This window comes from Aeromonas allosaccharophila (assembly GCF_000819685.1).
In the GTDB taxonomy this organism is placed as follows: Bacteria; Pseudomonadota; Gammaproteobacteria; order Enterobacterales; family Aeromonadaceae; genus Aeromonas; species Aeromonas allosaccharophila.
Genome location: NZ_CDBR01000053.1, coordinates 1 through 57,343 on the forward strand (window position 1 = coordinate 1; position 57,343 = coordinate 57,343).

Below are 57,343 nucleotides of genomic sequence, written 5' to 3' on the forward strand. Positions count from 1 at the left end.
ACATCCAGTCGGCCCCTAATTTGGGATTGAGGTCTATATCGACTTCATCCTCATAAAACACCGGATTAGCGGCATCACAACGGGCCAGCGCAGCGTCGATATCCGCCATTTTCTCCTGATAGGCCGGGTCTTTTATCCGCAAGGTTGGCACGGGCCTTCGCCAGACAATGCCCATACGAGGTAACCATCGGCGGAGCGTGGAGGCTGCCATATTGAGACCTGTTAACCGATTGATTTGGATAGCCAATAGTTCGGTACACCAGCGGCTGCGCTGATAACCAAAATCTTGCGGAGAAAACTGCATGAGCAGCACCAGTAAGGTGACAATCTTGGAGACAGGTAAGACCGGGGCACGGCCAGCCGGTAAGGCTTCTAACGCACCCACACCTTCATCCCGATACCACCGCAAGCCAATGCCGATGGTCGAACGAGCAGCGCCGGTAAGGTGATGAACATCAGTGATCGTGCATCCTTCATGTAACAGCAAAATGGCCATCAAGCGACGAGCATGCCCTTTATCACGGGTGGCATGGATGATTTTATGAATGCGGCGCCGTTGTGGTCGTGACAGGGGGGGATAGGCATCGACGCAGTCTTTTGGGTGTGGCTTGTTTTGTTTGGCGACTAATGAGATCGCACAAACTGGACTGAGTTCCCTTCCTCCAGTGATCTACTATTCGTAACAGCTATTTAGGCTTACTTATTGCTAAACGGATAGGCACTGGCTTGTCACATGATGTTGAACGTATGGTAGAGGTGTGAGTTCAAGGTTTATATAGCGGATCTCAGAGTTAGTTTGCTGGATACTGAACTGGAAATTAATGAGTCTTGAAATACCGACGTTTCTTGAACACAAGATGGTAATCACCTCTCTACCCAGAAGATCTGCATCCCAGCCTGTTGGTTATTGATAGTGACAGGCATTCGATCTTGCTGGTGAAAATTAAGAAAAAAAGAACGTTAATATAGAAAAATGTATGTTGTCGGGAATTGTCCATGCTATTCTGAAGCGGTATCCCTGTAACCGATTTTTTGTGAGGAAATAATGAACGAGTTTCTGAAAGTTCTGCTGAACATTCGCAGTCTGCGTGCGGCTATTCGTGAGCTGCCGTTTGAGCAACTGCTGGAAGCTAAAGAGAAGTTTGACCTGGTTTACCAAGAGCGCGCCGATTCTGTTGAACAGGAGCGTGCTGAACAGGAAGAGCGTCAGCGCAAGCTGAATGAATTCACCGAAATGCTGCAGCAGGCTGGTATTGATCCTCGCGAGCTGTTGGCGACTGCCGCTGCTCCGGCTGCTGCGACTGGCGCTGCCAAGAGCAAGCGTGCTCCGCGTCCGGCTAAATACAAGTACGAAGAAGATGGCCAGGAAAAAACTTGGACCGGTCAAGGCCGTATGCCGAAAGCCATTGCTGCTCAGGTAGCACTGGGTAAAGACCTGAACGATTTCCTGATCTAATTCGTCAGGTTCTGAGATTGAATAATGCCGCCCTTGGGCGGCATTATTTTTTGCCGTTTTACTCATGGTTATCCAATCCACCTCTCCGCCTCACTGTTATCTACATCCTCGCTTGTATCCTTTTTACCGTCGTTTCACCACACTGTTACTTTCCTCAATATCACGCGTTGTTTGCGATTAATTTCGTCGTGCGGCTCACCAGCGCAATATCGCTATTTGTATGCGTCGTGCAGATAGCTGTTTCGGGAATGCTTCTCACGATTCACGGGGCGCTGCTCGGCAAAGAGAAAGTCCTCTGCTGATGGAATATACGTTAACCGTTATCTCTGCAGGGCGCGTTCTGGATGAAAACTGCCGTAAGGTATTGCCGAGATGGTCTGTCGATGCACGGAATTGGCTGCGCTGCTATTACAGTCCCTTGTACAGTCCCTTGATGATGGGCAATGGAGTTCGGCTGCCGTGTGGGAGAGGGAATTCTGTGCGGTCTATGGCGATGATATTCCCCAATCTGCAGGTAGAGTGGGGAATATCTGGGGGAAGTGTTATCGGGGCGTCACGCTATCGCTGCCACCCAGGGCGCGATAGATTTTGGCCGTGGTGGTGAGCTGCTCTTTTTGCTGTGCCAGCAGGCTCTGCTGGGCATCCCACAGCCGGTTCTGCTCATCAAGCCAGGCTTGCACACCGGTCGCACCCGCCTGGAAGCGAGCCTTGGCCAGTCGTTCGGCCTCCCGGGCATAACTCAGCTGCTCCTGCAGATAATCGAGTCGCTGCTGGCCATAGTGGCGTGCGGCCAGATTGTCTTCCACCTCCACCAGTGCGGTGTAGAGCTGTTTGCGAAACTCGGTTTCAGCGATCTGGTAATCCAGCTCTGAGCTTTCGATGGCGAGCTGGGTGCGGTTGTATTCAAGGAAGGGGAGGGCAAGGCTGGCTCCCAGCGTACCGACCGGATTTTGCAGCACCTGCGCTAATCTATCGGATGCGGTGCTGGCGCTGCCGGTCAGGGTCAGGCTGGGGTAGAAGCTGGTGCGGATCTCGTCCCCCTTTGCCAGCGTCTTGCGCAGCCGCAATTCGGCCGCTTTGACATCGGGGCGGCGAGCCAGCACATCGGCTGGAATACCCACCGCAAGTTCAGGAATGGTCTGCTTTGCAAGGGACGCGGGTGCATACTCCAGCGGCCCGCTGCTGCGGCCCAGCAACAGACGCAGGGCATTGCGAGCTTGCTCCTGCAGCGCCTTGAGGGAGGCCAGCTCAGCCTGTTTGCCTGCCAGTTGCTGGCGTGCCTGCGCCAGATCGAGTCGGGTGATGGCGCCTGCCTGGTATTTGGTTTGGGTCAGCTGCTCGGTTCGCGTCAGGTTGGCCAGCTGCTGTTCTCCGAGTGCGATGGCAGAGCCGAGATAGCCGAGCTGCCAATACTGCTCCAGAGTATTGCCGATCAGCAGGAGTCGGGTGCTGGCGAGATCCTGCTCGCTTGCTGCCGCTTCCCAGCTTGCCTGATCTCGTACCGAGGCAAGCTTGCCCCACAAATCCACTTCGTAACTGAGGCTCAGAGAGGGGCCCAGGCTGTTGGTGGCCTTGCCACTTTTCAGATCCTTGTTGCCAGTTGCGCCTATAGAGCCATTGACCGAGGGGGTGAGGTTGGTATCGGCCAGCTCGGTGCCCAGTCGGGCGCTTTTGAGCTTGAGGGCCGCCACACGCATGTCCGGGTTAGCGGCCAGAACCGCCTCGACCAATTTGTCGAGCTGGGGATCATGAAATGCCCGCCACCAGGGACCAGCCTGCGTAGCCAGTTGGGTGCCCTCTGCCTGTTGCCATGTGGGGGCGATCGCCAGCTCGGGTCTTTGATAGGTGCTGTGCTGACTGCAGCCGCTGAGGGCCATAGAGAGAGCCAGCCAGGAGAGTTTGTGCATCGTTATTCCCTCGCCAGTGCGACAACAGGGTCGAGCCGCGCCGCATTGCGTGCCGGCAGGTAACCAAACAGGATCCCGATGAGTGACGAGCAGCCAAAGGCCATCAGGATGGAGAAGAGCGAGAACTGCATCTTGATGGAGTCCACCAGCAGTGAAAAGAGCGCACCAATGCCTAGCGAGAGGCCGACGCCGAAGATCCCCCCCAGCAGGCTGACCATCACGGCTTCAATCAGGAATTGCTGCAGGATGTCCGACTGGCGGGCGCCCACGGCCATGCGAATGCCGATCTCGCGGGTGCGCTCCACTACCGACACCAGCATGATGTTCATCACGCCCACCCCGCCGACGATCAGCGAGATCACCGCGATGGCCGAGACCATCAGGGTCATGGTAGCGGTGGTTTTCTCCACCGATTTGATGATGCTGTCGCTGCTGAAGGTGAAGAAATCCTTTACCCCGTGGCGCTTGGTGATCAGCTCGATCACCGCCTGCTCGGCCAGTGCCGGTTGTACCCCATCCTTGACCCGAATGGTGATCTGGCTGAAGTGGTGCTGCGAGATGAGGCGACTCATCACCGCGCTGTAGGGCAGCCAGATATTGACCGACTGGCTGGTGGGACCGAAGCCGGTCTCCTGCGAAACCACCCCGACAATCCGTACCGGCAGGGTGCCGACCAGTACTACCTTGCCGACCGGATCATCCTTGCCAAGCAGGCTGGTGATGCTCTTCTTGTCCACCACGGCGACGGCGGCACGCTGCTGGATATCTTGCCACTCCAGTAAGCGACCACTGACCAGCGTCATCCCCTTCACTTTGAAATAGTCGTTACCGACCCCGGTCACGTTGCCGCTGTTGGTCTTGTTGCGATAGCGCAACTGGCCGGAGCTGCCAATCTCGGGGCTGGCGCCCGCAAGATAGGGTTGCCCCAGCAGGGCATCGAGATCCCCCTTGTTGAGGGTCTGGATGCTGGCCATCTTCTCATCGCCCCACCCCTTGCCCGGGAAGATTTCGATGGTGTTGGTGCCCATTGCATTGATCTGGTCGATCACCTTGGCGCGCGCCCCCTGACCAAGGGCAACCACGCTCACCACGGCGGCGATACCGATGATGATGCCGAGCATGGTGAGGAAGGTGCGCATCCGGTGGGCGAGCATGGCATGCATCGCCATGCGTCCCGCTTCCCGATAGCGATCCCAGTCGTGGCCCATGGCGCCTTTATTGGGCGTCACTGTTGTGGTTGGGGCCAACCCGGCCGTTTGGCGCGGGCCGCTATCTTGCTCTACCCGACCATCCTTGAGTGTAATGATCCGGTCGGCATGGCTGGCCACGTCCATATCGTGGGTGACCAGAATGATGGTGTGGCCCTGGGCGTGCAGCTCCTTGAGGATCGCCATCACCTCCTTGCCGCTCTGGCTATCCAGCGCGCCGGTCGGTTCATCGGCGAGGATCACCTCGCCGCCATTGGCCAGCGCCCGGGCGATACTGACCCGCTGCTGCTGACCGCCGGAGAGCTGACCCGGGGTATGGTGGCTGCGATCGCGCAGTCCCAGTCTGTCTAGCAGCTGGCGCGCACGCGCCTGGCGATCCGGGCGGCTGGTGCCGGCATAGACGGCGGGGATCTCCACGTTGGCGGCGGCATCGAGATGGGGCAGCAGGTGGTAGCGCTGAAAGATAAAACCGAAGTGATGGCAGCGCAGCCTGGCCAGCGCCAATGCATCCATGGTGGCGGTGTCCTGACCGCGAAACAGATACTGGCCGCTGCTCGGGCTATCCAGACAACCCAGCAGGTTCATCAGGGTCGACTTGCCGGAGCCGGATGCGCCGACAATGGCGATCATCTCTCCTGCCGCGATAGTGAGGTCGAGAGGGTGGAGCACGGTGACTTCGCTGTCGCCGCTCTGGTAGCGTCGCTCGACCCCTTTCAGCTGGATCAACGGCAGCTGGCTCAGGGGCTCACTCATAGCATCACCGCCATCTCATCATTGGCGGCGGGGGCACCGTGATTGAGCTGCACCTCCTCCTTCTCGGTCAGACCGCTGACCACTTCAATGCGGATCTCGTCCTTCATACCGGTCTTGATATGACGGGTTTCGGTTGTCTCATCGTCCTTGATCACGGTGACTTCATACTCGTTGTCGGCCAGCTTTTTGCCAAGGGCAGTTTGCGGCACAGTGAGTACCTGCTTGCGCTCGCCGAGCACTATGGTCACCTGAGTGGTCATTGCCACCCGCAGGGTATGGTCGGGATTGGGCACATCGAACAGGGCGTAATAGTAGACGGCCGCATTATTGGTGGTGGTGCCTGTGGTGGCCTGATCGTTGATGTTGGTAGGCGCTAACTCCACGGCGCGCAGCGTGCCCTGATAGCGGGTATCCGGATCGCCGATCAGGGTGAAGTAGACCGGCATGCCGGTTTTGACCTTGGTGACATCGGCTTCGGAGATCTGCGCCTTGACCGTCATAGTCTCGAGGTTGGCCAGCTTGAGCACGGTCGGCACCGTCTGGCTGGCTGCCAGGGTCTGCCCCTGACGGGTCACAATGCTGATGACGGTGCCATCCATCGGCGCCAGGATCTTGGTGTAGCCCAGCTCGGTCTTGGCCCGATCAACCTTGATCAGGGCGCTGTCGATATTGGCCTGACTGTTTTGCAGTTCGGCGCGGGTGACAGCCAGCAGTGCCTCGGCACTCTCCAGATCGGCCCGGGAGCTCGCCTCCTGCCTGAACATCTGCTGCTGGCGTCGCCAGGCGAGCTCGTTCTGTTTGAGTTGCGCTTGCTTGATCTTGAGCTGGGCGCGGTTGCTGGCGAGCTCCGCCTCGGCTGTCTTGAGGTTGTTCTGGGCAATCAGGGGATCGATCTCGGCCAGCAGGTCTCCCTGTTTAACTTGATCACCGGCCTCAACCGCCAGCTTGGTGACCTGACCGGAGACCTGGGCCCCCACATCCACCTGCTCAACAGCCTGCAATACGCCACTGGCCAGTACGGTCTGGGCAATATCCTCGCGGGTCACCTGAGCGGTCAGCATCGCCTTGGGTGGCTGACTTGGCCAGAGCAGCCAGCCGAGGAGCACCACGGCGATCAGGATGGTGATGGCCAGGGTTCTCTGCTTGCGGGTTATGTTCATCGATCACCTGAATGGAAACGGAAAAGGGTTGTGCGCGGCGATTATCCTGCAGCAAAGCCCGGGTAAATAACAGCCGCAAATATGTAAGAAAAGTTATGGGGTTAACTGTCAATAAGCCGTGAAAGGAATACGCGAGAGAGAGGAGGGGGGCAAGTTGGTCCGTAAGAGGAGAGGGAGTGCGGCTGGTTGCTGTGATGAAAAAAGCCCTGCACAGAGGCTGGGCTTTGGAATAGGTTATGGCGAGTGAGGATCAGGCTTTGGCCAGCAGATCCATCACCCAGGGCAGACCCTGTTTCTTGCGGCTGACAAAGCCCGGGTGGTAGCTGGACTCTGCCGGTACTTTCGGGTGCGCAGTAAAGTAGATGCGGCTGGCGGCAGCCGTCAGGTCAGTCACCATCAGTACGAAGAAGTCGAGCCCTTCGCTCGCCACACGCTGGGTCATCTCCTGCTGCAGCGCCGGCAGTTGCTCGGCCAGTTGCTGTTCGCTGCCCACTTCGATCTGGCTCATGATGAAGTTGTAACCTTCCGCCTGGAACGCTTTCTCATCCTGCTGCAGCAGTTGAGCCGGAGTCAGGCCGCTCAGGTCGGTTTTTGCCATCAGCAGCTGTTGGCCGAACTCGGCCAGCGACACTTCGGCCAGCGGCGCCAGACGCTCACAAGCGATCTTGTCCTGCTCGGTGGTGGTCGGCGAGGTGAGACAGAGTGTGTCGCTCATGATGGCACCCAGCATCAGGCGAGCCTGGCTGCGGGTCACGGTACCTTGCTGACTCAGCAGATCGAAGGCGATGGTGCAGGTGCAGCCGACGGCACGGATCCAGGCATCCAGCGGAGACTGGGTGACCAGAGTGCCGAGACGGTGGTGGTCCACCAGACCCAGTACATTGGCTTGTGCCAGTGTGGCGGGGCCCTGTTCCAGATCACTGAAATCCACCAGCCAGACATCTTCACCGGTCAGATCTTTGGTCAGCAACTCGGGTTCGCTGACGCCAGCCTGCTCCAGAATAAAACGGGTTTCGGTGCGCAGGTCACCCAGACGCCATGGGGTGGCCTGACGGCCCTGGCCATTGAGCCAGTCGGTGATAACCAGCGCACTGCAGATACTGTCGCTATCAGGATTCTTGTGACCAAAAACGTGGATCATAGACAAAGCCTCACAATTGGATACCCATAAAGGGGGGCAACACTATGCGAAATCCGCTGCATGAAGGCAACCGGATCCACGCCCATGTTGCTGCCAGCTTCGCCTAACTCGCCATTTTATTGATCTGGGTCGGTAATCCTGACGCGAGTTCGGTTCTCACTATTGGCTATTGGCTATTGGCTATTGGCTATTGGCTATTGGCTATTGGCTATTGGCTATTGGCTATTGGCTATTGGCTATTTGACTGACTGCGAGGAAAGCGGTACTCGCAGTCAACATGTTTGGTCACTCCTATTAGTCGCCATCGCTGCAAATCGGCTTTATGGCCTGATTCAGCATGGCCTGATTCAGCGGCGCAGCAGCTCGCGGGCATTGGCCAGGGTGTTGTCGGTGATCTGGTCGCCACCGAGCAGCCGTGCCAGCTCGTTGAGACGGGCATTCTGGTCGAGCGCATCCATCCGGGTTTCGGTGGTTTTGCCGTCGGTATGCTTGCTCACCACCATATGCTGGTGGCCGTTGCCTGCCACCTGCGGCAAGTGAGTGACCACCATCACCTGAGTGGACTCCCCGAGCTGGCGCAGCAGGCGACCTACCACGGCGGCAGTCGGGCCGCTGATCCCCACATCCACCTCATCGAAAATCAGGGTCGGGGTGGAGATCTTGCGGGCACTGATCACCACGATGGCAAGGCTGATACGCGACAGTTCCCCCCCTGACGCTACCTTGCCAAGTGGCTGAATGGGTTGGCCCGGGTTGGTGGTGACCATGAATTCCACCCGATCTATACCCAGTGGGGAGAGGCTGCTCTGGGCATCGGGGCGTACCTCGATGGCAAAACGGCCATCGGGCATTGCCAACTCGTGCATGCTGCTAGTTACCTTGGCGCCCAGCTCCTGGGCGTAACGCTGACGGCTCTGGCTCAGGGCTTCGGCAGCCTGGACAAAAGCCTGACGGGCCTCGGCCAGCTCATCTTCCATCCCCTCTAACCGCTCCTCGTCGGAGTTGAGGCGGGCGAGATCGGAGGCCAGCTCCTGATGGTGCTGGGCCAGATCTGCTGGTTTGACGTGGTGCTTGCGGGCCAGATTGATCGCCTTGGAGAGGCGGGCCTCCAGCTCGTTGAAGCGTTCGGGATCCAGCTCCAGCTGATCGAGGTAGCTGCGAAGTTCGCTGTGGCTCTCCTGTACCCCGATCAGGGCTTCGTTCAGCATCTCCAGTACCGGGGTGAGGCGGCTGTCCATGGCGACCAGTCCTTCGGCTCTGTCTACTGCCACTTGCAGCAGACCGGCGATGGTGGTCTCTTCGTTGTCATAAAGCAGATCGAGACAACTGCCGCACTCTTGCATCAGATCAGTGCCGTTGGCGAGACGCTGGTGCTCCTCTTCTATCTGCTCGAACTCCCCCGGCTGCAGGGCAAATTCATCGAGCTCCTGCACCTGATATTCGATGAGCTGGCGGCGGGCTTCCCGCTGTTGCTGCTCGGCTTTGAGCCGGTTCAGCTCGTTTTGCAGCTGGCGCCACAGTTGATAATGCTGGCGCACTTCATTGAGCAGCAGATGGTGACCGGCATAACCGTCGAGCAGGGCGAGCTGGTAATCAGGCTTGAGTAACATCTGATGAGCATGCTGGCCATGGACGTTGACCAGCTGTTGGCCCAGATGCTTGAGCTGGGTAAGGGGGACGGGCACGCCGTTGATATAGCTGCGTGAGCGCCCCTCGGCGGAGATGACTCGCCGGACGATACACTCACCTTCGTTTTCCAGTTCGTTGGTGGCGAGCCAGGCGCGGGCGGCCGGGTTGTTGTCCAGCAAGAAGCGGGCGCTGACCTCGCTTTTGTCGCTATCGGGTCGCACCATGCCGGCTTCGGCCCGCTCTCCGAGGCAGAGACCGAGAGCGTCGATGGCGATGGATTTACCGGCGCCGGTCTCACCGGTGATGCAGGTCATGCCCGGTTGCAGATCGAGTTCGAGAAACTTGACGATGGCGAAGTTGTTGACGGTCAGCTGGGTCAGCATGGTCTCATCCTGTATAGGTCAACATTACTGTGTATGCATCCAGTATATACTGGTCTTATATACAGTAAAGAGGGCGCCGCCATTTTTAACGATAACGGGCCACCAGAGTGGTGACCCGCACAGGATAGTGAGGAGAGAGATTGGATACGCTGGGAACGGGATCAGTGGAAGGCCGACATCAGATCCGGATGGGCGGCAATCACCTCATCCAGCGCCTGCTCCAGTCGACTACCGCTGGTGATGAGCGGGTTGAGCACCAGGGCGCGCCAGGCGGTATGGCGGTTGCCAGTGATCGCGGCCTCGATGGTGAGTTGCTCGAACTCCTTCATCAATTGCAGTAGGCGCAAGGTGTCTTGCGGGAAGGGAGCTACGTTGAGCGGGAGCGGACCCGACTTGGTGATGAGGGAGCTGACCTCCACGGCGCACTCGTCCGGCAGACCGTTGATAGCGCCGTTGTTGCGGGTGTTGACGTGCATGATGATGCGCTTGTCGTTGTGGATGGCGCTCATCAGCTTGCACGCCGCTTCCGAATAGTACTGGCCGCCGCGCCCTTCCAGCGCCTTGGGTTTCTCGGCAAGATCCGGGTTGCGATAGAGATCGAACAACTGCTGTTCAATGGCCTTGACCACTTCGCCCCGGGTCCCTTCGCCACTGGCCTCACCGAGTTCTTGCTTGAGGATATCGTCGCTCATGTAGTAGTAGCGCAGATAGGCACAGGGGATCATGCCCAGATTGGCCAGCAGATCCTTTGGCCAGGCAAAGGGGGGAATATTGCGCGGGACCAGCGGATCGGGCCCTTGCGCGAGCAGGGCGATCACCTCGCCGAGTTTATCCTTGCCCTGATGCTGGATCTGGCGCACGAAGATAAAGTGGTTGAGTCCCGCCACCTGCATGATGAACTCCTGCTCATCGCGGCTCTCCAGCAGGGTGGCGACCCCTTTTTGCATGATCACTGGCACGTTGCACAGCCCCACCGCCTTGATCTTGCTGTGGCGCAACACGGCTTCGGTCACCATGCCCGACGGATTGGTGAAGTTGAGCAGCCAGGCATCGGGGCAGAGACGCTCCATGTCGGCGGCGATCTGCAGGGCGATGGGTATGGTCCGGCAGGCGTTGGCAAAGCCGCCAAGTCCGTTGGTCTCTTGTCCAATGAGTCCATATTTCAACGAGATCCGCTCATCGCTGATGCGGGCTTCCAGACAACCGGCGCGAAACTGGGAGCAGACGTAGTCGGCGCCGCGCAGAGCCTCTTCCCGCTCCAGCCGGGTTTCAACCCTGACCGCCAGCCCGGCCTTGGCCAGCATGCGGCGGGTGAGGGCGGCGATGATCTCCATCTTTTCGCGGCCATCGTCGATGTCGACCAGCCACAGCTCGCGCAGCGGCAGCTCGTGCTGACGCTGGATCAGCCCTTCGATCAGCTCCGGGGTATAGCTGGAGCCTGCACCGATGACCACAATCTTGAGTCCGTTTTTCATTGTCCACCTCATGAACAGGGATAGGGTTTGATCCTATTAAAGAGGGGCTGTGGCGGGCAGACAAACGAAAAAAGGGGCGGTATGGATTAGCCTGTTTAATCCATGAGAGTGAATGGCATACTGATGGCCTGCACCGCAACGCGCGTCATCACGAGGTTATCCATGCTGGTACAACAGAATACCCTGGCCCTGCTGCACACCTTCGAGAGCACGGCCCGTCACCTCAGCTTTACTCGCGCTGCCGAGGAGATGAACCTCACTCAGGGGGCCATCAGCCACCGCATTCGCCATCTGGAAGGGCTGTTGGGTTTTCGCCTGTTTATTCGCCTGACTCGTAAGCTCGAATTGACGGAGGAGGGGATGCGACTGCTGGCAACCCTGAGTCACTCTCTGCGCCAGATCAACGAGGAGATCGAAGATATCCGGGCCCAAGATCTGCGAGGGACGCTTCATGTGGGGGTTGCGCCGACGCTTGGGCTTAACTGGCTGATGCCAAGGTTGCCCCGCTTCCAGCAGCGCTGGCCCGGGTTGAACGTGATGATGAGGGTTCGGGCGGGAGCGGTGGATTTCAACGAGGAGCGAGTGGATCTGGCGATCTATTACGGTGCGACTCGCTGCAGTGATCTGCACCGGGAGCTGCTGATGGAGGTGCGTTTGGTGCCGGTCTGCTCCCCCGCCTATGCTGAGCGGCTGGGGTTACTTGCGGATCCGTCCCGGCTGGCGGAGGCCTGTTTTATTCATGCCTCCGAATCGACCGATGTACAGCAGATCTTCTCTGAGTGGCGCCTTTGGTGCGATTGCGCAGACATGACATTGCCCTATGAACAGCGTCACTACGGCTTCAATCACTATCAGATGGCCCTACAAGCGGCGCAAGGGGGCATGGGCGTCGCTATGGGGCGAGAGGTGCTGGTTCGTAACTTGCTGGAGCAGGGCGCGCTGGTAGCGGTAGGTGGCCCGGCGGTGGCGGCCGGGCGCAATTACGAGCTGATCTCGCCGCGGGGAAATCGCGAGCGGCCGCGTTTCCGCGCCTTTAGCGACTGGCTGCGCAGTGAGGCAGCGCTCAGCCAGTCCGGCAGTGAGCTTGCCCTTTAAAACAGCTTGCTGCCCCAGCCGAGCTTGTTGCGCAGCACGTGGAAGTAGCTGTAGTCGAGGGGATGCACCAGATGAAGCTGGTGGTGGCTCTTCTTGATGAGGATCTCGTCCCCCGGGTGGACCGCCAGCGTCACCTGGCCGTCACAGCTGACCTGCATGGCATCGTCCTGATTATCCGGCGAGACCAGCAGCCGCACTTCGCTGTCGGCATCGAGCACGATGGGGCGACTGCTCAGGGTGTGCGGGAACATGGGCACCAGTGTGATGGCGTTGAGTTTGGGGGTGAGGATGGCGCCGCCCGCTGACAGGGAGTAGGCGGTGGAGCCGGTCGGAGTGGCGACAATGATGCCGTCCGAGCGCTGGCTATACATAAAGCTGCCATCGATATAGACCTCGAACTCGATCATGTGGGCGATCTTGCCTGGGTGCAGTACCGCCTCGTTGACCGCCAGATTGCTCGACTTGCGCTCGCCGTGGCGATAGACCGAGGCTTCCAGAAGGAAGCGGTGTTCGCTCTTGTAGTGGCCGGAGAGCACCTGCTCCAGCGGCAGCAGGTAATCTTGTGGCGAGAGATCGGTCAGAAAGCCGAGGTTACCCCGGTTGACCCCGATCACTGCCACATCGAAGCGAGACAGCACCCGCGCCGCCCCCAGCATGTTGCCGTCACCGCCGACCACGATGGCGAGATCGGCCTGCTGGCCCAGTTGCACCAGATCCATCACGTTTTCATCGAGGATGCTCAGGGTCTGGGCGACCCGGCTCTCCACCAGTACCCGAAAGCCGCGGGCGGTCAGGTATTGATGCAGGCCGGTCAGCGTCTGGTTGGCCCCCTCATGGTGGGGTTTGCCAATCAGGGCGATGGTTTTGAACGGAGAATCCATAGTCAGTCAGATCTGGGATGGGTATTGCGGGCCAGTATACAGTGCTTTGCTCCGCTTGTGACGCTCTCCCGTGTGACGGGGCTGGCTATCCCCTTGAGGCTACTGGTTAAACGGTGAGCGGTAACCCGGATAAACCGACGGTTGCGGCTATTCAGCAACCCTGATTGCCCTTTACCCCTTGAAAGCCGGGGATGCATCCCCATAATAGCGCCAACATAGTCGGTCTGTTGTCGTCCGGTCGCTCAACCAGACGTCAGGGCCCTCATAAGTAACCCCGGAATTGGAGATGTCATGAACCACGAAGAGCAAAAGGTTGAAGCGATGGAGCAAGTGGAAGCCCAGCCAGTCGAGCCGACCGATGTAGACAGTGAAGTGACAGCCGAGCAGGCCCGTATTGCCGAACTGGAAGCGCAGCTGGAAACCGCCATCCAAAAAGCGGCGGAAGAGCGTGAACGCGCCCTGCGTACCGCCGCCGAGATGGAGAACCTGCGCCGTCGTACCGAGCTGGATGTGGAGAAGGCGCACAAATTCGCTCTGGAGAAGTTCGCCAATGAACTGCTGCCGGTGCTGGACAACCTTGAGCGTGCCATCGAACTGGCCGACAAGGAGAACGAAGCCCTTAAGCCGATGATCGAAGGTGTCGAGCTGACCCTGAAATCCATGCAGAGCGGCGTGGCCAAGTTTGGTCTGGTGGCGCTCGACCCGATCAACCAGCCGTTTGACCCCAATGCCCATCAGGCGATGAGCATGGTGCCGAGTGCCGATGTGGCCCCGAACACCGTCATTGCAGTGATGCAGAAGGGCTATGACCTCAACGGTCGGGTGATCCGTCCTGCCATGGTGATGATCGCCAAAGCGGTCGACTGATTGGCTGTGGGGGCCCGAGCCCGCCCTGTGGCGGGCTTTTTGTTTCGCAGTGCAGCACCTGTTCATCTTGCCCGGTTTACGGCTCAACGTGACCGCGCAACCATGACAAAGGGTGTGGTTTTTTAGGGTTGGGGCTTGAAGCTGCGTCTGGCGACCCCATATAGGTAGCAAGGCCGCGGCGGCACAAAAAATTTGATGCCGGGAGCTTGAAAGCCAGATTGGCAGCCCCCACCTAGCCGTTAACGCATTAAGGCGAGTTCCTCGCCAGTTTATTCAAAGTATTTGGAGATTCGTCAAATGGGTAAAATCATCGGTATTGACCTGGGTACTACCAACTCCTGCGTCGCTATTCTGGATGGCGACACTGCTCGCGTGATCGAGAACGCAGAAGGCGATCGTACTACTCCGTCCATCATTGCCTATGCCGATGATGGCGAGATCCTGGTTGGTCAGCCGGCCAAGCGTCAGGCCATCACCAACCCGAAAAATACCCTGTTCGCCATCAAGCGTCTGATCGGTCGTCGTTTTGAAGATGAAGAAGTGCAGCGTGACCTGAAAATCATGCCGTACGCCATCGCCAAAGCTGACAACGGCGACGCCTGGGTTGAAGTGAAGGGCAAGAAAATGGCACCGCCGCAGATCTCTGCCGAAGTGCTGAAAAAGATGAAGAAGACCGCCGAAGACTACCTGGGCGAGCCGGTAACCGAAGCCGTTATCACTGTTCCTGCCTACTTCAACGACGCCCAGCGTCAGGCTACCAAGGATGCCGGTCGCATCGCCGGTCTGGATGTAAAACGCATCATCAACGAACCGACTGCAGCGGCTTTCGCCTACGGCGTGAACAAGGTTAAGGGCGAGCGCAAGGTTGCCGTATATGACCTGGGTGGCGGTACTTTCGATATCTCCATCATCGAGATCGACGAAGTGGAAGGCGAAACCACCTTCGAAGTACTGGCGACCAACGGTAACACCCACCTGGGTGGTGAAGACTTCGACAACCGCGTCATCAACTATCTGGTAGACGAGTTCAAGCGTGAGCAGGGCATCGACCTGCGTAACGACCAGCTGGCTCTGCAGCGTCTGAAAGATGCCGCCGAGAAAGCCAAGATCGAGCTCTCTTCTGCCCAGCAGACCGACGTCAACCTGCCGTACATCACTGCAGATGCCACCGGTCCGAAGCACATGAACATCAAGGTGACCCGCGCCAAGCTGGAATCTCTGGTGGAAGACATGGTGAAGGACTCTCTGGAGCCGGTTCGTGTCGCCCTGAAAGACTCCGGTCTGGCAGTTGGCGAGATCGACGACGTGATCCTGGTTGGTGGTCAGACCCGTATGCCGCTGGTTCAGAAGACCGTTGCCGAGTTCTTTGGCAAAGAGCCGCGTAAAGACGTCAACCCGGACGAAGCCGTGGCCATGGGTGCTGCCATCCAGGGCGCCGTACTGTCCGGTGACAAGACCGACGTACTGCTGCTGGACGTTACCCCGCTCTCCCTGGGTATCGAAACCATGGGTAGCGTGATGACTGCGCTGATCGAGAAGAACACCACCATCCCGACCAAGAAGTCCCAGGTGTTCTCCACTGCCGAAGACAACCAGTCTGCCGTGACCATTCACGTGCTGCAGGGTGAGCGCAAGCGTGCCAGCGACAACAAGTCTCTCGGCCAGTTCAACCTGGAAGGCATCCGTCCGGCACCGCGTGGTCTGCCGCAGATCGAAGTGACCTTCGACATCGATGCCAACGGTATCCTGCACGTCTCTGCGAAAGACAAAGAGACCAACAAAGAGCAGAAGATCACCATCCAGGCCTCCTCTGGTCTGTCTGATGACGAGATCGAGCGCATGGTACGCGAAGCCGAAGCCAACGCGGCCGAGGACAAGAAGTTTGAAGAGCTGGTACAGGCTCGCAACCAGGCTGATGGTCTGGTCCACTCCGTACGCAAGCAGATCACCGAAGCCGGTGAAGCCCTGCCTGCCGACGACAAGACCAAGATCGAAGCCGCTCTGAGCGAGCTGGAAGTTGCCATCAAGGGTGACGACAAGGCTGCTATCGAAGCCAAACAGCAGGCTCTGCTGGAAGCGTCCCAGAAGCTGATGGAAATTGCCCAGCAGCAGGCTCAGGCCCAGGGTGCAGCCGGTGCTGATGCCGGTCAGTCCTCCTCTTCTGCCAAGGCTGACGACGACGTAGTCGACGCCGAGTTCGAAGAAGTGAAAGACGACAAGAAGTAAGCCCTACCCAGATGGGCGAAGTCCGCTTCGCCCATCGGCTTGGTCAATGAATTCACGGGCGTTGGGTAACCAACGCCCGTCTGCGTAACCACAGGATGAGTATGTCGAAGCGCGATTTCTACGAAGTACTGGGTGTGGCGAAAGATGCCGACGATCGCGAGATCAAGAAGGCGTACAAGCGCCTGGCCATGAAGTATCACCCGGATCGTAATCAGGGTGATGCCGCATCCGAAGAGAAGTTCAAAGAGGTCAAGGAAGCCTACGAGGTCCTGACCGATGCCAACCTGCGTGCCCGTTACGACCAGTATGGCCATGCCGGTGTCGACCCGAGCCAGGGGGGCGGTGGCCACGGTGGCTTTGGCGGCGGTGCCGACTTCGCCGACATGTTTGGTGACGTATTCGGTGACATCTTCGGCGGTGGCCGTGGTGGTGCCCGTCGTGGCCCGGCCCGTGGCTCCGACCTGCGTTACACCATGGAGCTGACGCTGGAAGAGGCGGTACGCGGGGTCTCCAAGGAGATCAAGGTGCCGACCCTGGTTCACTGTGAAGTCTGTAACGGCTCCGGTGCCCACACCGGCAGCAGTGCCCAGACTTGCCCGACCTGCCACGGCTCCGGCCAGGTGCAGATGCGTCAGGGCTTCTTCGCGGTACAGCAGGCATGTCCGCACTGTCACGGCCGCGGCAAGATCATCAAGGATCCGTGCCGCAAGTGCCACGGTGAAGGTCGCTACCAGCGCACCAAGACCCTGTCGGTAAAAATTCCGGCGGGCGTCGATACCGGCGATCGCATCCGTCTCTCCGGCGAAGGGGAGGCAGGGGAAGCAGGGGCTCCGGCAGGGGATCTCTACGTACAGGTGCACGTCAAAGAGCACGAGATCTTCGTGCGTGACGGCAACAACCTTTACTGCGAAGTGCCCATCAGCTTCACCGCAGCTGCGCTGGGTGGCGAGATTGAAGTGCCGACCCTGGATGGCCGCGTCAAGCTCAAGGTCACTCCGGAGACCCAGACCGGCAAGATGTTCCGCATGCGCGGCAAGGGCGTGAAGTCAGTGCGCTCCGGTCAGGTAGGGGATCTGATGTGCAAGGTGGTGATCGAGACGCCGGTCAACCTCACCGAGCAGCAGAAAGAGCTGTTGCGCCAGCTGGACGAGTCGTTCAGCGGTGCCGCTGCCAAGACCCACAAGCCGAAATCGGAAGGCTTCTTCGAAGGGGTGAAACGCTTCTTCGACGATCTGACCAGCTGATTTCAGCGACCCGAATAAACAGAGCCGGCCTTGTGCCGGCTCTTTTTTTGCCCGCCGTTTAGCCAGGAGCCGCCCTATTGAGTGGATCCTGATGAGGGATCCTCCTCACAACTCCCGCCAATTCCTGCTGTACAAATGTTATCCCGCTCACACTGTTGCTGAAACGGTTTAGTTGCTGTATTGAGTTGGCTAAAGCGGTTTAGCTATGCTCCGTCTGTCGATAACAACAGCGCCCGTCCGGGCCACAGATGACAGGTGAGGAAGATGATGATGTTCAAGAGCAAGTTGGCGCTGGCGGTAGCGCTGGGATTGGGGATGAGCAGCCCGCTGTGGGCGGCGGATGGCGGTATCGAGGCCCGTCTGGCGGCGCTGGAGGCGCGGGTACAGGCGGCTGAAGCGAGAGCCGAGGCAGCAGAGAGCCGTGCCAGTCAGGCGGAAGTGAAGGCGAGCGCGGCGAGCGAACAGGCGCAGGTGGCTAACAACCGCAGCCAGAAGGTGGATGAGAAGACAGCAGGTGCCCAGGGCTTCGAGTTTCACGGCTATGCCCGCTCGGGCCTGTTGGTCAACAGCAATGGCAACGGTGGGCGCGGCGGCCCCTACATCACGCCAGCCGGTTCGGTGGGCGGGGCCGTCGGTCGCCTTGGCAACGAGGATGACACCTACATGGAGGCCAACCTGCTGAAAACCCAGACCTTCGAGGATGGCAGCTGGGCCCGCTACAAGCTGATGCTGGCGGACGGGGTGGAGACCAGCAACGACTGGACCGCCAGCGATTCGAGCCTCAATACCCGTCAGGTGTTTGCCGAGATCGGCAATCTGGCGAGCTTCGACGGCCCCTTCAAGAATGCGGTGCTGTGGGCGGGCAAGCGCTTTGATCGGGACAACTTCGACATCCACTGGCTCGATTCTGACGTGGTGTTCCTGGCCGGTACCGGCGGCGGCGTCTACGACGTGCAGCTGGCCGACAGCTGGAAGGCCAACTTCTCTCTCTATGGCCGCGATTACGGCGACATCAGCGCCAGCGGTCTTTCCGATATCGAGAGCTACATCCTCACCATGAACAACCGCGTCGGTAACTGGCAGTGGATGGTGAACGGTCTCTCGGCCAAGGACAATGACGCCCGCATCAATGACAAGGGGGCGGGCAGCGAGGCGGCGGACAAGGGGGCACACACCCTGCTGGCCTACCACGGCGAGAGCTTCTTCGGCCTCAACCCCGGTTTTGCCAAGGCGGCGGTGCTGTACGGTCATGGGCTGGGGGCCGAGGTCAAGGGGCTGGGCTCTGACAGCGAGCTGCTGCCGGACGCCGATGCAGTGCGGGTCGCCGTGTTTGGCGCCACCGATCTCAACTCGCGCTGGCGTTTTGCCCCGGCCCTGCTGGCCGAGCAGAGTCAGGATCGCTACGTGAAAGGGGACGAGTATCGCTGGCTTACCTTCAATACCCGGGTGGCGCAGGTGCTGAGCCAGAACGTCGAGCTGGTCTACGAGGCGGCCTGGCAGTACATGGATCTCGACCCCAAGGGTTACAAGGGACGCCAGGCGGTGAACGGCAACTTCACCAAGCTCACCTTCGCCCCCACCTTCAAGGCGCAGACCGCCGGTTTCTTCGAACGTCCCGAGCTGCGGGTGTTCGCCAGCTGGATGGACTGGTCCTCCGAGCTCGACAACTACGCCAGCGACGATGCCATCGGCCAGAGCAACTTCACCGCCGGTGGCGAGTGGAACTTTGGCGTACAGATGGAAACCTGGTTCTAGTTCGTTATCCCGATCACAAAAATGGCAGCCGGTGCCGAGATCTGTTGGTTGGCTAAAACGGTTTAGCTGATAATGCCAGCCAACAGAACAGAGTTCGGGTTTGACCGAGGATCCGATGCAGCAGTGGAGTAGCAAGGTGACGAATCGTGTGTGGGTAATGGGGGATGCGGTGGTGGACTTGATCCCGGAAGGGGCGTTGCACTACCTCAAGTGTCCGGGTGGCGCACCCGCCAATGTGGCGGTTGGCGTGGCACGGCTGGGTGGCGATGCGGCCTTTATCGGCCGGGTTGGTGCTGACCCGTTCGGCCGCTTTATGGCCGAGACCCTGAGCGGGGAGGGGGTGGATATTGGTGCGCTGCGGCTCGATCCAGACCATCGCACCTCTACCGTGCTGGTAGAACTTGATGACGAGGGGGAGCGCAGCTTCACCTTTATGGTGCGCCCCAGTGCCGACCAGTTTCTCACCCCAAATGAGTTGCCCCGCTTCGACGCCGGTCAGTGGCTGCTCACCTGCTCCATCGCGCTCGCCAACGAGCCGGTACGCACCAGCTGCCTGCAGGCTATGGCCGCCATCAAGGCGGCAGGCGGGCGAGTCTGCTTCGACCCCAACCTGCGTCCCGAGGTGTGGGGCAACCCCGCCGAGATGCTGCCGCTGGTGCGTCAGGCAATTGCACAGGCGGATGTGGTCAAGCTCTCCATTGAGGAGCTGCAACTGCTGAGTGGCGAGGATGAGCTGGCCGCCGGGCTCGCGACGCTCTCTGGCCCGGCGCTGGTGCTGGTGACCAGAGGGGCGGCCGGGGTAGTGGCTCGCCTTGATGGCGAGTTGCTGGAGTGGGTGGGGCAGAGAGTGACCCCGCTCGACACCACGGGGGCGGGGGATGCCTTCGTCGCCGGTCTGCTGGCGGCGCTGGCCGGGCGCTCGTCGCTGCCGACGCTGGCCGAGCTACCCGCCATCCTGGCTCAGGCCCACGGCTGCGGGGCGCTCGCCACCACCGCCAAGGGGGCGATGACGGCGCTGCCGACCCACTCCGAACTGGATGCCTTTTTGCGATCAGGCGCAAGCGGCTGTTGAGCTGCGGCTAGAAGCCCGGCTCGACAGCCCCTACTCTCATGTGACAAGGACTCGCCAGCGTGGCGAGTCATAAGAGGAAGAATATGAATATCAGTGCGATAGCCAAGGATCTGGTGCCCCTGCTCGGGGGCAAGGAGAATATCGTCAGCGCTGCCCACTGCGCCACCCGGCTGCGGTTGGTGCTGGCCGATGACAGCAAGGTAAACAAGGCCGCCATCGACAAGCTGGAGGGGGTCAAGGGGTGCTTTAGCAACGCGGGCCAAATTCAGGTGATCTTCGGCACCGGTCTGGTCAACAAGGTCTATGCGGAGTTTGTGGCGCTGACCGGTACCGGCACCGCCAGCAAGGCGGAGCTGACCGACATGGCAGCGGCCAAGCTCAACGTGGCCCAGCGGTTGGCGCGAACCCTCTCCAACATCTTCGTGCCGATCATTCCGGCCATCGTCGCCTCGGGCTTGCTGATGGGGCTGCTCGGCATGGTGCGCACCTACGGCTGGGTCAATGCCGACAGCGCCCTGTTTGTGATGCTCGACATGTTCAGCTCGGCGGCCTTTATCATACTGCCGATCCTCATCGGCTTTACGGCAGCACGTGAGTTTGGTGGCAATCCGTACCTCGGGGCGACCCTTGGCGGCATCCTCACCCACCCGGCGTTGACCAACGCCTGGGGCGTGGCCGGTGGCTTCAAGACCATGGACTTCTTCGGGCTCGATGTCGCCATGATCGGCTATCAGGGCACCGTCTTCCCGGTGCTCTTGGCGGTCTGGTTTATGTCCCATCTGGAGAAACAGCTGCGCAAGCGCATTCCGGATGCGCTGGATCTGATCCTCACGCCATTCCTCACCGTCATCATCACCGGTTTCGTGGCGCTGCTCTTTATCGGCCCGGCGGGTCGGGTATTGGGGGATGGCATCTCGTTCGGTCTGAGCGCCCTCTATGAGCAGGCAGGCTGGTTGGCGGGGCTGGTGTTTGGTGGCACTTACTCGCTGATCGTCATCACCGGCATTCATCACAGCTTCCATGCCATCGAGGCGGGGCTGCTGGCCAATCCGCAAATTGGCGTCAACTTCCTGCTGCCCATCTGGGCCATGGCCAACGTGGCACAGGGCGGGGCTTGCCTCGCGGTCTACTTCAAGACCCGCGACGTGAAGATCAAGGCCATTACCGTGCCGGCGGCCATGTCGTGCCTGCTGGGTATCACGGAAGCGGCGATCTTCGGGGTGAACCTGCGTTACATCAAACCCTTCCTCGCCGGTCTGTTTGGGGGGGCCTGCGGCGGCGCCTACGTGGTGGCGGCCAAGGTGGGGATGACGGCGGTGGGGCTGACCGGTATTCCCGGCATGGCCATCGTCCAGCCCATGAGCCTTATTCATTACATCATCGGGTTGGTGATCGCCTTTGGCGCCGCCTTCGCCGCATCCTACCTGCTCAAGTACAAGGTGGAGTGATGAAGGAAAGCGATCTTCTCAACCAGATTGTCCGGTCGCTGCTGGCCGGACAGCTCAAGGCGGCGGCCGATCCCCATCGGCCTCGCTGGCATCTGGCAGCCCCGGTGGGGCTGCTTAACGATCCCAACGGTTTTATCGAGCACGACGGGCGCTACCACCTCTTCTACCAGTGGAATCCGCTTGGCTGCGAGCACCGCAACAAGGGCTGGGGCCATGTCACCTCCACCGATCTGTTGCACTGGCAGCACGAGCCGATTGCACTATTGCCCACCGAAGCCTATGAGAGCCACGGCTGCTATTCGGGCTCTGCGGTGAGCGACGAGCAGGGGCGTCTGACCCTTATCTACACCGGCAATGTCAAATACCCGGATGGCAGTCGTACCGCCTATCAGTGTCTGGCCCGCGCCGACGGTGAGGGGGGCTTCGAGAAGCTGGGGCCGGTGCTGGATCTACCCGAAGGCTACAGCGGCCATGTGCGCGACCCCAAGGTGTGGCACGACGGCCAGCAGTGGCTGATGGTGCTGGGTGCGCGCCCCCTGAATGACAAGGGTGAAGTGTTGCTCTATCGTGGCGACACCCTGCAAAGCTGGCAGCGGGTGGGCCCCATCGCCGGTAGCGGGCGAGGGGGGCTGGGTGAGTTTGGCTATATGTGGGAGTGCCCGGATCTCTTCCCGCTGGGGGAGCGCCATGTGCTGATCAGCTGCCCGCAAGGGATTGCCCCGGCAGGCGAGGATTATCGCAACCTCTACCAGTGCGGCTGGCTGGTGGGGGACTTCGACGGCGAGCGCTTCGAGCACGGGGCTTTCCACGAGCTGGACCGGGGCTTCGAGTTCTATGCACCGCAAACCACCCGAGACAGTCAGGGGCGCCGCCTCTTGTTTGGCTGGCTGGGTCTGCCGGAAGAGAACGAGATGAGCCAACCTACTGTCGCTCACGGCTGGATCCACCAGATGAGCTGCCCGCGGGAGCTGTTCTGGCAGGATGAGTGGCTCTGCCAGCGACCGGTGGCGGAGCTCGCGGCATTGAAGGGGGAGCTGACCCGCTTCGAGGGGACGCTTGGCGAGTTTCCGGGGCTGGTCATCGACTCGGCCTGGCTCGATCTGGATCTCTGCGGCGAGGGGAGCCTCTGGTTCGGCGCTGTGGCCGAGCTGGTGTGGCAGCCGGGGCGCATCACCTTGCGACGCCAGAACTGGCAGAGCGGAGTGTGGGAGACCCGCAGCAGCCCCTGGGCTGGCGGGCGGATCACCGTGCTGTGTGATCGCTCCAGTCTGGAGTGTTTCATCGATGAGGGTTGCCACAGCCTGTCGGCGCGCTACTTCCCCGGAGAGATGCCGCAACTTTCATCAGGTAACGGCGATGATGGCTGCAAAATTTGCCTCAATCACTGGCCGCTGTCGGCGTGCCTAGTACAATAGCCCGGTTCTAGTCAGCCGGGAGGCCAGGTGGAGAAGAAGAAACGGATCACGATTGCACAGATTGCCGAATTGGCGGGGGTGTCCAAGGCGACCGCCAGTCTGGTGCTCAACGGGAAGAGTGCGGAGTACCGGATCGCCGACGATACCCGCAAGCGCATTCAGGCGGTGGCGGATGAGTGTCACTACCTGCCGAGCTTTCACGCCCGCTCCCTGCGCGAGACCCGCAGTTACACTTGGGGGCTGGTGATCCCCGATCTCACCAACTTCGGTTTTGCCCGCATCGCCCGTGCCCTCGAGGCGCACTGCCGGGAGGCGGGCATCCAGCTGCTGATCGCCTGCTCCGAGGATGATCCCGTCCTCGAGCAGCGGGTGGTGGACAACCTCATCAGCCGTCAGGTGGATGGGCTGATTGTCGCCTCCAGCGGCCACAGCGATGACATCTATGCCCGCATTCACGACCGCTTGCCGGTGGTGCAGCTCGACCGCCACATCGGCGAGTCGCGCCTGCCCATGGTGATCTCCGATGCCTGCAAGGCCACCGCCGAGCTGGTGCGGGACATGACCAGCGAGTGCGGCGAGGAGATCTACTACTTCGGCGGTTTGCTGGATCTCTCCCCCAGTCGTCACCGGCTGGCGGGTTATGAGCTGGGGCTCCATCGCGCCGGGCTTGAGGCCGATGCCGTCCGGGTGCGCCATCGCGACTATCAGCCGAGCTCCGGTTATCAGCTGATGGCCGAGCTGGTGGCCGAGCTGGGGGCGCCCCCCAGGGGGCTCTTTACCGCCTCCTTTACTTTGCTGGAAGGGGTGCTGCGCTACCTCAACGAGGCGGGGCTGATGGAGACGGGGATGCGGCTGTGCACCTTCGATGATCACGACCTGCTCGACTGCATTCCCATGCGCATCGACTCGGTGGCGCAGGATTGTCCGGCGCTAGCCCGCGCCGCCTTCGAGCTGATGCAGCAACTGATTGCGAGCAATCCCCCGGCGCAGACAGCCCAGGTGATCACCCCCAGGGTGCGCTGGCGCAGTCGCCGCTAGCCACGCCGCTTCGCCCATCCCATATGAAAAAGCCCCGCCATGGCTGGCGGGGCTTTTTGCTATTGGTGGATGGTTCGTTCCTCTGAGCGGCAGCTCAATCCGTGGTGCTGGCGCGCCAGAACACCTGCTTGATATGGGGATGGATGGCCAGTTTTTGCATCAGGGCATCCAGCTCGTCGCCATCGATGGAGGTAGCCAGCAGCACCGCCGAGATCTCCAGATCCCGCACCCCGAACGGCTCGATATCGAGCTCGCTCAAGGGATAGTTGGCCTGCTCCAGCATCTCTTCCAGCCAGTGCAGCACCTCTTTTTGATGTTCACGCTGGGTCAGCGCCGTCACCTTGTAGGTCACTTCGGTGTCGGTATTGTCCACCGGGCGGCGGTTGATCTGATTGACCAGCGGCCGCAGCAGGGTGTTGGCGGCCAGCACAAAGAGGGCCCCCAGAATTGCCTCCATGGCCAGTCCGGCGCCACAGGCGGCGCCGACCGCTGCCACGCCCCAGAGGGTGGCGGCGGTGTTGATACCGCGGATATTGCCCGACTCGCGCATGATGACGCCGGCGCCGAGAAAGCCGATGCCGGAGACGATATAGGCCACCACATGGACCACGTTGTAGTTGCCGCCGTGCAGGTCATAGATGCGCTGGGCCAGACTGACGAACAGGGCCGCCCCCACGGCGACCAGCACGTTGGTACGCAGGCCCGCGGTACGTTGGCGGTACTGGCGCTCCAGCCCGACCAGGCTACCAAGCACAAAGGCGAGCAGCAGGCTGGCCAGGGTGTCAAGCAGGGAGATCATGTCAATTTGTTGCCACATCTTCATGGCGTACTCCTTCTGATAAGTGCTGGCTTGGCGCAATCCATGATGAAACGCCGATGGCGGATGGATCAGGGGATGATTGCGGGGGTGTCCAGCAGAAAAAACAACACAGCGCACCGACCCTTGGGCACTTAGGGGCGAGCCGAGCATAGGCGCGAACATAAACGGCATATCGGCTATCCGATCAGCCGCAGAGCAAGCGGTTGCTCACGACAAGGGGGCCAGCGTGGCTGGCCCCCTTTACCTCTGGTTAACGCAGGCGTGCGGTCAGTTGAGTTCGGGATCGCAGTCGATGCGCGGGCGCAGTTGCCAGCGCACCGGATGTGCTACTCCGACCTGATGAACAAATTGCACCAGATAGCGTCGCTGGGGCGGGGTGCACTGCAGGTTGAGCACCAGCTCACGCCCGCCGCCGCGACCCGGCTTCATCGATTGCATCGGTTGCAGCCCCGCAGGTTGCAGGGTGTGGTTCACCAGATCCAGCACCTGCTCCATATCGGCGCGATCCTCGCAGCGGATCTGCAGCCGGTAGTGGTGCTGACGCTGTTTGCCGCCCAGCCAGCGTGGCAGCATGCCACGGCCGAGCTTGCTCAGCAGGGGGTGAGCCCGGGTTGCAACAGAACCTGTTGCGACCGCGCGATCCGCAGCCGGTTTGATTGAGATAAAACGCATAGCAGCCTCCTTGTGGGAAGCAGAAACTATGCAGGCATGGCGACTGTGGCGGTTGGCCACTGGTTGCCAGACGTCAAGTGTAAAAAGGGAGAAGAGGGGAGTGGATTTCCGCTTCTCGCATGGTTGCGAGTTGCGGCAGAGGAAATCTGCGGCTAGCTCGCGACCGGGGTGCCGACGATAAGGGTCGGCAGACATCTGTCACTTGATGAGTTGCCCACTGATGGTCTCCGCTGTGTTAAGAACGGCGAAATGGTACTCATCCAGAGCGGTGAGGTAAAGCCTCAACTCCCTTTCAGCAACATTTAGATACAAGTTTGTCAATAATCGGGGTCGGCTGGCTACTACAAGGACGATGAAAGAGCGGTGAGCACCATCACTGCCCTCGTTCCATCTTCTGCTCTCCCCACCGTCACCCGTGACCCTATTTCAACCCCATCCGTTTGAGGATCATTGCGGCCGGGCAGAAACCGGTGAATGCGCTCTGGATCAGGTTGACCCCGACAAAGGCACTCAACCAGACAAAGCCCGGATGAACCCAGGTGGTAAGGATAAGCGAGAGCAGCAACATGCAACCCGCGACGATTCTGACTCCGTTATCTACTGTCATGGTCTTTCTCCTTATCTACTTTAGATATTGCTAATTTAGTGTTGTTTTATACAATAGAACAAATATCAGCAATTGCTAATTTACTCTTATGGGCCAATTCGACGAGATGAACAGACATGCGACAGCCGCCGCCTCCCTGCTCAAGGCGTTGGCTCATCCCGAACGCCTGATGGTGCTCTGCCAGCTGGTGGAGGGGGAGAAGGGGGTCGGGGAGCTGCTGGCCCATAGCCAACTCGGGCAGTCGGCTTTCTCCCAGCAACTTTCGGTATTGAAGCGCTATGGCCTTATCCGTTCGCGCAAGGTTTCCCAGCAGATCTACTACTCGCTGGTGAGCGAGGCGGCTGCCGATGTGTTGGGGGCGCTGCAAACCCATTTTTGTCACTCAGAAAATAAGGAATCTTGATGATGGAAAGCCAATGGCTGCTCTCTTTGGGCGGCGGCATGCTGGCGGGGCTGTCGGCCCTGATCCTGATGTTGTTCAACGGCCGGGTGGCCGGGATCAGCGGCATTCTGGCCGGTGCGCTGCAACACCGTGCACCGTGGCGAGTGCTGTTTCTGCTGGGGCTCGGGGCGGGCGCCTGGTTGGCGCTGACTCTGGGTTGGGCCAGTATGCCCGCATTCACCACCTTGCCCGGCTGGCCCGTAGTGTTTCTGGCAGGTCTGCTGGTCGGCATCGGTACCCGTCTTGGCAATGGCTGCACCAGCGGCCACGGCATCTGTGGCATGGGGCGGCTCTCCCTGCGCTCCATCGTCGCCACCCTGACCTTTATGGCGGCTGGCTTTATCACCGTCTTCGTCACTCATCATCTGCTGTAAGGGGCTGATTGCCATGAAGTTGCTGACAAGTTTGTTTGCGGGTGTGTTGTTCGGACTGGGGATGGCCATCTCCGGCATGATGGATCCCGCCCGGGTCACCGGTTTCCTCGATCTGGCCGGGGCCTGGGATCCCAGCCTCGCCTTCGTGATGGGAGGGGCCCTGCTGGTCTTTATGCCGGGTTATTTTCTGCTGGTGAAACCCCGTAGCCAGAGTGTGCTGGGAGAGCCCATCGTCGCCGTACCGGCTCCCAGACTGGAGCGCCGGCTGATCGGCGGGGCCGTGCTGTTTGGTATCGGCTGGGGGCTGGTGGGTATCTGCCCGGGGCCTGCTCTGAGTCTCATTTCCAGCGGGCAGCCCATGATAATGTTGTTTATAGCGGCCATGGTGGCCGGGATCTTGCTGTTTGACAAAGGGCTGGCCAGGGTGCTGACCAAGGCGCCAGCTCGGGGAGTGGATGAAGGTGCGCCAGTCCCATACCGCCTGATCCCGTGAAGTGACAGATTACGCCAGGGAAGGAGAGTAATGATGGAAAAGATCCGGTTGCTGGGGATCACCTTGTTGGTGATGACATCGCAGGCCATGACATCCCCCCGGGCCCTTGCTGCTGAAGGGGAGCCAGAGCCCCCGTTGACAGTGGCGCCACAGCCGGTGACCGACTGGCTGACGCTGGATGGCACCGTCAGTGCCATCAATCAGGGGACGGTGGCGGCCCAGACCAGCGGCCGGGTCTCCCGCATGCTGGTGGATGTGAACGATCAGGTGCAGGCGGGGCAACCGCTGCTGGAGATCAGCGGCAAGGAGCAGTTTGCCGCCGTCACGGGTGCTGAGGCGCGGCTGGCGCGGGCGCAGGCTCAGCGGGTGGAAGCCGAGCGCCAGCTCGCCCGCTTTCAGGCGCTGATTGCCAAGGGGGTGATCACCCGCGCCCAGCTCGACAATGCCCAGGCGACGGATCGCGCCGCCCGTGCCGAGGTGAACGCTGCCGATGCGGCTCTCACTCAGGCTCGCGAGGCCTACGGTTATACCCGCATTCTGGCCCCTTACGCCGGAGTGGTGACCAAACGGCTGGTAGAGCTGGGGGAGACAGTTGCCCCCGGCACCCCTCTGCTCTCCGGCTTCTCTCTCGACACCTTGCGGGTGGAGGTGGAGTTGCCCCAATCCGCCCTGACGCTTGCTCGTGAGCCTGCGGATGTGCAGGTGCTGCTGCCGGATGGCAAGTCTGTTACCCCGGTCAAATTGACCCGCTTCAACTATGCCGACAGCCAGAGCCACGCCTTCAAGTTGCGCCTCGACTTGCCGCCGCAAACCGCCGGGGTATTGCCCGGCATGTGGCTCAAGGTGCAGCTCAAGCAGGGTGAGCGTCAGGTGTTGCAGGTGCCGGATCGCGCCCTGCTGCGGCAAGGGGAGTTCAACGGCGTCTATCTGCAGCAGCCCGCTGGCTGGGCCCTGACACCGGTGCGGGTCGGCCATTGCGTCGAGGGACAGTGCGAGATCCTGGCCGGGCTGCAAGCCGGTGACAAGCTGGCCCCCGATGCCTGGGCGCAGCAGCAGGAGGTGGCCCATGAGTAGCGATCTGAACGGCAACAGGGAGAGGCTGGGGCTCGCGGGTCGGCTGGCTGCGCTGTTTCAGGGCTCGGCCATCACTCCGCTGCTGGCGCTGGTGGGGCTGTTGCTCGGCCTGTTTGCGGTGCTGGTGACCCCCAAGGAGGAGGAGCCGCAGATCGATGTCACCTTCGCCGATGTCTATATCCCCTTCCCGGGAGCCACCCCGGCTGAAGTGGAATCCCTCGTCACTACCCCTGCCGAGCAGGTGGTTTCCCAGATAAAGGGTATTGATACCCTTTACTCTTTTTCCCAACCTGATGGCGCCCTGCTGGTGGTGGTGTTCAAGGTGGGGGTGAGCCGCGAGCAGGCCATCGTCGATCTCAACAACCAGCTCGACTCCAACCGCGATTGGCTGCCACAGGGGATCGGAGTCGGTCAGCCACTGGTAAAACCCCGGGGGATCGACGATGTCCCTATCGTCAGTTTGACCTTATGGAGCAAAGAGTGGAACAAAGAGGGGAGCAAGCAACTGGGGGCACCCGAGCTGACCCGGGTCGCCCATGAGTTGGAGACCGAACTCAAGCGCATTCCCGGTACCCGCGATATTTACACGCTGGGCAGCCAAGGTGCCGTGTTGCGGGTGATGCCGGATCCGGCGGCCCTTAGCGCCCACGGCATCAGCTGGGGCGATCTGAGCCAGCGACTGGCGGTCGCCAATCAGGTAGGCACCACACAGGCTATCGAGCAGAACAACAGTGAGATCAAGGTACAGGTGGGGCAGTTCCTGCAAAGCGAGCAGGAGGCCCGCGAGCTGGTGGTGGGGCTGCACGACGGCAAGCCGGTCTATCTGGCGGATGTGGCCAGGGTTTCTCTGGGTCAGGAGACCCCGACCAAACGCAGCTGGATGGGGCTGGGGGATCGCAGCTATCCGGCGGTGACGCTGGCCATCGGCAAGCAGCCGGGTCAGAACGCGGTCGAGGTGGCCAAGCGGGTGGAGGCGCGGGTCGAGAGTTTGCAGAACCGGCTTATCCCTGCGGGGGTCGAGGTGACGGTGACCCGTGACTACGGCGTCACCGCCGAGACCAAATCCAACACCCTCATCGGCAAGCTGATTTTTGCCACCACGGCGGTGGTGCTGCTGGTACTGGTGAGCATGGGCTGGCGCGAGGCGCTGGTGGTGGGGGTGGCCATCGTCATCACCCTGGCGCTGACCCTGTTTGCCAGCTGGGCCTGGGGTTTTACCCTCAACCGGGTGTCGCTGTTTGCGCTGATCTTCTCCATCGGCATTCTGGTGGATGACGCCATCGTGGTGGTGGAGAACATCCACCGCCATCGCGGTTTGGGCAAGGGGGCGCTCAAGGATCTTATTCCGGGGGCGGTGGAAGAGGTGGGGGGGCCAACCATACTGGCGACCCTGACCGTCATCGCGGCCCTGCTGCCGATGGCCTTTGTCAGCGGCCTGATGGGCCCCTACATGAGCCCCATCCCCATCAATGCCAGCATGGGGATGCTCATCTCCCTGCTGGTGGCCTTTATCTTCTCCCCCTGGCTGGCGAACCATTTGCTCAAGGGTGAGGTGCATGCTGCTCACGGCGAGGCCAAGGCTGGTCTTTTTCACCGGCTGATGACCCCTTTCCTGATCGGTGACGGCGCCAAGCGTGCCAGACGCAAGCTCTGGCTGCTGGTGTTGCTGCTGGTCGGGGCCGCCACCGCCATGCCGGTGGTGCAGTGGGTGGTGCTCAAGATGCTCCCCTTTGACAACAAGTCGGAATTTCAGCTGGTGCTCGATATGCCGGAGGGGGCGACCCTGGAGCAGACCGAGCGCACCCTGCTGGCGGTCGGGCGGGAGCTTGCCAAGGTGGAAGAGGTGAAGGATTACCAGATCTATGCCGGCACCGCCGCCCCCATCAATTTCAACGGGCTGGTGCGCCACTACTTTATCCGCAGCGGCGCCAACGTGGGGGATATTCAGGTCAATCTGGTGGACAAGCATGAACGGGATCGCAGCAGTCACCAGATTGCCCAGTCGGTTCGGGAGCCGCTGCAGGCCATCGCCAGTGCGGCAGGGGGCAACCTGAAAGTCGTTGAGGTGCCGCCCGGCCCGCCGGTCTGGTCCCCCATCGTTGCCGAGATCTATGGCCCGACTCAGGCCGCCCGCGAAGCGGCCGCTCGCGCTGTACAGGCCCGTTTTGTGGCCACGGCGGATTTGGTGGATGTGGATATCTATCTGACCGACCCGCAGCCCAAGTGGCGGCTGGTGGTGGATCGCAGCAAGGCGGCCCTGCTCGGGGTCGATCTCGGGGATCTGGTGAACACCCTCAATGGCGGGGTGGGTTATCAGGATGCCAGCTGGCTGCAGGGGCATGGTGCCAAGTATCCGGTGCCGATCCGCATCGAACTGGCACCCGGTGACAAACGGGATCTGGCGGGCGTGCTGGCCCTCAAGGTGCGCAGCCAGAGCGGCCAGTTGGTGCGGGTCTCCGAGCTGGTGAGTCGCCGTGATGAGGTGGCCCCCAGCTATATCATGCACAAGAACATGCAGCCCATGGTGATGGTGGTGGCCGACATGGGTGGCCATACCGACAGCCCGCTCTACGGCATGTTTGCCGCCGGTGCCGACATCGATCTGCCCCAATATTACGTACAGCAGCCGGATAAACTGGGAGAGGTGGCGCTGTTGTGGGACGGGGAGTGGAAGATCACCTACGAGACCTTCCGTGACATGGGGCTAGCCTACGGAGTGGGGATGATCCTCATCTACCTGCTGGTGGTGGCCCAGTTCCGCTCCTATCTGGTGCCGCTCATCATCATGGCTCCCATTCCGCTCACCATCATAGGGGTGATGCCGGGCCACGCCCTGCTGGGGGCCCAGTTTACCGCCACCTCGATGATCGGGATGATCGCCTTGGCCGGGATCATCGTACGCAACAGCATCCTGCTGGTGGACTTTATCGAGCAGCAGCGCAGCGCCGGAGTGGCGTTCGAGCAGGCGGTGATCGAAGCGGCGCAGGTGCGGGCCAAACCCATCATGCTGACGGCGTTGGCGGCGATGATCGGAGCCCTGTTTATCCTCGATGATCCCATCTTCAACGGACTGGCCATCAGCCTGATTTTCGGGATCCTGGTCTCCACTTTGCTCACCCTGGTGGTGATACCCTTGCTCTATTATGCCCTGCTCTCCCGACGCACATGACGGGAGTCACTAGCGAAAGGATGCGCGATGAAGAGAGGTTGGTTGTGGTGGGTAAGTAGCGCCGTGGTGGCGGTGGCTGCTGTGGCATGGTGGTGGCGACCGCAGCCGACGCCGATCAGACTGGCAGAGGTCGGGCGGGGGGATGTGCTGGTCACTGTGGTCAACACCCGGGCTGGCACCATCAAGTCGTGTCAGCGGGCCGGACTCAGTCTACCCGGTGGCGGCGTGGTGGAGCAGATCTCCGTCAAGGCCGGGGAGCGGGTAGCCCGGGGAGATCTGCTGCTGACCCTCTGGAGTGACGATATTCACGCCGATCTCGCCCGGGCCCGCGCCCAGCAGGCCCTTGGCAAGACCCAGCGCGAGGAGCGTTGCAGCGAGGCGGCCTACTACGAGCGGGAGGCCAACCGGCTGGCCACCTTGCTGGCCAAAAACCTCACCTCCCGCACGCTCGCCGAGCAGGCCCAGAATCTGGCCGATACCCGCCGCTATATCTGCCGCGCATCCCGTCAGCAGGAGCGAGTCGATGAGGCGCAGGTCGCCCAGGTGGAGGCTCGCTTGAGCGAGCGCCGCCTGCAGGCACCGTTTGCCGGGGTGGTGGCGGAGGTCAACAGCAAGCTGGGCGAGTACATGACCCCCTCACCGCCCGGAGTGGCCATGCCCCCGGTTATCGATCTTATCGACGATAACTGTCTGTATGTCTCAGCCCCCATCGATGAGGTGGATGCCGCCCGCCTCAAGGTGGGTCAGTCTGCCCGGGTACTGCTCGATGCCATGCCCGGACGCGATTTCGCCGCCACCGTGACCCGCATCGCCCCCTATGTGAAGGAGCTGGAGAAGCAGGCCCGCACCGTGGAGGTGGAGGCTACGCTCACTGCCCTGCCCACCGATGTCCCCCTGCTTATCGGCTACAGTGCCGACCTTGAGGTCGAGGTGACCCGCGCCACCGATGTGCTGCGGGTAGCGGCCAGCAGCCGGGCCGACGATGGCAGCGTGCTGCGGCTGGAAGGGGATAGGCTGGTGCGGGTGGTGCCCCGCTGGGGCGTGGAGAACTGGAACTGGATTGAGGTGGCCGAAGGGCTCGCCGCCGGTGATCGGCTAGCCGCCCAGCCCGGACAGATTGTCGGGGAGGGCCCCTTTAGCGCTGCCACGGAGCAGCCGGATGAGTGATCTCATTCGCCTCGAGGCCGTCAGCCGTTGTTTCACTCTGGGGGGGAGCGAAGTGACCGCCCTCGATCGTGTTTCCCTGCGGGTTGCCGAGGGGGAGTATCTGGCGGTGATGGGCCCCTCGGGTTCCGGCAAATCGACCCTGCTCAATGTGCTGGGGCTGCTGGATCGGCCCGATGAGGGGCGCTACTGGCTGGGGGGCGAGGATACCGCCACCCTGTCAGAACCTGCGCTGGCCCAGCTGCGCGGCCACCGTATCGGTTTCGTGTTCCAGTCGTTTCACCTCATCTCCCGCCTCACCGCTCGTGAAAACGTCGAATTGCCGCTGATGCTGTGCGGGATCGCCCCCACCGAGCGCCATCGCCGCAGCCAGCAGTTGCTGGGGGAGTTGGGGCTGGAGAACCGGGCCGACCACAGGCCCGCAGAGCTCTCAGGCGGTCAGCGCCAGCGGGTGGCCATCGCCCGGGCCATGGCGATGGCACCGCGGTTGATCCTGGCCGACGAGCCCACCGGCAATCTCGACTCCCGCTCCGGGGAGGAGGTGATTACCCTGCTGGAGGAGCTCAACCGGGAGCAGGGGATCACGCTGGTGGTGGTGACCCACGATCCGCGCCTCGGTGAAAGGGCGGGCAGGCGGATCCTGATGAACGATGGCCGCATCAACATTGATAGCGGCGGTGGCTGAATGCGGCGCCCCGATGTGATCCGCTTTGCCGCCGTAGCCCTGCTGCGCCAGCGCTCACGGGCGCTGGTCTTGATCCTGGCGGTGAGTCTGAGCGTCACCTCGGTGCTGCTGCTCACCGCGCTGGGGGAGGGGGCGAGGCGCTATGTGGCCGACCAGTTCAGCTCCCTTGGCAAGGATCTGCTGGTGATGTTCCCGGGCCGCAAGGAGACCACAGGCGGGCTGCCGCCGGTCACCGGCAACAGTCTGCGGCAGATCACTCTCGATGATATGCACTACCTTGGCCAGCATCAGCCCAAGGTGCGGCTGGTGCCGCTGGTGATGGGCTTTGCCGAGGCCAAACAGGGGGCGCGGCTGCGCCAGACCATGCTGCTTGGCAGCAGCAACGGGCTGCGCGATACCCACGGGCTGGAGCTGCTCTCCGGCCGCTGGCTGCCGGGGGATGCCGCAGAGGATCGACCGGCCGTCCTGCTCGGGGCCAAGGTGGCCCGTGAGCTGTTCGGTCAGGCCGATCCGGTCGGTCAGTGGCTGCGTTTTGACAATCGCCGCTTTCGGGTGGTGGGGGTATTCACCAGCCAGAGCAGCAATCTGGGAATGGATATGGCCGAGGCGGCGCTGATCCCGGTGGGCAGCGCCATGCGGCTGTTCAACACCGAGGGGCTGTTTCGGCTGCTGATCCAGCCGCTGGCGGGGCAAGCGGTGCCCCCGCTGGTCAAGCGACTGGAGCAGCTGATGCAGGCGCGCCACGGGATGCTCGATGTGACCGTGGTGCGCCGTGACGCCATGCTGGCCACCTTCTCCACCATTCTCTCGACCCTCACCCTGGCAGTTGCCGGCATCGGCGCCATCAGCCTGCTGGTCTCCGGCATCATGATGATGAATCTGGCGCTGATCAGCACCCGCCAGCGCACTGGCGAGATCGGCCTGCTCAAGGCGTTGGGGGCCGACAGTCGCCAGATCCGCCAGCTGTTTTTGTGGGAGGCGCTGCTGTTGAGCGGCAGTGGCGCGCTGTTTGGCACTGCTCTGGGCTATGCCCTGGTTGCCCTCGCCGGGCTGGTGTGGCCCGGTTTCCCAGCGGCCGTCCCTCTGCTCGCTACCCTCTGCACCATACCGGCGGCCCTGCTGACCGGGCTATTCTTTAGCTGGCTGCCCGCCTCCCGGGCGGCACGGCAGGATCCGGTCAGCAGCCTGCGCAGCGGGCAGTGGAGCGGTGGCTGATGCGCGCCGCCGATCTGCTGTTCTGGCTCTGGCGCGCCTTGCTGGCAGGGCGCAGTCGCAGCCTGCTGTCGGCGCTCGGCATCGCCATCGGGATCGCTTCGGTGACCCTGCTCACCGGGATTGGCGAGGGGCTCAGGCTCTATCTGCTCGACAGCTTCTCCCAATTTGGCACCCGGCTGATCGCCGTGACGCCGGGCAAGACCGAAACCGCAGGCGGCCCGCCCGGCATTCTCTCCAGCAGCCGTCCCCTGCTGCTGGAGAATGCCGATGCCCTCGCCAGATTGCCGGGTATAGAGGCGGCACTGCCGGTGGTGCAGGGGCAGGGGGAGGTGCGCAGCCGCGGGCTGACCCGCAGCACCGCCATTCTGGGCACCGGCCCGGCGGCGCTCTCCGGCTGGCGCCTCACCCTGGTGCAGGGGCGTTTTCTGCCCGCGGACGACAGCGCCATGCCCCGCGCCTATGCGGTGCTGGGTTCAAAGGTGGCGGCGGAGCTGTTTCCCGGTGGCGATGCGCCGGGGAACTTGCTGCGCGCCGGTGATCGCCGTTTTCGGGTGGCCGGGGTGCTGGCCCCCAAAGGGCAATTTCTCGGCTTTGATCTGGACGACATGATCTATCTGCCCGCCGCCCACGCCCAGGCGCTGTTCAACAAGGAGGGGTTGCAGGAGATCGACGTCATCTATCGCGCCGGGCAGAGGGAGGCCGATATCTCCGCCCAGATCAGGCGGGTGCTGATCGCTCGCCATGGCGCCGAGGATTTTACCCTTACCTCCCAGCAGGACATGCTGACCAGCCTCGACAAGATCCTCTCCATCATCAAGCTGGCGGTTGGTGGGCTCGGCATCATCTCGCTGTTGATCGGGGCGGTCGGCATCTTCAGCATCATGAGCATCGCCCAGCAGGAGCGGATCCCCGAAGTGGGCTTGCTGATGGCGCTGGGCTGCCCGCGGCGCCGCATCCTATTGCTGTTCCTGCTCGAAGCCGTGGTGCTGGCGCTGCTGGGCGGGGCCATGGGGCTGGCCCTGCTCGGCGGGCTCAAGCTGTTGCTCGCATTGCTGGTGTCTGGGTTGCCGCTCACCCTCCATCCTCTCTATCTGCTGCTGGCGCTCGGTTGCAGCGCGCTGGTCGGCCTGCTGGCCGGGGTCGCCCCCGCGCTGCGGGCAGTGCGTCTCGACCCAGTGGTTGCCCTGCGAGGTGACTAGGCGACCACCTCCGCGACCGGCAGGTTGCGCTCTGGCCTGAACAGGGGGGACTAGGCGACCACCTCCGCAACCGGCACGCAGCGCTCTGATCTGAACAGGGGGAAGTAGCGGCGATCCGCCTGACTCATGTGGCCGACCACCAGCTCCTGAATGATGAAGTTGAGCAGCTCGTCGTTGCCCAGCGTCCCCGCTCTGGCGGCGTGCAGCAGCTGGCCTGCCTTGTTGAGCAGGCGTTGGTGATCCTGACGGTGGCTGGCCAGCTCCCGATAGTCGATCTCCGCCAGCATCTGCTCTTCAAAGGCGAAGTGGTGACGGGCCATCTCGAACAGGCTCTCCAGACTCTCCAGAAACGGGGCCGGGTGTTCGTGTTGATCCTTGACCCGCTCCAGCAGCCGGTTGGTCAGCACGAACAGCTGGCGATGCTCGGCATCGATGCGCGGGTGACCGCACTCGTGGCCGGGCTGCCACAGCAGGGCGCCCTGCTCCGGATCAAGCCCTGCGCTAAAGAGGCAGACCCGGCCACGGCCGCGATGCTTCGCCTGATACATTGCCTGATCGGCCTGGTGCATCAGGGTCTTGGCATCCTCCCCGTGCTCCGGATAGAGCGCCAGCCCGATACTGCTGGAGATAAGCAGCTCCTGCCCCTCCAGCTGGAACGGATCACGCAACTGCCGGTGCAGCTTGTCGGCTACCGCCAGCACTTCATCGCCGGTATCGGGCAGCAAGATGACGAACTCGTCGCCACCCAGCCGCGCCACCAGATCCTGCTCCCGCACACAGTGACGCATTCGTACGGCCACCAGATTGAGCAGGATATCCCCGGTCTCATGGCCGAAGGTGTCGTTGATCGGCTTGAAGTGATCGAGATCGATAAACATCAGCGCCAGCGGACGGGGCGCCTCCTGCTCCAGCAGCTCCTTAAGCCGTTGTTGCAGCAGGCGGCGATTGGGCAGGCCGGTGAGGGGGTCGTAGAAGGCGAGGCGGTGCATCATGGCCTCCCGCGCCGCCCGCTCGGTGATATCCCTTGTGACGCCCAGGATCGCCTCGGGTTGGGCCGCACCACTGCCATGGAGCGTGGTGATGGTCTCGGTCGCCACCAGATGGCCATGCTTGTGACGCAACTGGGTGCGGATGACCCGGCGGGTCTGGTCGTATTCTCCCCGTTGCCAGGCGGTGAGGGTGGCGGAGATCTCCTCGCGCAGCAGTTGCCGCGAGGCATCCGGCAGCAGTTGCTTGAGCGGCATGGCGAACAGCTCGGGGGCCTCGTAGCCGCTCAGGGCGGCGATGGCCGGACTGACATAGCGAAAGCGCAAGCTGGTGGCATCCATGGTCCAGATCACATCGGCGCTGTTCTCCGCCACGAAGCGGTAGTGCTGTTCGCTCTGGGCCAGTTCACGGGTCAGCCGCTGGCGATCCCGCGCCTCCTGACGCAGCCGCAGATAGAGGTGCAAGAAGATGCCGAGCAGGGTCATCAGGGTAAAGGTGACGAGCATGGCCACCGCCACGCTCTTGTCGAGCAACTTGCGCTGCTGGCGCAGCCGCTCTTGCGCCGGGTCGTAGATGAAGTGGCCTAGGTTGGGCAGCACCTGGAGCATGCCCGCCTCCAGATAGGTTTTGGCGATCTGCAGCCAGCGCTCCTGCTGCATGTAACCCGGTTCGACAAGATCCGGCTGCATCAGCGCTCTGGTTTCGCGGGCCTCGAACGCCAGCTGGTCACGACCCGCGCCGCTCGGGTACTGCTCCATGATCAGGTTGATCATCTCTTCGGGGTTATCCATCGCATAGCGCCACCCCTTGAGGCTCGCCTGCTGGAAGGCGTAGACCCGATCCTGTCGGGTGATCAGCTCCCGCTCGGAGGTAAACAGGTTGTCACCGTAGAAGTCGAAGCCGACGGTACGCGGTCTGAAGACCCGATAGGGGATCCCTTTTTGCTGCAGATAGAAGGGTTCGGTGGAGCTGTAGGCGCTGATGGCATCCACCTCGCCCGCCAGCAGTGCCTGCAGTCCTCTCTCATAGGGAACGGTGACCCAGTCACGGCGCTCGTTATGCCGGGTCAGATAGGTCAGCAGCTCGTTGGAGCCCGGCTCCAGCATCAGCCGCTTGTTGGCCAGATCCGCCGGGTTGCGGATATCGGGCCGCTCCAGCGTCAGCAGCACCAGTGGCGAGTGTTGCAGCAGAGCGGCGAGCACCACCACCGGGCGGCCGGCGGCCCGGTCCAGCAGCAGGTCACTGCCGCTGATGCCAAAATGGGCCTTTCCCGAGATCACCTCGCTGACCACATCGGTCCGGTCGTTCGCCTCGCGCAGGGTGACCCGTAGACCGGCATCCTGATAGAAGCCCTTGGCGATGGCCGCGTAGTAACCGGCAAACTGGAATTGATGTTGCCAGGGCAGTTGCACGATGACCTGCTCCTCGGCCCGCAAGGGGGGAGAGATCAGGGTGGCGATGACCATACTGACCAGCATCGGCAGGAACCAGCTGGGGCGCTGGCGGGGGTCGGCGTTCTCCGTCATACAGCGTTCTCTCGGGAGGCGGTGTCTAAGCTAGATTCAAGCAATTCGTTTTAACCTGCAAGAGGGGAAAAGGCGTTTGCAATGGGGTGTCCGGGACATTAAAAGTCATTTTTGTGTCATTCATCACACTCGATATGCGCATACTGTTTTTTGGCGAGTTATGTGACGAAGAAGAGAGCCATATGGCCAATTAAAGTGGTCGCATTCTAGCCATTTTTTCCCGTTTTTATCGTTGCCATTGTGGCTTGGCTGCATTTTTTTCGCGGTTTCACGTCAAGTTGTGTCGTTATATCAAAAGATACTTTTATGGGGCTGTCAGGTGTGAAGCCAATGTATCCATGCTGCTGCGCACCGGTTAAGGTGAAACGGGTCTGTGATGGCCCCGTCAGTGTTATCATGTTGCCCCCTGTTCCGGATAAGGTCCTGTTATGTCCCGCTTGCGTCTGCTTCTCTCCGACTCTCACGATCCCCTGTTCAATCTGGCTGTCGAGGAGTGCATCTTCCGCCAGATGGACCCCGGCCAGCGGGTGCTGTTCCTCTGGCGCAACGCCAATACCGTGGTGATCGGTCGGGCCCAGAACCCGTGGAAGGAGTGCAATACCCGCCGGATGGAGGAGGATGGTGTGACCCTGGCGCGCCGCAGCAGTGGCGGCGGCGCCGTGTTCCACGACCTTGGCAACAGCTGCTTCACCTTCATGGCGGGCAAGCCGGAGTATGACAAGAGCATCTCCACCGCCATCGTGCTGGACGGGCTCAAGCGGTTGGGGAGCGAGGCCTTTGCCTCCGGTCGCAACGATCTGCTGGTGGCCACCCCGGACGGGGAGCGCAAGGTATCGGGATCAGCCTATCGGGAGACCCTGGATCGCGGTTTCCACCACGGCACCCTGTTGCTGGACGCCGATCTTGGCCGCCTCGCCAACTACCTCAATCCCGACCCCAAGAAGCTGGCCGCCAAGGGGATCAGCTCGGTGCGCAGCCGGGTGGCGAACCTGTGCGAGCTGCAGCCGGGGATCGAGCATCAGCAGGTGTGCGAGGCGCTTGCCGAGGCGTTTTTCCACCATTACGGTGCGCGGGTCGAACCCGAGCATATCTCCCCGGAGCAGATGCCGGATCTGCCCGGCTTTGCCGAGACCTTCGCCCGCCAGCGCAGCTGGGAGTGGAACTATGGCCATGCACCGGCGTTCAGCCATCTGCTGGAGGAGCGGTTCAGCTGGGGCGGGGTGGAGCTGCACTTTGATGTGGAGAAGGGGGGAATCACCCGGGCGCAGCTGTTCAGCGATACCCTGGAGCCAGCTCCGTTCGACGTGTTGGCGGTCGAGCTGGTTGGTTGCGACTATCGGTCGGAGGCGGTTGCCGCGCGCCTGCAGCCCTGGCTGGCGGCCTTCCCGCAGCAACAGGTCGAGCTGGCGGAGTTTGCCCAGTGGCTTTTAGCCTCCCTGCGTTGAGGGGGACGCTGGCTGATGGCCGTCTGGTAGTAAGGACTATGTCAGCCAACATGTGAACGAGATCACGAAATGCAAAGAGGCGCCCCAAAGGCGCCTTTTTGCCAGCCCTTGTCATGGCTGATACATGACAAAAAGTAGGGTAGGCCATTAGATATTGTCGCTGTCGGCCCCGCTGGCACAGGGGTATAACGGCCGCACATTTTCTGTACTAATGGTATAAAAATGAGTGACTTAGTTTATCTGAAAGACGAAAGCGTCAACGCCGTCCACCCCGAGTTCTCAAGCCGGTTTGCAGCCGTAAAAGCCAACTTTTTCTCGCGCAATCCCGATCTCTGGCCGGTTTTTCGCGAACCCGGATTTGCCACCCTCAATGAATTTCGGGCCCGTGGCCTGGCCCCGGATGCCCGTCTGAACGCCTGGCCTGATGGCCGCGCCCGCCTTGCCGATCTCTGCGAGACCATGCCGGTGCCCGCCACCATGCGCACCCCGGGCGAGCCGATGGCCGAACTGCTGTTTGCCGCTGCCCTGTCGAAGGATTGGGAGAACCCCTCCAGCGTCGAGAACGTCATCACCATGTCGGCGGATCCCGCTATCTACGGCGCCCAGCTGGGCATTCTGGCCAACCCCAATCTGGTCTACTCCGAATATGCCGGGGTGGCCGAGGAGCTGGAGAAGAAGGTGGTGCGCCAGATTGCGCTGCTGGCGGGTTATGACCCCGAGCGTGCCACCGGCATCTTCACCCAGGGGGGGACCTTCTGTAACCTCTATGGCTACCTGCTCGGCATTCGCAAAAGCCTGCCGGAGGCCAAGCACAAGGGGCTCGGCCACTATCAGGATTACCGCATTATCAACTCCCAGGGCGGCCACTACTCCAACATCACCAACCTCTCCCTGCTCGGGGTCGATATCGAGAACAAGACCATCCGCATTCAGGTCGGCGAGAACAATGACATCGATCTTGACCATCTTGAGCGCACCCTGACCGCCTGTTTTGCTCTGAAGCACGTGGTTCCTACCATCATGCTCACCATGGGCACCACCGACACCTTTGGGGTGGATCAGGTGAAACCCGTGTTCGAGCTGCGCAATCGCCTCTGCGAGCAGTTCGAGGTGACGGTCAAGCCCCATATCCACGTCGATGCGGCCATCGGCTGGTCGATGATCTTCTTCCTCGATTACGACTTTGCCACCAACCCGCTCGCCATCAACAGCGCGACGCTGGCGGGGATCGAGCGCAACGTGGCGCGTTTTGCCGAGCTGAAATATGCCGACTCCTTCACCGTCGACTTCCAGAAGTGGGGCTATGTGCCCTACACCTCCAGTCTGGTGATGATTAAGGAGCAGGACGATCTCAAGGCGATGGAGAATGACCCGGAGAACTTCTCCTATTTTGAGCGGGACATTCAGGGCCAGACCCACCTGCAATCCACCATCGAATGTTCCCGCGGCGCGAGCGGCCTGTTCGGTGCCTATGCGGCGCTCAACTACATGGGGGTCGAGGGGTATCGCACCGTGCTGGCCCACTGCCTGCAAAATGCCAACTACTTCCGCTTCCGGCTAAGCCAGCTCGGCAATGTCAAGCTGGTGGCGCAGGAGAATCAGGGGCCGAGCGTGGGCTTCAAGATCTACAACCCCGAGTGGGTGATCGATCCGGAGGCCGAGTTCGCCTTCGAGCTGGCCCGCTCCAGCGATCCCGCCTACAAGGCCCGTTTGCAGCGCAACACCGACTACCACCGCAGCCTGTTCAAGGGGCGCGGCAAGGTGGGGCTCTACACCAACTGGGTGGAGGCGGTAGCCCACTCCGAATACGACGCACGGGGCAAATACTCCTACATCGCCGGGGAGAAGGCAGTCTTTATGAACCCCGCCTGCACCCGCGAGCAGATCGACGCCTTTATCGACCATATTCGCGGTTGATGGCGCTCGTCCTGACCACCGATGGCGGCCAATAGTGGCCAGTGGTGGTTGAGGGTGCTCGCCAACAGATAAGCAAAGGGCAAGCCGGTTGGCTTGCCCTTCTGTTTTCACGACGGTATGCGAAAGCGGCGGAAAAGGCCGGGCTCAGAGGGCCAGCAGTTGCTCGTTCTCGACAATTTCGCACCCGGCGGGCAGTTTCGATAGGGCGATCATGGCGCGGGCCACCTGCTGGGCTTCGATGGCGCGCCAGCGTGCGAGCTTGCCCACCAGCAGCGGTCGAAACAGCGGATAGATGGCCTGAAAGATCTGCTCCGAGCGGCGCGGCGGTTGGCGATCCCCCAGCAGCATGGCGGGCCGCACGATGGCGAGCCGTGGCCAGGATTGGGCCAGCAGGGCCTGCTCCATCTCCCCCTTGGTACGCGGATAGAGGGCTGGGGACGATGCGTTTGCTCCCATGCTCGAGACCACGATCAGCCGTTGACAACCGTGGCGGCGGGCCAGTTCGGCAAAGGCGAGCACATAGTCGAGATCGACCCGGCGAAACGCCTCGGCAGAGCCTGCCTCCTTGCGGGTGGTGCCGAGGGTACAGAAGGCGATATCCACCGGGCGGGAGAGGGTGACACTGGCCAGATCATCAAAATTGACCGGCAGCCAGTGGTGCGCCTCCTTGCCCGGCTTGCGACAGAGCAGAGTCAGTTCATGTTCGGCAGGTAGTTGCTGCACCAGTTCGCGACCGATGAGGCCGCTGGCTCCGGCAATCAGGATCCGGCTCATGGGGATTCTCCCTGTGTCATTCGATGGTGTTGATGCCATGTGGCTGCTCATCAGCATCAGGCAATTTACGGGTAGCTGCAATGGGGGACATGACACAGTATCCCCTGACAGGATCACGGGCAGGATACATAGTGCGGGGCTGGATAAAACAAAACCGGCGCGAGGCCGGTTTTGCGAGATATCAGAGCGGGGTATTGAAGGCTGCTGGCAGCGGGAAGTCACCCGTCACTGTGGTCAGCCTGTCATTGGCGAAGGTGACGGTGAGCTCTTTGCGCTCCTTGTCGCCGTGGCCCGGCTGGAATTCATAGAGGTAGTACCAGGTGTTGGGGTCAAAGCCGTCGCGCAGCATGGGGGTCCCCAGCACATAGCTGACCTGCTCGCGGGTCATCCCCTGGCGCAGTTTGTCGACCTGTTTTTGTTCCACATAGTTGCCCTGGGGAATATCAATGCGATAGACCAGGCTGCAACCGGAGAGGGTGAGGGCGGTCAAAGCCGCGGCAATCAGGTGTTTCATCCGCATATCGAGTTCAGATCATCCATACAGTCTTTTTGGCTCGGCAAATCATACCGACTCCCTCCACGGAAGTAAAAAGCCATTGATCCATCAGCCAATAAAAAGGGTCGCACTGCGACCCTTTCTGGCAATCAGGCAACTATTTACATCGCTGCGCGGAAGATGGCGACGATCTCTTCGTGGCTGGCCTGTTTTGGGTTGGTGAAGCCGCAGGCATCTTTCAGGGCGTTGCTGGCCAGGGTATCGAAGTCATCGGCCTTGACGCCGAGCTGCTCCAGACCGGCCGGGATCTTCACATCCAGCGCCAGCTGCTTGATGGCGGCAATGGCAGCGGCAGCGCCCTGCTCGTCGTTCATGGCGCTCACGTCCACACCCATGTAGCGGGCCACCTCTTTCAGGCGAGCGGCGCTCACCTGGGCGTTGTAAGCCTGAACGTGGGGCAGCAGCACGGCGTTGCAGACACCGTGGGGCAGGTCGTAGAAACCGCCCAGCTGGTGCGCCATGGCGTGTACGTAACCCAGGCTTGCGTTGTTGAAGGCCATGCCGGCCAGGAACTGGGCATAGGCCATCTGCTCGCGGGCGTGCAGATCATCGCCCTGGTTGACCGCGGTGCGCAGGTGCTTGGCAATCAGTTCGATGGCCATCACGGCGCTGGCATCGGTCACCGGGGTGGCGATGGTGGAGACATAAGCCTCGATGGCGTGGGTCAGGGCATCCATACCGGTGGCGGCGGTCAGACCAGCCGGCTTGGCCAGCATCAGCTCGGGGTCGTTGACCGACATCAGCGGGGTAACGTGTTTGTCGATGATGGCCATTTTCACCTGGCGCGCTTCGTCGGTGATGATGCAGAAGCGAGTCATCTCGGAGGCGGTACCGGCGGTGGTGTTGATGGCGATGAGCGGCAGTTGCGGCTTGGCGGAGCGATCCACCCCTTCGTAATCCTTGATGTTGCCACCGTTGGCGGCCACCAGCGCGATGCCCTTGGCACAGTCATGGGGTGAGCCGCCGCCCAGTGAAATGACGCAGTCGCAGCCGTTGGCCTTGATCATGGTCAGACCCGCTTCGACGTTGGTCATGGTGGGGTTCGGCTTGGTTTCATCGAAAACCACGCTCTCAATGCCATGTTCAGCCAGCAGGGTGGTGAGCTTGGCGACCACGCCGATCTGGTTGAGGATCTTGTCGGTGACGATCAGTGCTTTGCGATAGCCGTAACCCTTGATATCGGCGGCGGCCTCTTGCAGACAGCCGGCACCCATCAGGTTGATTGCGGGAATATAGAACTTGAATGTAGCCATGATGGACTTCCTGTAGTTAGCCATTAAGTGGTAGTTGGCCGCTAGGCTACCATCTAGAAAGGGATACAAAAGCATCTTATTTACAACTTTACGGGGTCGATCACGAGTCGTTAATTAAGCGCTGAACCGGGCTTGACTTTCCCTGTTCGAGACCCGCTTTCAGAAAAACGTTTGTCAATTATTTCATTGGGTTAGCAAACGTTTTGCGCGATCTTTGTGACTGTCAATGCGTGGAAGTGTGAGGCGCTTCAAGGAATTGGAAAGCGCTTTCGACCATAGTTGGCGCCTCCCCGAAGAGGGGGGTAAAGGCTTGAAAGTATCATAAAGAATCATCTTAACTTGCGCCCTGACCATGCTGGCAGGGGGCAACCAGGAGTCCACTATGTCTGATGTATTTCACTTGGGTTTGAAGAAAGCGGATCTGCAAGGCGCCACCCTGGCGATCGTCCCCGGTGACCCCGAGCGCGTCAAGCGCATCGCAGAGCTGTTGGATAACCCGGTGCACCTGGCCAGCCATCGTGAGTTCACTACCTGGCGCGGCGAGATGGACGGCAAGGCCGTGATCATCTGCTCTACCGGTATCGGTGGCCCGTCCACCTCCATCGCGGTAGAAGAGCTGGCCCAGCTGGGTATCAACACCTTCCTGCGTATTGGCACCACCGGCGCCATCCAGCCGCACCTGAACGTTGGTGACGTGATTGTGACTACCGGTTCCGTGCGCCTCGACGGTGCCAGCCTGCACTTTGCACCGATGGAGTTCCCGGCGGTTGCCGACTTCGACTGCACCACCGCGCTGGTCAACACCGCCAAAGAGATGGGCTCCAAGCTGCACATCGGTGTGACTGCCTCTTCCGATACCTTCTACCCGGGTCAGGAGCGTTACGACACCGTATCCGGCCGCGTAGTGAGCCGTTTCCAGGGTTCCATGAAAGAGTGGCAAGCCATGGGCGTGCTGAACTATGAGATGGAATCTGCCACCCTGCTGACCATGTGCACCAGCCAGGGCCTGCGTGCCGGTATGGTAGCTGGCGTTATCGTCAACCGTACCCAGCAGGAAATCCCGAACGCCGAAACCATGGCGAAGACCGAATCTGATGCCATCAAGATCGTACTGGGCGCTGCCCGCAAGCTGATCTGATAGCACCACAAAGAGTGGGGGGTGGGGGCCGTTGCGAAAGCACGGCCCCTATCTTTATCCGCCGTTTGTCCCTTTTTCTCTCCAGTAACCCCTTTCACTATTCCCGCCGCTCTCGCGTCTATTGCCATCTACTGACGGCCTCTACTGATTGCTCCTAAAAAGGCGCTGCACAGCGGATCTGCATCGGCTCACCGCTCACCGGATGTGCAAAATCCAGCTCGCTGGCATGCAACATCAGCCGTGGTGCTTGTTCGCAGCCGGGTGACAGCAGACCGCCGTAGAGATCGCAGCCGAGAATGGGGTGGCCCAGCTGCTGGCAGTGGATCCGCAGCTGATGGGTGCGGCCGGTCTCCGGTACCAGCCTTACCCGGGTCAGTGGCACAGCCTGACCCTGCATCTGCTGCGCCAGCCGCTCAATCACCTGATAGCGGGAGCGGGCGGGTTTGCCGCTGGCGGCGCAGATCTTCATCAGCGGGAAAATCGCCGGATCCTTGGCAATGGCTGCATCGATCACTCCCTCATCGTCAGCCAGATGGCCGCAGAGCAGGGCGCTGTAGGCCTTGCTTACCGTCCGCTGGCTGAACTGCTGGCAGAGCAGGGCATTGATGGCCTTGTTTCTGGCCACCACCATGAGACCCGAGGTACCAAAATCGAGGCGATGCACCAGGGTGCAGCCGGGGTAATCCTGCTCCAGTCGATAATGCACCGAGTCGAGGTTCTGCGGATTCTTGCCCGAGAGGCTCAGCAGGCCGCTCGGCTTGTTGATGAGCAGCAGCTGCTCATCTTCGAACAGGATCTCGATGGCAGCCTCGCAGGGCGGGGCGATAAAGGTGTCGACGATAACGGACATAGGGCGCACGGGCTGGGAACGGGGGGCGATCATACCCGAACCAGCGCGGCCGAGCGAATGGGCGGTGCACTGCCTCGGGAAATGAACGGGATGGTGCCATGCAACCTCTTGATAATGAGCCGCTTTGAACGAGGCGGCGTGCCGTGCAAACCGCCTGGGTCAGCAGCAAGGCCCCGTTTTGTGACCCCTTCCCGAGTTCATCCGAAGCTTGCTTGTTAAGGTATGGCTCCCTGTTATGTTGTAAGGACCCTCTCCATGGCACTGCCCGTTATTCTCGATTGTGATCCCGGCCACGACGACGCCATTGCCCTCATTCTGGCGCTGGCCAGCCCCGAACTTGAGGTGCTGGCGGTCACCACCAGCGCGGGCAACCAGACACCGGACAAGACCCTCAACAATGCCCTGCGCATCCTCACCTTGCTGGGACGGGACGATATTCCGGTGGCTGCGGGGGTGCCCAAGCCGCTGGCCCGCGAGCTGATTATCGCCGACAACGTCCATGGCGAATCGGGGCTCGATGGCCCCACGCTGCCGGATCCCGCCTTCGCGCCGCAGGCCATGACGGGGCTTGAATTGATGGTCAAGTGCCTGCGCGAGAGCCCGCAGCCGGTGACTCTGGTGCCGACCGGCCCGCTCACCAATATCGCCCTGCTGCTGGCGGCTCACCCGGAGCTCAAACCAAACATTGCCCGCATCGTATTGATGGGGGGTGCCGCAGGGGCCGGCAACTGGACCCCGGCGGCGGAATTCAATATTTATGTGGACCCGGAAGCGGCCGATATGGTGTTCAAGTCGGGTATTCCTATCACCATGTGTGGCCTCGATGTGACTCATGAGGCGCAGGTGATGGACGAGGATATCGAGCGGGTGCGCGCCATCACCAATCCGGTGGCCCAGTGCGTCGCCGGGCTGCTCGACTTTTTCATGATCTACCACCGGGATCCCAAGTGGGGATTTGCTGGTGCACCGCTGCACGACCCCTGTACCATTGCCTGGTTGCTGGCTCCCGAGCTGTTCCACGGGGTCGAGTGCCGGGTCGATATCGAGACTGGCGGCACCCATACTTGCGGCATGACGGTGGTGGATCGTTATGGTCTGACCGGCAAGCCAGCCAATGCGCTGGTGCTGTTGGGGCTGGATCGGGCAGGCTTTATTGATCTGCTGGTCGAGCGGCTGCGGGCCTTTGGCTGAGCGCCGATTCACTTTTTGCAAGAAGGGGCAGGGAATGTGGAAGAGAGGGGTGGTGCTGCTGGCCGGGTTGCAACTGACGGGTTGTGCGACGCCATTCGAGCGGATGTGGCAGGGGCTGGCGACCTGCGAGTTTACCGATCTCTATGTGGATGAGACGGGCAGAGCCGCCAATCTACAGCTGGCCAACTACACCCCCTACAAGGTGAGCGACGGCTTTGCCTGGTACAAGGTGCACGAGGAGCTGCACGGCCTGCCGGTGGTCGGCTTTATCGTGCCTGCCGCAAGCTTTGAAGTGCACGCTCTCTTTGTCGATACCCCCATCGCCAACGCCCGCCGGTTGACCCACAACGCCTACGGCAGCGAGTTTAGTGACGAGCTGCAGCACGATGAAGGCTCCGCCCCTTTGCTGCTGCGCGATCCCAACAACCCCAAGCGCTCCATCATCGATTGCACCAGAGGGGAGTCGGAAGAAGAACTGGAGGATTCGGCCATGCCCGAGTAGGGCGACCTGCCACGCCATCGGCTTGGAAATAGAGGGGCCAGCCTTGTCGGCTGGCCCCTCTATATATTTAGTGCAGAGTGATATTGCAGAGCGGTTCCCGGATCAGGGATAGCTCAGCGTCTCCTTGATAAGCGGCAGTTGCGCCTTAATCCATGTCGGGTTGATCGGCCCCCAGTCGCTGATGCGGTAGTGCCCCTGCAGGTGGCGCGCCCCCTCGGTCTGCTCGAAGGCGCAGCTGATATCGAGCTCGGCCAGTGCGCTCAGGGTATCTTGCGCAGTGCGGCGCGGCATGCCGGTCGCCTCCATGATGGCGGGCACTGTATCCGTGCCCTGGCTGATCAGCCAGGCCACGTAGAGCCGCCGGTAGAAGCTGGTGCGGGTCTTGCTCGGTTCACTCATATCTCGTCCTCGAGACGATCGAAGTAGCGCCAGGTCGCAATGGCCGCTTTGCCCATCACCAGTGCCCAGAGGCCGAACCAGAACCAGCGGAAGAAGCTCCAGGTGGAGGCATCGGGTTCGGTGCTCTCAATCTTGGTGACGTTGGGGAACATGGAGAACATGTTGATGCGCCAGCCGTAGGAAGTAATGATGGCCAGACGCTTCTCGAACTCCATCGATTTGGCCTTGGCCTGCACGTCGGCGGCGTTGAACTTGAAGTAGAAGGGCCAGCCCCACTCGGTATCTTCATTGCGGAACACCCGGATCTTCTCGCCGGGACGCTCGGTATAGATGTAGTAGACGTCGGTGGTGGGGCCGTCAGCCGGGTTCTTCTGGCTGATGGGGCCATCCTTGTCGGTGCGCTTTACCTCGACCCCGGTGATGGTGGCGATGGTGTGCTCCGGCAGATAGTAGTCGAGCCAGGCGGCGGAAATGAGGGCGATGAGCCCCAGGGCGATAAAGGCGGGTTTCTTGAATCTCAGGCTCATGGTGTGCTCACGTGAGGGGGGAGTAACGTGCCTCTACCATACCGATATTTGACGGGGCAGCCCAGCCCCTTATGGCACCAATGGCCAAAAAATGGCGTTTAAAACAGGGACAAACAGATTGCCCCGTGAATCAAAAAGGCCCTCGCGGGCCTTTTTCTCTTGTTCACTTCCTGTGCTTACAGCTGGAATCGGGAAAGCTGCTTGCGCTGCTGCTCGGCGAGCTGCGAGAGCTCGTTGCTGGCAGTGGCGCTCTGGCTGATACCGGCGGAGCTCTGGCTCACGATCTCGTGAATATTGGTGATGTTGCGGTTGATGTCGGCGGTGACGCAGGACTGCTCCTCGGCGGCGGTGGCGACCTGGGCGTTGGCGTCGTTGATCTGGCGCACGGCACCGGTAATGCCACTTAGCAGATCCTGCACCTGAGCCGATAGGCGCTGGTTATGGCTGAGGATCTCCAGCGTCTCCTGCACGCCGTTGTTGGCGGACTGGGACTGGCTCTGCAGCCGCTCGATGATGGTCTGGATCTCCTTGGTGGAGTCCTGGGTGCGGGCCGCCAGCATTCTCACCTCGTCGGCCACCACCGCAAAACCGCGCCCCGTTTCACCGGCACGGGCCGCTTCGATGGCGGCATTGAGCGCCAGCAGGTTGGTCTGCTCGGAGATCCCCTGGATCACTTCAATCACCTTGCCGATCTGCTCGGACTGGGATTTGAGCTGGGCCACGATGGCGGCAGCATCTTCCAGACTGCCCGCCATCCGGCTGTTGGCGGCGATGCTTTCGGTAAAGAGCGCGAGCCCCTGTTCGACCCGGCCATTGGCATCCCGCGCCAGCTCATCGGCGATGGCGGCGTTGTGGTTGACGTTGTCAGCGGTGCTGGAAAGCTCGGTCACGGCCGAGGCGACCTGTTCAATTTCGCTGTGCTGCTGCCTTGCATTGGCCTCGGACTGGGTCATCACGGCGGCCAGTTCGGTGGCGGCGGAGGCGACGCTGTTGCTGATGCCGGTCAGGCTCTCTATGGTGCTGCCGAGTTGGGTCAGGGTGAGGTTGATATCTTTGGCCAGACGGGTCAGCTCGTTGTTGCCCTCCGCCTTGGCACGCACGTTGAAGCGCCCTTGCGCCACCGCGTGCATCACTTCCTGCAACTGGGCGATGGGGCTGACGATACGACCGGAGAGCACCCAGCCGCAGATCAGCGCCGCCAGCAGGGTGCCGGCGGTGAGCAGCAGGGTACGCAGCAGAGTGGCGTCATAGTGGGCCTGCTCTTCAGCCAGCTCTTGCTGGGTCAGCTGGTTGATGTGGGCAGACATGCTGTCGATCTGCTTGATCAGCTGTTCACCCAGCTCGCGGAAATGGAGGCGGGCCGCCTCGTAGGCGACCGGATCGCCGCCACCCTGATGTTTTTGCGCCAGCAGCGGCAGCATGTTGCCGCGAGTATGGCCGAGGTAGGCCTGCAGGGCGGCAGCGACCTGACGGTTATCCTGCTCGGCACCGGGGATCACCAGACGTGCGAGGATGCTATTGATCTCCTGCTCGGCGCTGTTGAGGTTCGCCGGCAGCGCGGCAAACAGCTTGGCATCGTAGAGGCCATAGATGGCGCTGGTGCGCAGCCGGTAGGTGGCGTGGATCAGTTTGGCAATGTCGTCCTTGTTCTGGACCACGCTCTGGGTCGTCTCATCTATGTCACGGATGGCTTCGTCCAGCCCCTGTTTACTGATGGCGATCATCACCAACATCAGCAGGCTGGCCAACAGCAGCGGTATCAGGATTTGGACTCTTATTGATAGATTATTCAATGACATAGATAGTTCTAATCCGAAATTGGAGGAACCGACATATTACACATTAGCGTCAGGAGCTGTCACAGGCTTTTATTGCTGAAATGTGCTGAAGAAAAGGTTTTTCCTTGTGCGCAAGGAGCCGTTTAGGCATGATTGAACGCTTAATCCCCTGAATATGTGGTACAACTGGCTGTATTGATTCAATATTGTCCGGTTTCCGTTATTCCCCGCTCTCGTCCCATGGAGGTGTGTTGTGTCCAGCTGGATCGATCCGGCCATTCTGGCTCTGTTTATCCCGACCTTTTTCTTTGTCTCGGTGACCCCCGGCATGTGCATGACCCTGTCGATGACGCTGGGGATGAGCCTGGGTGTGCGCCGTACCCTGCACATGATGTGGGGGGAGTTGATCGGGGTCGGGTTGGTCTCGGTACTGTCGGTGATCGGGGTGGCCGCCATCATGCTCAACTATCCGGGGATCTTTGCCGCCTTCAAATATGTCGGGGGCGCCTATCTGGTATGGCTTGGCATCCAGATGTGGCAGGCCAAAGGCAAGATGGCCATTCCGGCGGATCTCTCGGCCGGTCAGCAGACCAGCGCCATGGGGCTGGCGGTGCAGGGCTTTGTCACCGCAATCGCCAACCCCAAGGGGTGGGCCTTTATGATCTCCTTGCTGCCGCCGTTTATCTCTGCCGACAAGCCGATGGCGCCGCAGATCAGCGCGCTGGTGGCGCTGATCCTGGTCATCGAATTCTCCTGCTTACTGCTCTACGCCAGCGGTGGCCGCACCTTGCGCCACTTCCTCGCCAGGAGCGGCAACGTCACCCTGATGAACCGCATCGCCGGTACCCTGATGCTGGGAGTGGGAGTCTGGCTGGCGCTTGGTTGAGCGCCGTTATTGACCCTCGCCAGAAAAGAAAAATGCCACCGGTCGGTGGCATTTTTTATGGGCGCGGCCTGGCTCAGCGAGGTTTGAAGCGCTCGACCCAGGGGTTGGCGGTCAGGCCGTGGAGCAACACGCTCAGAATAATGGTGCAGAGCACGGTGGCGATGATGGGGCGTTGGCCGATCAGCGCCGGCTGGTTTTGCAGTACCATCACCGCAAAGACGATGCTGGCAAGGCCCCGTGGCCCGAACCAGCCGATAAAGAGCTTGAGCTCGGGCTTGAGGCCGGTGCCGAGCAGGCTGAGCCAGACCGGCACCATCCGCAGCAGGGTGAGGCTGGCGGCAGCATAGAGCCAGTATTGCCACTGCATCAGCTCGGGCAGCATGGGGAGCAGGGTGGCGCCAAACACCATCCAGATCACCACCGAGAGCAGATCGCCGTAGCCTTCGCAGCTGTCCATGTAGGCGTGCTTGTGCTCGCCGAGTCTGCGCCCGATAAAGAGGCCGCCGACAAAGGCAGCGATAAAGCCGCTGCCACCGAGAGTCTGGGCCAGCGCGAAACAGAGCAGGGCCAACCCCGGCATGGTGAGCTGACGCCACAGCGGCAGTTGCCAACCGTTGAGATAGGACATTTTCAGCAGCCGGATGGTGAGGCTGGTCAGCACGAAGGCAACCAGCAGGCCAATGCCGATCTCCTCCAGCATCAGGGTGATGGCCAGCGTCGCGGTGCCCGCATGTTGCTCGGTGGGGGCGATAAGGGCCAGCAGCAGGAGCAGTACCGGCACGCAGATACCGTCATTTAGGCCGCTCTCCTGATTGAGCCCTTCACGCACCGGTGCCGGTACGGCCGGGTTGCTGACCACCGCCTTGCCGAGCGCCGCATCGGTGGGGGCGAGTATGGTGGAGAGGATGGCCATCTCCAGCAGTGGCAAGTCGGGGAAGAGCCAGTGGCCAAACAGGGCGCCACAGACCAGGGTGAGGGGCAGGCCTATCAGCAGCAGCCGGATCGGCAGTTGCCGGTTGGCCAGCAATACCTGCCAGTTGGTATTGGCGGCATCGTTGAACAGCACGATGACCAGCGAGAGCTCGGCCAGCAGCTTGATGCCATCGCTGTCGATGGAGAGGGCGATCAGCTCCACACCACCCGGCCCCAGCAGCCAGCCCGCCAGCATAAACAGCAGGGGGCCGTTGACCAGTTTTGATTCAAAGCGCCCGGCGATCAGGCTATAGACCAGCAAGAAAGCGGCGATCACCGCCAGGTTCTGGTAAAGCAGGTGTGCATCCATACAACCTCCTTTCTGCCCCTGCGGGGGCGGTTTAATCGGTCAGACAGTCGGGGTCGAACACATACTCCCCGTCCAGCCAGCGCACTATCTCGTCGACGCAGGCTTGATCCCGAAACGGCAGGTAGCGCACCTTGAGGGCGGCAATCTGCTCGGGGGTGAGCTGAGCCAGCCCGATGTCCTGAAACAGTGGCAAGTCGGCCTCTATCATTGCCGAGATCTGCGGGCCACAGGTGGCGTTGAGGGAGGCGTGCAGCGCCTTGTCGGGGTCATACTGCTTGCCTAGCCGGTAGCTCATCGGCAGGGTGGCGAGCGGCAGGGTCGACAGCGCCGCCTGCTTCATCGGGTTGACCGCGTGGCCCGAGACCAGCTCCGCCAGCTCGGCGGGGCGGTTCTCGAAGGCGCGCAGATGGAGGTAGCTGCTCGCCTTGCTGCCATCGTTGACCGGGTAGTTGTCCCACAGGAAGGGCTTGCGGCCGAGCAGTTCGGTCACCTGCTTGAGGTGCGCAGCCGGATACTCGGTCGAGCAGACCTTGGGGCCGGTCCAGAAGATCTCGAAGCGGTGGTCGAGCTGCTCGCCAAGCTCTTCCAGATAGCGGGGGGGCATGGCACCGAACACCTTCTCCAGCACCGGATCGGTCGAGTAGTAGCTGGGGCAGAAGATGAGCCGTTTGGCCTTGCTGTGAGCCGCGATATCGTGGGCGATGGTGAGCTGATGGTGCGCCAGATCCGGGGTATCCCCCTTCATGTCGTCAAACAGTACCGCCAGAATATCGGGCTGGAGCACCTCGTCGATCAGGCGCACTTTTTCAAGCAGCGCCGGGCGCTTGCGATCGTAGTCGTGATGGGCCCCCATGGGGCTTAGGCCCACCCCGAAGGCGAGCCCGTTGGCGCGGCACTGGCGCGCCAGCTCGGCGAGATCGGCCAGTTGCTGCTCGGGCCAGGGGAGGGCCCAGTGCTTACGCAGATAGCCATCCTCTTTCGGGGCGTAGATATAGAAGCCGTAACCGTGGCGCGGCAGCCACTGGGCGTAGCGGGCGCGGGCCTGCCAGCTCCATCCCTTGCCAAAAAAACCTTCAATCACCCCCAGATTGGCTGCGGGGGGCAGGGGGCCGGACAGCAAACTTTGATATGGCATAACACTCTCCCTTCTTGCTGGGGACTTGATACGGGACGGTCGGTCAGACCGGGTCCTCTTCCTGAAAGCGCACCCCGATCTTGCTCGGCACGCTCTCGTCCATTTCGGCCACGGTCCAGATCAGGCCCTGCCATTCGATGTTGTCACCGACCACCAGATTATCGCCCAACTGGCTGGCAATAAAATCGCCCAGTGTCTGATCCGCCACCTCGCTCACATCCAGCCCGTAGAGAGGGGCGAGATCCACCAGCTGCGCCGCCGCTTCCAGCAGGAAGTCGCCGAAGAAGCGGGGGCCGAGATCTTGCTCCGGCGCCTGACTGAACAGCTGACCGAGGGCGGGTAGGTCGCGCTCGTGACCAATCACACAGAGGATGTCATCGGCCTGCAGACAGGTACTGCCCGAGGGGTGCAGCAGCTCGCGGCCGCGAAACAGGGCGCAGATCCGGGTGCCGGTGGGCATCTGCAGATCCCGCAGTGGCGAGCCGATGCACCACTTCTCCTCTCCCAGCTGGTAGACGAAGGTCTCCCACTGGCTGTCGAGATCGATCTCGAGCCCGGAGCGGTTGATGGGCGACGGCGGGGCCGGTACCTCCACCCGCGCCAGTTTTGATGCCAGCGGCAGCGAGCTGCCCTGCAAAATCAGCGAGACCAGCACCACGAAGAAGGCGACGTTGAAGTAGAGCTGGGCGTTGGGTAGCCCCGCCATCATGGGGAACACTGCCAGAATGATGGGCACCGCGCCGCGCAGGCCAACCCAGGAGATAAACCAGCGCTCGCGGGGGGCGAAGTTCTTGAATGGCAGCAGCCCGATCCAGACCGACACCGGGCGGGCAAACAGGATCATCCACATCGCCAGCGCCAGCGCGGGCAGGGCGATGGGCAGCAGTTTGTGGGGTGAGGCGAGCAGCCCCAGCACCAGAAACATGCCGATTTGGCTGAGCCAGGTCAGGCCATCCAGCACCGACAATGTGGTGCTGCGGCTGCGCAGGGAGAGGTTGCCGAGCAACAGACCGGTGAGGTAGATGGCGAGAATGCCGCTGCCACCGACCGCCGTGGTGAGGGCGAAGATCAGCAGGCCGCCGCTGACGGTGAGCAGCGGATAGAGCCCCGGCGCCAGGCGGGCGCTGTTGATGAGGCGCCACAGCAGCCAGCCGCCGCCAAGGCCGATCCCGGCGCCAAGGCCAAACTGCTTGACCAGTTGCAGCAGCAGGAAGCCCCCATCCAGCCCTTGCTGGGCGGTGGCGAGCACCTCGATCAGGGTGACGGTGAGAAAGACCGCCATGGGGTCGTTGCTGCCTGACTCTATCTCCAGAGTGGCGCTCACCCGCTCGTTGAGGCTGCGCCCACCAAGCAGGGAGAAGACCGCCGCCGCATCGGTGGAGCCGACGATGGCGCCGATCAGCATCCCCTGCATCAGGTTGAGGTCAAACAACCAGGCAGCGGCGAGCCCCGTCAGGCCGGTGGTGATGGCCACCCCGACCGTGGCGAGCGATAGCGCAGGCCAGAGCGCGACCCGGAACGAGGAGACCCGGGTGCGCATGCCGCCGTCGAGCAGAATGATGGCGAGCGCCAGGTTGCCCACCAGATAGGCGATGGAGTAGTCAGCGAAGTGGATGCCGCCGGGGCCATCCTCACCGGCTAGCATGCCGACGGCGAGGAAGATAACCAGAATGGGAATACCGAGGCGGGAAGAGAGGGCGCTCAACAGTACGCTGGCTCCCACCAACAGGGCAGCGACAAAAAAGAAACTGTTGATGGTAGCGGCATCCAAGGGCGAACTCCTTCCTGGTAATGTGCAAAGTAGGCACATTATATGCAGTTAGGCCCCCCTTGTGTGGCTTATTTGTGCATCAATTTGCACTTTCTTACATTTTTCATCCCTTTTTCAGCATGCCCGCGCCATATTCTGACAGTGACGGGGTTAACGAAAGCGGAGTCAAAGGAGCGTCGATTTCAGGATGCGCAGGGAGGAGAGGGCGGGGAAAAGCGAAACGGCACAGCAGAGGGAGAGGGGAGCACAAGGGCGCTCCCCACGGGATGGGGGCGGGATTCAGTCGTCCTCGTCATCCTTCACTTCGCGGATCTTGTCCTTGTAGTTGGGCAACTGCTTCTCCAGCCGTTTCATGTCTTTGATGGCATTGAGAAACAGCCCGAGCAGGAACAGCAGCGGCAACCCTATCCACAGCCAGAGATTCATGGGATTTTCCTTTCGTCAGGACAGGTGGTGACATAACGGGCCAAAATTTCATCAAGGTTGGCCAATATGGTCGACTTGCCTTCAATATCCGCCTGTTGCAGGCAAAGCGCCAGTGCCGCGGGATCGAGCCGCTGCTCGTCGGACTCCAGCGAGAAGCTGATATGCCAGGGCTCGTAGGCGACCCCGCTCTGTGCCCCGACCGGCTTGGCATAAGGGAGGAAGAAGCCGAAGTCGCTCATATGGTCGCTGAGCCACTCGCTGAGATCTGCAAACCAGCCCCCGGCTTCATACTCCCACGGCTCCAGTGCCAGTTTGGTATCGGCGGGCAAACAGTCCGGGTCGTAGATATCGAGATCGGTCCCCCAGTGGTGACGGCTGGTGCCGGGCAGGGCACTCCAGCGCAGGATGGCGTGCAGCCGCTCCACCTCGCTTAGTTGCAGGGCATCGATGGGCTGGCTGTGGGCATCGAGCAGTGGCCGTTCGCCGCGCCACTTGCCATTCCAGATGGCGAGTTGGCGTTCGAAGCTGCGCCAGCTGGAGGCCGCCTGCAGGTTGAACCCCTCATAGGCAGCCGCCACCTGCATGTCGTTGAAGGCCGCCGCGGTGGCGGCGGTCAGACGATGGGGACCGCGCCCCACCACAATAAGGTGGCTCTCGTCGAGCCCCAGCAGTTGTTCCTGTGTCATGCCAGCAATCTCTCGAGCACCCCTTGGTACATGTCTGCCAGCAGATCCAGATCATCCGCTTTCACGCACTCGTTGACCTTGTGGATGGTGGCGTTGACGGGGCCAAGCTCAATCACCTCGGCGCCGGTGGGGGCGATAAAGCGCCCGTCGGAGGTGCCGCCGGTAGTGAGCAGGGCCGGTCGCTGACCGTTCACTGCCTCGATGGCCGCCACGGCCGCATCGAGCAGCGCGCCGGTATCGGTGAGGA

General features: G+C 61.4%; 50 protein-coding genes (1 of these 50 cut by a window edge). 25 read left to right on the plus strand and 25 right to left on the minus strand.

What is annotated here, in order from left to right:
* On the minus strand, positions 1–634 hold a 634-nt coding region (locus BN1115_RS09880; protein ID WP_042657148.1), incomplete at its 3' end, for a winged helix-turn-helix domain-containing protein.
* 411 nt (positions 635–1,045) lie between these two features.
* Between BN1115_RS09880 and BN1115_RS09885 the strand changes: the two genes are divergently transcribed.
* Positions 1,046–1,456: an H-NS family histone-like protein gene (locus BN1115_RS09885; protein WP_005344269.1), complete on the plus strand. Its 411-nt coding sequence runs from the start codon at positions 1,046–1,048 to the stop codon at positions 1,454–1,456.
* Between the two features lie 542 nt (positions 1,457–1,998).
* Here BN1115_RS09885 and BN1115_RS09890 read toward each other — a convergent pair.
* The 6 genes from BN1115_RS09890 to BN1115_RS09915 all read right to left on the minus strand — a co-directional run bounded on the left by BN1115_RS09890 (position 1,999) and on the right by BN1115_RS09915 (position 11,112).
* Complete coding sequence (locus tag BN1115_RS09890; protein WP_042657023.1) at positions 1,999–3,363, minus strand: efflux transporter outer membrane subunit; 1,365 nt, start codon at positions 3,361–3,363, stop codon at positions 1,999–2,001.
* Positions 3,364–3,365: 2 nt separating this feature from the next.
* Positions 3,366–5,324, minus strand: coding sequence for a MacB family efflux pump subunit (locus tag BN1115_RS09895; protein ID WP_042657024.1), 1,959 nt, complete (start codon positions 5,322–5,324; stop codon positions 3,366–3,368).
* Positions 5,321–6,484, minus strand: a complete 1,164-nt coding sequence (gene macA / locus BN1115_RS09900; RefSeq protein WP_042657025.1) for a macrolide transporter subunit MacA — start codon at positions 6,482–6,484, stop codon at positions 5,321–5,323. The genes BN1115_RS09895 and macA overlap by 4 nt, the downstream gene beginning before the upstream one ends.
* A 250-nt stretch (positions 6,485–6,734) precedes the next feature.
* The gene (locus tag BN1115_RS09905; protein WP_042657026.1) at positions 6,735–7,625 is read right to left on the minus strand and encodes a manganese-dependent inorganic pyrophosphatase; all 891 of its coding nucleotides are present in this window, start codon (positions 7,623–7,625) and stop codon (positions 6,735–6,737) included.
* 347 nt (positions 7,626–7,972) lie between these two features.
* Positions 7,973–9,637 (minus strand): DNA repair protein RecN, encoded by a 1,665-nt coding sequence (gene recN / locus BN1115_RS09910; RefSeq protein WP_042657027.1) that lies wholly within the window; start codon positions 9,635–9,637, stop codon positions 7,973–7,975.
* Between the two features lie 161 nt (positions 9,638–9,798).
* On the minus strand, positions 9,799–11,112 hold the full coding sequence (locus tag BN1115_RS09915; RefSeq protein WP_042657028.1) for a 6-phospho-beta-glucosidase: 1,314 nt from the start codon (positions 11,110–11,112) through the stop codon (positions 9,799–9,801).
* Positions 11,113–11,274: 162 nt separating this feature from the next.
* On the opposite strand from BN1115_RS09915, the gene BN1115_RS09920 reads away from it, so the two are divergent.
* Entirely contained in the window at positions 11,275–12,207 is a 933-nt protein-coding gene (locus BN1115_RS09920; RefSeq protein ID WP_042657029.1) for a LysR substrate-binding domain-containing protein, read from the plus strand.
* On the opposite strand, the gene nadK is transcribed toward BN1115_RS09920, so the two are convergent.
* On the minus strand, positions 12,204–13,088 hold the full coding sequence (gene nadK / locus BN1115_RS09925; protein ID WP_005338038.1) for an NAD(+) kinase: 885 nt from the start codon (positions 13,086–13,088) through the stop codon (positions 12,204–12,206). The two genes, BN1115_RS09920 and nadK, sit on opposite strands and share 4 nt — an antisense overlap.
* A gap of 291 nt (positions 13,089–13,379) precedes the next feature.
* Here nadK and grpE point away from each other — a divergent pair, with 291 nt between their 5' ends.
* The 8 genes from grpE to BN1115_RS09965 all read left to right on the plus strand — a co-directional run bounded on the left by grpE (position 13,380) and on the right by BN1115_RS09965 (position 24,153).
* Positions 13,380–13,955, plus strand: a complete 576-nt coding sequence (gene grpE, locus BN1115_RS09930) for a nucleotide exchange factor GrpE (RefSeq protein WP_005338036.1) — start codon at positions 13,380–13,382, stop codon at positions 13,953–13,955.
* A gap of 297 nt (positions 13,956–14,252) precedes the next feature.
* A complete protein-coding gene (gene dnaK / locus BN1115_RS09935) occupies positions 14,253–16,181 on the plus strand; it encodes a molecular chaperone DnaK (protein ID WP_042053028.1) in 1,929 nt (642 codons plus the stop codon).
* Positions 16,182–16,282: 101 nt separating this feature from the next.
* Positions 16,283–17,425, plus strand: coding sequence for a molecular chaperone DnaJ (gene dnaJ / locus BN1115_RS09940; RefSeq protein WP_005338032.1), 1,143 nt, complete (start codon positions 16,283–16,285; stop codon positions 17,423–17,425).
* A gap of 264 nt (positions 17,426–17,689) precedes the next feature.
* A complete protein-coding gene (locus BN1115_RS09945) occupies positions 17,690–19,180 on the plus strand; it encodes a carbohydrate porin (protein WP_128821448.1) in 1,491 nt (496 codons plus the stop codon).
* Between the two features lie 115 nt (positions 19,181–19,295).
* Positions 19,296–20,252, plus strand: coding sequence for an aminoimidazole riboside kinase (locus BN1115_RS09950; protein WP_082034832.1), 957 nt, complete (start codon positions 19,296–19,298; stop codon positions 20,250–20,252).
* An 83-nt stretch (positions 20,253–20,335) separates the two neighbouring features.
* Positions 20,336–21,700, plus strand: a complete 1,365-nt coding sequence (locus BN1115_RS09955) for a sucrose-specific PTS transporter subunit IIBC (protein ID WP_042657031.1) — start codon at positions 20,336–20,338, stop codon at positions 21,698–21,700.
* Entirely contained in the window at positions 21,700–23,115 is a 1,416-nt protein-coding gene (locus tag BN1115_RS09960) for a glycoside hydrolase family 32 protein (protein WP_042657032.1), read from the plus strand. The genes BN1115_RS09955 and BN1115_RS09960 overlap by 1 nt, the downstream gene beginning before the upstream one ends.
* Positions 23,116–23,142: 27 nt before the next feature.
* Complete coding sequence (locus BN1115_RS09965) at positions 23,143–24,153, plus strand: LacI family DNA-binding transcriptional regulator (protein ID WP_042657033.1); 1,011 nt, start codon at positions 23,143–23,145, stop codon at positions 24,151–24,153.
* Positions 24,154–24,247: 94 nt separating this feature from the next.
* Here BN1115_RS09965 and BN1115_RS09970 read toward each other — a convergent pair whose 3' ends face one another.
* The 3 genes from BN1115_RS09970 to BN1115_RS09980 form a co-directional block, all read right to left on the minus strand.
* Positions 24,248–24,976: an MgtC/SapB family protein gene (locus BN1115_RS09970; RefSeq protein WP_042657034.1), complete on the minus strand. Its 729-nt coding sequence runs from the start codon at positions 24,974–24,976 to the stop codon at positions 24,248–24,250.
* 264 nt (positions 24,977–25,240) lie between these two features.
* Positions 25,241–25,645 carry a hypothetical protein gene (locus BN1115_RS09975; RefSeq protein WP_042657035.1) on the minus strand — a complete coding sequence of 135 codons (405 nt, stop codon included), beginning with the start codon at positions 25,643–25,645 and terminating at the stop codon, positions 25,241–25,243.
* 421 nt (positions 25,646–26,066) lie between these two features.
* Positions 26,067–26,252, minus strand: a complete 186-nt coding sequence (locus BN1115_RS09980) for a YgaP family membrane protein (protein WP_033136592.1) — start codon at positions 26,250–26,252, stop codon at positions 26,067–26,069.
* An 88-nt stretch (positions 26,253–26,340) separates the two neighbouring features.
* On the opposite strand from BN1115_RS09980, the gene BN1115_RS09985 reads away from it, so the two are divergent.
* From BN1115_RS09985 to BN1115_RS10025, 9 genes are read left to right on the plus strand one after another with little or no spacing between them, the layout of a single operon-like run.
* A complete protein-coding gene (locus BN1115_RS09985) occupies positions 26,341–26,655 on the plus strand; it encodes an ArsR/SmtB family transcription factor (RefSeq protein WP_042657036.1) in 315 nt (104 codons plus the stop codon).
* Positions 26,655–27,068: a YeeE/YedE family protein gene (locus BN1115_RS09990; protein ID WP_042657037.1), complete on the plus strand. Its 414-nt coding sequence runs from the start codon at positions 26,655–26,657 to the stop codon at positions 27,066–27,068. Before BN1115_RS09985 ends, BN1115_RS09990 begins: the two co-directional genes overlap by 1 nt.
* A 13-nt stretch (positions 27,069–27,081) precedes the next feature.
* Entirely contained in the window at positions 27,082–27,561 is a 480-nt protein-coding gene (locus tag BN1115_RS09995) for a YeeE/YedE family protein (protein WP_042657038.1), read from the plus strand.
* A gap of 33 nt (positions 27,562–27,594) precedes the next feature.
* The gene (locus BN1115_RS10000; protein ID WP_042657039.1) at positions 27,595–28,635 is read left to right on the plus strand and encodes an efflux RND transporter periplasmic adaptor subunit; all 1,041 of its coding nucleotides are present in this window, start codon (positions 27,595–27,597) and stop codon (positions 28,633–28,635) included.
* Positions 28,628–31,804, plus strand: a complete 3,177-nt coding sequence (locus BN1115_RS10005; protein ID WP_042657040.1) for an efflux RND transporter permease subunit — start codon at positions 28,628–28,630, stop codon at positions 31,802–31,804. Before BN1115_RS10000 ends, BN1115_RS10005 begins: the two co-directional genes overlap by 8 nt.
* Positions 31,805–31,831: 27 nt before the next feature.
* A complete protein-coding gene (locus BN1115_RS10010; protein ID WP_042657041.1) occupies positions 31,832–32,971 on the plus strand; it encodes an efflux RND transporter periplasmic adaptor subunit in 1,140 nt (379 codons plus the stop codon).
* The gene (locus BN1115_RS10015) at positions 32,964–33,653 is read left to right on the plus strand and encodes an ABC transporter ATP-binding protein (protein ID WP_042657042.1); all 690 of its coding nucleotides are present in this window, start codon (positions 32,964–32,966) and stop codon (positions 33,651–33,653) included. The genes BN1115_RS10010 and BN1115_RS10015 overlap by 8 nt, the downstream gene beginning before the upstream one ends.
* Positions 33,654–34,868 carry an ABC transporter permease gene (locus tag BN1115_RS10020; protein ID WP_042657043.1) on the plus strand — a complete coding sequence of 405 codons (1,215 nt, stop codon included), beginning with the start codon at positions 33,654–33,656 and terminating at the stop codon, positions 34,866–34,868. It begins immediately after the preceding gene.
* On the plus strand, positions 34,868–36,067 hold the full coding sequence (locus BN1115_RS10025; RefSeq protein WP_042657150.1) for an ABC transporter permease: 1,200 nt from the start codon (positions 34,868–34,870) through the stop codon (positions 36,065–36,067). The genes BN1115_RS10020 and BN1115_RS10025 overlap by 1 nt, the downstream gene beginning before the upstream one ends.
* Before the next feature lie 50 nt (positions 36,068–36,117).
* On the opposite strand, the gene BN1115_RS10030 is transcribed toward BN1115_RS10025, so the two are convergent.
* Positions 36,118–38,580, minus strand: a complete 2,463-nt coding sequence (locus BN1115_RS10030) for a diguanylate cyclase domain-containing protein (RefSeq protein ID WP_042657044.1) — start codon at positions 38,578–38,580, stop codon at positions 36,118–36,120.
* Positions 38,581–39,008: 428 nt separating this feature from the next.
* On the opposite strand from BN1115_RS10030, the gene lplA reads away from it, so the two are divergent.
* The gene (lplA, locus tag BN1115_RS10035; RefSeq protein WP_042657045.1) at positions 39,009–40,025 is read left to right on the plus strand and encodes a lipoate--protein ligase; all 1,017 of its coding nucleotides are present in this window, start codon (positions 39,009–39,011) and stop codon (positions 40,023–40,025) included.
* A 222-nt stretch (positions 40,026–40,247) separates the two neighbouring features.
* Entirely contained in the window at positions 40,248–41,942 is a 1,695-nt protein-coding gene (locus BN1115_RS10040; protein WP_042657046.1) for a pyridoxal phosphate-dependent decarboxylase family protein, read from the plus strand.
* A 144-nt stretch (positions 41,943–42,086) separates the two neighbouring features.
* On the opposite strand, the gene BN1115_RS10045 is transcribed toward BN1115_RS10040, so the two are convergent.
* The 3 genes from BN1115_RS10045 to yiaY form a co-directional block, all read right to left on the minus strand.
* Positions 42,087–42,716 (minus strand): NAD(P)H-binding protein, encoded by a 630-nt coding sequence (locus tag BN1115_RS10045; RefSeq protein WP_042657047.1) that lies wholly within the window; start codon positions 42,714–42,716, stop codon positions 42,087–42,089.
* 181 nt (positions 42,717–42,897) lie between these two features.
* Positions 42,898–43,236 (minus strand): outer membrane protein assembly factor BamE, encoded by a 339-nt coding sequence (gene bamE / locus BN1115_RS10050; RefSeq protein WP_005337980.1) that lies wholly within the window; start codon positions 43,234–43,236, stop codon positions 42,898–42,900.
* A gap of 137 nt (positions 43,237–43,373) precedes the next feature.
* The gene (gene yiaY / locus BN1115_RS10055) at positions 43,374–44,525 is read right to left on the minus strand and encodes an L-threonine dehydrogenase (protein WP_042657048.1); all 1,152 of its coding nucleotides are present in this window, start codon (positions 44,523–44,525) and stop codon (positions 43,374–43,376) included.
* Positions 44,526–44,907: 382 nt separating this feature from the next.
* On the opposite strand from yiaY, the gene udp reads away from it, so the two are divergent.
* Positions 44,908–45,663, plus strand: coding sequence for a uridine phosphorylase (gene udp / locus BN1115_RS10060; protein ID WP_042657049.1), 756 nt, complete (start codon positions 44,908–44,910; stop codon positions 45,661–45,663).
* A 154-nt stretch (positions 45,664–45,817) separates the two neighbouring features.
* Here the strand turns inward: udp and BN1115_RS10065 are convergent, their stop codons facing one another.
* Positions 45,818–46,513, minus strand: a complete 696-nt coding sequence (locus tag BN1115_RS10065) for an RluA family pseudouridine synthase (RefSeq protein WP_128821466.1) — start codon at positions 46,511–46,513, stop codon at positions 45,818–45,820.
* A gap of 255 nt (positions 46,514–46,768) precedes the next feature.
* Between BN1115_RS10065 and rihA the strand changes: the two genes are divergently transcribed.
* Complete coding sequence (rihA, locus tag BN1115_RS10070) at positions 46,769–47,704, plus strand: pyrimidine-specific ribonucleoside hydrolase RihA (RefSeq protein WP_042657051.1); 936 nt, start codon at positions 46,769–46,771, stop codon at positions 47,702–47,704.
* Positions 47,705–47,738: 34 nt separating this feature from the next.
* Positions 47,739–48,206 (plus strand): hypothetical protein, encoded by a 468-nt coding sequence (locus tag BN1115_RS10075; protein WP_042657052.1) that lies wholly within the window; start codon positions 47,739–47,741, stop codon positions 48,204–48,206.
* Positions 48,207–48,308: 102 nt separating this feature from the next.
* On the opposite strand, the gene BN1115_RS10080 is transcribed toward BN1115_RS10075, so the two are convergent.
* The 3 genes from BN1115_RS10080 to BN1115_RS10090 all read right to left on the minus strand — a co-directional run bounded on the left by BN1115_RS10080 (position 48,309) and on the right by BN1115_RS10090 (position 50,931).
* Complete coding sequence (locus tag BN1115_RS10080) at positions 48,309–48,605, minus strand: winged helix-turn-helix domain-containing protein (RefSeq protein WP_042657053.1); 297 nt, start codon at positions 48,603–48,605, stop codon at positions 48,309–48,311.
* Positions 48,602–49,132 (minus strand): DUF1523 family protein, encoded by a 531-nt coding sequence (locus tag BN1115_RS10085; protein WP_005344342.1) that lies wholly within the window; start codon positions 49,130–49,132, stop codon positions 48,602–48,604. The genes BN1115_RS10080 and BN1115_RS10085 overlap by 4 nt, the downstream gene beginning before the upstream one ends.
* A gap of 176 nt (positions 49,133–49,308) precedes the next feature.
* Positions 49,309–50,931: a methyl-accepting chemotaxis protein gene (locus BN1115_RS10090; protein WP_042657054.1), complete on the minus strand. Its 1,623-nt coding sequence runs from the start codon at positions 50,929–50,931 to the stop codon at positions 49,309–49,311.
* A 232-nt stretch (positions 50,932–51,163) separates the two neighbouring features.
* Between BN1115_RS10090 and BN1115_RS10095 the strand changes: the two genes are divergently transcribed.
* Complete coding sequence (locus BN1115_RS10095) at positions 51,164–51,796, plus strand: LysE family translocator (protein ID WP_042058111.1); 633 nt, start codon at positions 51,164–51,166, stop codon at positions 51,794–51,796.
* A gap of 73 nt (positions 51,797–51,869) precedes the next feature.
* Here the strand turns inward: BN1115_RS10095 and BN1115_RS10100 are convergent, their stop codons facing one another.
* From BN1115_RS10100 to dapE, 6 genes are all read right to left on the minus strand, one after another.
* Positions 51,870–53,078 carry a cation:proton antiporter gene (locus BN1115_RS10100; RefSeq protein WP_042657055.1) on the minus strand — a complete coding sequence of 403 codons (1,209 nt, stop codon included), beginning with the start codon at positions 53,076–53,078 and terminating at the stop codon, positions 51,870–51,872.
* A 31-nt stretch (positions 53,079–53,109) separates the two neighbouring features.
* The gene (locus BN1115_RS10105) at positions 53,110–54,213 is read right to left on the minus strand and encodes a beta-N-acetylglucosaminidase domain-containing protein (RefSeq protein WP_042657056.1); all 1,104 of its coding nucleotides are present in this window, start codon (positions 54,211–54,213) and stop codon (positions 53,110–53,112) included.
* 43 nt (positions 54,214–54,256) lie between these two features.
* Positions 54,257–55,984 (minus strand): potassium/proton antiporter, encoded by a 1,728-nt coding sequence (locus BN1115_RS10110; RefSeq protein WP_042657057.1) that lies wholly within the window; start codon positions 55,982–55,984, stop codon positions 54,257–54,259.
* A gap of 279 nt (positions 55,985–56,263) precedes the next feature.
* A complete protein-coding gene (locus BN1115_RS22235; protein WP_005337933.1) occupies positions 56,264–56,410 on the minus strand; it encodes a hypothetical protein in 147 nt (48 codons plus the stop codon).
* A complete protein-coding gene (locus tag BN1115_RS10115; RefSeq protein WP_042657058.1) occupies positions 56,407–57,096 on the minus strand; it encodes a M15 family metallopeptidase in 690 nt (229 codons plus the stop codon). Before BN1115_RS10115 ends, BN1115_RS22235 begins: the two co-directional genes overlap by 4 nt.
* A protein-coding gene (gene dapE, locus BN1115_RS10120) for a succinyl-diaminopimelate desuccinylase (protein ID WP_042657059.1) crosses the window boundary here: on the minus strand, positions 57,093–57,343 show its 3' end. Its footprint extends 877 nt past the window's final position; the window shows 251 of its 1,128 coding nt (coding positions 878–1,128); the start codon falls outside the window, past its right edge; the stop codon is at positions 57,093–57,095. Before dapE ends, BN1115_RS10115 begins: the two co-directional genes overlap by 4 nt.

Bases quoted from the DNA above. Each gene is read 5' to 3' on its own strand.
- BN1115_RS09885 (WP_005344269.1), top strand. From the start codon at position 1,046: ATGAACGAGTTTCTGAAAGTTCTGCTGAACATTCGCAGTCTGCGTGCG.
- BN1115_RS09890 (WP_042657023.1), bottom strand. From the start codon at position 3,363: ATGCACAAACTCTCCTGGCTGGCTCTCTCTATGGCCCTCAGCGGCTGC.
- BN1115_RS09895 (WP_042657024.1), bottom strand. From the start codon at position 5,324: ATGAGTGAGCCCCTGAGCCAGCTGCCGTTGATCCAGCTGAAAGGGGTC.
- macA (WP_042657025.1), bottom strand. From the start codon at position 6,484: ATGAACATAACCCGCAAGCAGAGAACCCTGGCCATCACCATCCTGATC.
- BN1115_RS09905 (WP_042657026.1), bottom strand. From the start codon at position 7,625: ATGATCCACGTTTTTGGTCACAAGAATCCTGATAGCGACAGTATCTGC.
- recN (WP_042657027.1), bottom strand. From the start codon at position 9,637: ATGCTGACCCAGCTGACCGTCAACAACTTCGCCATCGTCAAGTTTCTC.
- BN1115_RS09915 (WP_042657028.1), bottom strand. From the start codon at position 11,112: ATGAAAAACGGACTCAAGATTGTGGTCATCGGTGCAGGCTCCAGCTAT.
- BN1115_RS09920 (WP_042657029.1), top strand. From the start codon at position 11,275: ATGCTGGTACAACAGAATACCCTGGCCCTGCTGCACACCTTCGAGAGC.
- nadK (WP_005338038.1), bottom strand. From the start codon at position 13,088: ATGGATTCTCCGTTCAAAACCATCGCCCTGATTGGCAAACCCCACCAT.
- grpE (WP_005338036.1), top strand. From the start codon at position 13,380: ATGAACCACGAAGAGCAAAAGGTTGAAGCGATGGAGCAAGTGGAAGCC.
- dnaK (WP_042053028.1), top strand. From the start codon at position 14,253: ATGGGTAAAATCATCGGTATTGACCTGGGTACTACCAACTCCTGCGTC.
- dnaJ (WP_005338032.1), top strand. From the start codon at position 16,283: ATGTCGAAGCGCGATTTCTACGAAGTACTGGGTGTGGCGAAAGATGCC.
- BN1115_RS09945 (WP_128821448.1), top strand. From the start codon at position 17,690: ATGATGATGTTCAAGAGCAAGTTGGCGCTGGCGGTAGCGCTGGGATTG.
- BN1115_RS09950 (WP_082034832.1), top strand. From the start codon at position 19,296: ATGCAGCAGTGGAGTAGCAAGGTGACGAATCGTGTGTGGGTAATGGGG.
- BN1115_RS09955 (WP_042657031.1), top strand. From the start codon at position 20,336: ATGAATATCAGTGCGATAGCCAAGGATCTGGTGCCCCTGCTCGGGGGC.
- BN1115_RS09960 (WP_042657032.1), top strand. From the start codon at position 21,700: ATGAAGGAAAGCGATCTTCTCAACCAGATTGTCCGGTCGCTGCTGGCC.
- BN1115_RS09970 (WP_042657034.1), bottom strand. From the start codon at position 24,976: ATGAAGATGTGGCAACAAATTGACATGATCTCCCTGCTTGACACCCTG.
- BN1115_RS09975 (WP_042657035.1), bottom strand. From the start codon at position 25,645: ATGCGTTTTATCTCAATCAAACCGGCTGCGGATCGCGCGGTCGCAACA.
- BN1115_RS09980 (WP_033136592.1), bottom strand. From the start codon at position 26,252: ATGACAGTAGATAACGGAGTCAGAATCGTCGCGGGTTGCATGTTGCTG.
- BN1115_RS09985 (WP_042657036.1), top strand. From the start codon at position 26,341: ATGGGCCAATTCGACGAGATGAACAGACATGCGACAGCCGCCGCCTCC.
- BN1115_RS09990 (WP_042657037.1), top strand. From the start codon at position 26,655: ATGATGGAAAGCCAATGGCTGCTCTCTTTGGGCGGCGGCATGCTGGCG.
- BN1115_RS09995 (WP_042657038.1), top strand. From the start codon at position 27,082: ATGAAGTTGCTGACAAGTTTGTTTGCGGGTGTGTTGTTCGGACTGGGG.
- BN1115_RS10000 (WP_042657039.1), top strand. From the start codon at position 27,595: ATGGAAAAGATCCGGTTGCTGGGGATCACCTTGTTGGTGATGACATCG.
- BN1115_RS10005 (WP_042657040.1), top strand. From the start codon at position 28,628: ATGAGTAGCGATCTGAACGGCAACAGGGAGAGGCTGGGGCTCGCGGGT.
- BN1115_RS10010 (WP_042657041.1), top strand. From the start codon at position 31,832: ATGAAGAGAGGTTGGTTGTGGTGGGTAAGTAGCGCCGTGGTGGCGGTG.
- BN1115_RS10015 (WP_042657042.1), top strand. From the start codon at position 32,964: ATGAGTGATCTCATTCGCCTCGAGGCCGTCAGCCGTTGTTTCACTCTG.
- BN1115_RS10020 (WP_042657043.1), top strand. From the start codon at position 33,654: ATGCGGCGCCCCGATGTGATCCGCTTTGCCGCCGTAGCCCTGCTGCGC.
- BN1115_RS10025 (WP_042657150.1), top strand. From the start codon at position 34,868: ATGCGCGCCGCCGATCTGCTGTTCTGGCTCTGGCGCGCCTTGCTGGCA.
- BN1115_RS10030 (WP_042657044.1), bottom strand. From the start codon at position 38,580: ATGACGGAGAACGCCGACCCCCGCCAGCGCCCCAGCTGGTTCCTGCCG.
- lplA (WP_042657045.1), top strand. From the start codon at position 39,009: ATGTCCCGCTTGCGTCTGCTTCTCTCCGACTCTCACGATCCCCTGTTC.
- BN1115_RS10040 (WP_042657046.1), top strand. From the start codon at position 40,248: ATGAGTGACTTAGTTTATCTGAAAGACGAAAGCGTCAACGCCGTCCAC.
- BN1115_RS10045 (WP_042657047.1), bottom strand. From the start codon at position 42,716: ATGAGCCGGATCCTGATTGCCGGAGCCAGCGGCCTCATCGGTCGCGAA.
- bamE (WP_005337980.1), bottom strand. From the start codon at position 43,236: ATGCGGATGAAACACCTGATTGCCGCGGCTTTGACCGCCCTCACCCTC.
- yiaY (WP_042657048.1), bottom strand. From the start codon at position 44,525: ATGGCTACATTCAAGTTCTATATTCCCGCAATCAACCTGATGGGTGCC.
- udp (WP_042657049.1), top strand. From the start codon at position 44,908: ATGTCTGATGTATTTCACTTGGGTTTGAAGAAAGCGGATCTGCAAGGC.
- BN1115_RS10065 (WP_128821466.1), bottom strand. From the start codon at position 46,513: ATGTCCGTTATCGTCGACACCTTTATCGCCCCGCCCTGCGAGGCTGCC.
- rihA (WP_042657051.1), top strand. From the start codon at position 46,769: ATGGCACTGCCCGTTATTCTCGATTGTGATCCCGGCCACGACGACGCC.
- BN1115_RS10075 (WP_042657052.1), top strand. From the start codon at position 47,739: ATGTGGAAGAGAGGGGTGGTGCTGCTGGCCGGGTTGCAACTGACGGGT.
- BN1115_RS10080 (WP_042657053.1), bottom strand. From the start codon at position 48,605: ATGAGTGAACCGAGCAAGACCCGCACCAGCTTCTACCGGCGGCTCTAC.
- BN1115_RS10085 (WP_005344342.1), bottom strand. From the start codon at position 49,132: ATGAGCCTGAGATTCAAGAAACCCGCCTTTATCGCCCTGGGGCTCATC.
- BN1115_RS10090 (WP_042657054.1), bottom strand. From the start codon at position 50,931: ATGTCATTGAATAATCTATCAATAAGAGTCCAAATCCTGATACCGCTG.
- BN1115_RS10100 (WP_042657055.1), bottom strand. From the start codon at position 53,078: ATGGATGCACACCTGCTTTACCAGAACCTGGCGGTGATCGCCGCTTTC.
- BN1115_RS10105 (WP_042657056.1), bottom strand. From the start codon at position 54,213: ATGCCATATCAAAGTTTGCTGTCCGGCCCCCTGCCCCCCGCAGCCAAT.
- BN1115_RS22235 (WP_005337933.1), bottom strand. From the start codon at position 56,410: ATGAATCTCTGGCTGTGGATAGGGTTGCCGCTGCTGTTCCTGCTCGGG.
- BN1115_RS10115 (WP_042657058.1), bottom strand. From the start codon at position 57,096: ATGACACAGGAACAACTGCTGGGGCTCGACGAGAGCCACCTTATTGTG.